43 protein-coding genes are annotated in these 46085 nt (G+C 69.8%); 17 read left to right on the top strand and 26 right to left on the bottom strand.

The genetic code is table 11. The features are described from left to right. Nucleotides 1–216 precede the first annotated feature (216 nt). A complete protein-coding gene (locus tag AB4Y83_RS20400; protein ID WP_442298012.1) occupies nt 217–2181 on the bottom strand; it encodes an N-acetylmuramoyl-L-alanine amidase in 1965 nt (654 codons plus the stop codon). Nucleotides 2182–2412: 231 nt separating this feature from the next. Here AB4Y83_RS20400 and AB4Y83_RS20395 point away from each other — a divergent pair, with 231 nt between their 5' ends. Then, the gene (locus AB4Y83_RS20395) at nt 2413–3039 is read left to right on the top strand and encodes a hypothetical protein (protein ID WP_442298011.1); all 627 of its coding nucleotides are present in this window, start codon (nt 2413–2415) and stop codon (nt 3037–3039) included. 130 nt (nt 3040–3169) lie between these two features. Here AB4Y83_RS20395 and AB4Y83_RS20390 read toward each other — a convergent pair whose 3' ends face one another. Both AB4Y83_RS20390 and mobA read right to left on the bottom strand, forming a co-directional pair. Then, nucleotides 3170–5227 (bottom strand): M4 family metallopeptidase, encoded by a 2058-nt coding sequence (locus AB4Y83_RS20390; RefSeq protein WP_442298010.1) that lies wholly within the window; start codon nt 5225–5227, stop codon nt 3170–3172. Between the two features lie 246 nt (nt 5228–5473). After that, nucleotides 5474–6097: a molybdenum cofactor guanylyltransferase gene (gene mobA / locus AB4Y83_RS20385; RefSeq protein WP_442298009.1), complete on the bottom strand. Its 624-nt coding sequence runs from the start codon at nt 6095–6097 to the stop codon at nt 5474–5476. Nucleotides 6098–6135: 38 nt separating this feature from the next. Between mobA and fdhD the strand changes: the two genes are divergently transcribed. Further along, complete coding sequence (fdhD, locus tag AB4Y83_RS20380; protein WP_442298008.1) at nt 6136–6984, top strand: formate dehydrogenase accessory sulfurtransferase FdhD; 849 nt, start codon at nt 6136–6138, stop codon at nt 6982–6984. 43 nt (nt 6985–7027) lie between these two features. Beyond that, nucleotides 7028–7366 carry a YciI family protein gene (locus AB4Y83_RS20375; protein ID WP_442274060.1) on the top strand — a complete coding sequence of 113 codons (339 nt, stop codon included), beginning with the start codon at nt 7028–7030 and terminating at the stop codon, nt 7364–7366. A gap of 12 nt (nt 7367–7378) precedes the next feature. On the opposite strand, the gene AB4Y83_RS20370 is transcribed toward AB4Y83_RS20375, so the two are convergent. From AB4Y83_RS20370 to AB4Y83_RS20360, 3 genes are all read right to left on the bottom strand, one after another. After that, a complete protein-coding gene (locus tag AB4Y83_RS20370) occupies nt 7379–7729 on the bottom strand; it encodes a VOC family protein (protein ID WP_442274059.1) in 351 nt (116 codons plus the stop codon). A 99-nt stretch (nt 7730–7828) separates the two neighbouring features. Further along, nucleotides 7829–9466, bottom strand: coding sequence for an ABC-F family ATP-binding cassette domain-containing protein (locus AB4Y83_RS20365; RefSeq protein WP_442298007.1), 1638 nt, complete (start codon nt 9464–9466; stop codon nt 7829–7831). 36 nt (nt 9467–9502) lie between these two features. Further along, a complete protein-coding gene (locus tag AB4Y83_RS20360; RefSeq protein ID WP_442298006.1) occupies nt 9503–10696 on the bottom strand; it encodes a molybdopterin molybdotransferase MoeA in 1194 nt (397 codons plus the stop codon). 42 nt (nt 10697–10738) lie between these two features. Here AB4Y83_RS20360 and AB4Y83_RS20355 point away from each other — a divergent pair, with 42 nt between their 5' ends. Then, on the top strand, nt 10739–12058 hold the full coding sequence (locus AB4Y83_RS20355) for a glycoside hydrolase family 1 protein (RefSeq protein ID WP_442298005.1): 1320 nt from the start codon (nt 10739–10741) through the stop codon (nt 12056–12058). An 80-nt stretch (nt 12059–12138) separates the two neighbouring features. Then, complete coding sequence (locus tag AB4Y83_RS20350) at nt 12139–12564, top strand: hypothetical protein (protein ID WP_442298004.1); 426 nt, start codon at nt 12139–12141, stop codon at nt 12562–12564. Between the two features lie 69 nt (nt 12565–12633). Here the strand turns inward: AB4Y83_RS20350 and AB4Y83_RS20345 are convergent, their stop codons facing one another. Together AB4Y83_RS20345 and AB4Y83_RS20340 are read right to left on the bottom strand one after the other, a co-directional pair. Next, nucleotides 12634–13122, bottom strand: a complete 489-nt coding sequence (locus AB4Y83_RS20345) for a hypothetical protein (RefSeq protein WP_442298003.1) — start codon at nt 13120–13122, stop codon at nt 12634–12636. Between the two features lie 237 nt (nt 13123–13359). After that, complete coding sequence (locus tag AB4Y83_RS20340; RefSeq protein WP_056775085.1) at nt 13360–14733, bottom strand: L-serine ammonia-lyase; 1374 nt, start codon at nt 14731–14733, stop codon at nt 13360–13362. 160 nt (nt 14734–14893) lie between these two features. Between AB4Y83_RS20340 and AB4Y83_RS20335 the strand changes: the two genes are divergently transcribed. Next, on the top strand, nt 14894–15223 hold the full coding sequence (locus tag AB4Y83_RS20335) for a hypothetical protein (RefSeq protein ID WP_442298002.1): 330 nt from the start codon (nt 14894–14896) through the stop codon (nt 15221–15223). Between the two features lies 1 nt (nt 15224). Beyond that, nucleotides 15225–16178, top strand: a complete 954-nt coding sequence (locus tag AB4Y83_RS20330; RefSeq protein ID WP_442298001.1) for an ornithine cyclodeaminase family protein — start codon at nt 15225–15227, stop codon at nt 16176–16178. Between the two features lie 140 nt (nt 16179–16318). Here the strand turns inward: AB4Y83_RS20330 and AB4Y83_RS20325 are convergent, their stop codons facing one another. The 5 genes from AB4Y83_RS20325 to AB4Y83_RS20305 form a co-directional block, all read right to left on the bottom strand. Then, complete coding sequence (locus AB4Y83_RS20325) at nt 16319–16972, bottom strand: NAD(P)-dependent oxidoreductase (protein WP_442298000.1); 654 nt, start codon at nt 16970–16972, stop codon at nt 16319–16321. A 112-nt stretch (nt 16973–17084) separates the two neighbouring features. After that, complete coding sequence (locus tag AB4Y83_RS20320) at nt 17085–17882, bottom strand: SRPBCC family protein (protein WP_442297999.1); 798 nt, start codon at nt 17880–17882, stop codon at nt 17085–17087. Nucleotides 17883–17889: 7 nt separating this feature from the next. Then, entirely contained in the window at nt 17890–18747 is an 858-nt protein-coding gene (locus AB4Y83_RS20315) for an FAD binding domain-containing protein (protein WP_442297998.1), read from the bottom strand. Further along, nucleotides 18744–21230, bottom strand: a complete 2487-nt coding sequence (locus AB4Y83_RS20310) for a xanthine dehydrogenase family protein molybdopterin-binding subunit (protein WP_442297997.1) — start codon at nt 21228–21230, stop codon at nt 18744–18746. The genes AB4Y83_RS20315 and AB4Y83_RS20310 overlap by 4 nt, the downstream gene beginning before the upstream one ends. Beyond that, on the bottom strand, nt 21227–21736 hold the full coding sequence (locus AB4Y83_RS20305; RefSeq protein WP_442297996.1) for a (2Fe-2S)-binding protein: 510 nt from the start codon (nt 21734–21736) through the stop codon (nt 21227–21229). The genes AB4Y83_RS20310 and AB4Y83_RS20305 overlap by 4 nt, the downstream gene beginning before the upstream one ends. A gap of 206 nt (nt 21737–21942) precedes the next feature. Here AB4Y83_RS20305 and mgrA point away from each other — a divergent pair, with 206 nt between their 5' ends. Together mgrA and AB4Y83_RS20295 are read left to right on the top strand one after the other, a co-directional pair. Beyond that, nucleotides 21943–22986 (top strand): L-glyceraldehyde 3-phosphate reductase, encoded by a 1044-nt coding sequence (gene mgrA, locus AB4Y83_RS20300; protein ID WP_442297995.1) that lies wholly within the window; start codon nt 21943–21945, stop codon nt 22984–22986. Nucleotides 22987–23141: 155 nt separating this feature from the next. Further along, nucleotides 23142–23552 carry a hypothetical protein gene (locus AB4Y83_RS20295; protein WP_442297994.1) on the top strand — a complete coding sequence of 137 codons (411 nt, stop codon included), beginning with the start codon at nt 23142–23144 and terminating at the stop codon, nt 23550–23552. 131 nt (nt 23553–23683) lie between these two features. Here the strand turns inward: AB4Y83_RS20295 and AB4Y83_RS20290 are convergent, their stop codons facing one another. From AB4Y83_RS20290 to AB4Y83_RS20280, 3 genes are all read right to left on the bottom strand, one after another. Continuing rightward, on the bottom strand, nt 23684–24253 hold the full coding sequence (locus tag AB4Y83_RS20290) for an NADPH-dependent FMN reductase (RefSeq protein ID WP_442274044.1): 570 nt from the start codon (nt 24251–24253) through the stop codon (nt 23684–23686). 85 nt (nt 24254–24338) lie between these two features. After that, the gene (locus AB4Y83_RS20285) at nt 24339–25166 is read right to left on the bottom strand and encodes a sterol desaturase family protein (RefSeq protein WP_442297993.1); all 828 of its coding nucleotides are present in this window, start codon (nt 25164–25166) and stop codon (nt 24339–24341) included. Continuing rightward, nucleotides 25166–25903, bottom strand: coding sequence for a FadR/GntR family transcriptional regulator (locus tag AB4Y83_RS20280; protein ID WP_442297992.1), 738 nt, complete (start codon nt 25901–25903; stop codon nt 25166–25168). The genes AB4Y83_RS20285 and AB4Y83_RS20280 overlap by 1 nt, the downstream gene beginning before the upstream one ends. Nucleotides 25904–25987: 84 nt before the next feature. Between AB4Y83_RS20280 and AB4Y83_RS20275 the strand changes: the two genes are divergently transcribed. Then, nucleotides 25988–26110 (top strand): hypothetical protein, encoded by a 123-nt coding sequence (locus AB4Y83_RS20275; protein WP_442297991.1) that lies wholly within the window; start codon nt 25988–25990, stop codon nt 26108–26110. Nucleotides 26111–26305: 195 nt separating this feature from the next. Beyond that, nucleotides 26306–26512 carry a PaaI family thioesterase gene (locus AB4Y83_RS20270; RefSeq protein WP_442297990.1) on the top strand — a complete coding sequence of 69 codons (207 nt, stop codon included), beginning with the start codon at nt 26306–26308 and terminating at the stop codon, nt 26510–26512. 93 nt (nt 26513–26605) lie between these two features. Here the strand turns inward: AB4Y83_RS20270 and AB4Y83_RS20265 are convergent, their stop codons facing one another. From AB4Y83_RS20265 to AB4Y83_RS20235, 7 genes are all read right to left on the bottom strand, one after another. Beyond that, complete coding sequence (locus tag AB4Y83_RS20265; RefSeq protein ID WP_442297989.1) at nt 26606–27775, bottom strand: XdhC family protein; 1170 nt, start codon at nt 27773–27775, stop codon at nt 26606–26608. Then, nucleotides 27768–28919: a vWA domain-containing protein gene (locus tag AB4Y83_RS20260; protein ID WP_442297988.1), complete on the bottom strand. Its 1152-nt coding sequence runs from the start codon at nt 28917–28919 to the stop codon at nt 27768–27770. The genes AB4Y83_RS20265 and AB4Y83_RS20260 overlap by 8 nt, the downstream gene beginning before the upstream one ends. Next, a complete protein-coding gene (locus AB4Y83_RS20255; RefSeq protein WP_442297987.1) occupies nt 28916–29803 on the bottom strand; it encodes an AAA family ATPase in 888 nt (295 codons plus the stop codon). Before AB4Y83_RS20255 ends, AB4Y83_RS20260 begins: the two co-directional genes overlap by 4 nt. 48 nt (nt 29804–29851) lie before the next feature. Further along, nucleotides 29852–30595 (bottom strand): nucleotidyltransferase family protein, encoded by a 744-nt coding sequence (locus AB4Y83_RS20250; RefSeq protein WP_442297986.1) that lies wholly within the window; start codon nt 30593–30595, stop codon nt 29852–29854. A 49-nt stretch (nt 30596–30644) separates the two neighbouring features. Beyond that, a complete protein-coding gene (locus AB4Y83_RS20245; protein ID WP_442297985.1) occupies nt 30645–30974 on the bottom strand; it encodes a hypothetical protein in 330 nt (109 codons plus the stop codon). A gap of 175 nt (nt 30975–31149) precedes the next feature. Beyond that, nucleotides 31150–31431 (bottom strand): ASCH domain-containing protein, encoded by a 282-nt coding sequence (locus AB4Y83_RS20240; RefSeq protein WP_442297984.1) that lies wholly within the window; start codon nt 31429–31431, stop codon nt 31150–31152. A gap of 449 nt (nt 31432–31880) precedes the next feature. Next, complete coding sequence (locus AB4Y83_RS20235; RefSeq protein WP_442297983.1) at nt 31881–34088, bottom strand: protein kinase domain-containing protein; 2208 nt, start codon at nt 34086–34088, stop codon at nt 31881–31883. Nucleotides 34089–34486: 398 nt separating this feature from the next. Here AB4Y83_RS20235 and AB4Y83_RS20230 point away from each other — a divergent pair, with 398 nt between their 5' ends. The 4 genes from AB4Y83_RS20230 to AB4Y83_RS20215 all read left to right on the top strand — a co-directional run bounded on the left by AB4Y83_RS20230 (nt 34487) and on the right by AB4Y83_RS20215 (nt 40053). Further along, the gene (locus AB4Y83_RS20230; RefSeq protein ID WP_442297982.1) at nt 34487–35752 is read left to right on the top strand and encodes an AlbA family DNA-binding domain-containing protein; all 1266 of its coding nucleotides are present in this window, start codon (nt 34487–34489) and stop codon (nt 35750–35752) included. 200 nt (nt 35753–35952) lie between these two features. Then, nucleotides 35953–36825, top strand: a complete 873-nt coding sequence (locus tag AB4Y83_RS20225; protein WP_442297981.1) for a tyrosine-type recombinase/integrase — start codon at nt 35953–35955, stop codon at nt 36823–36825. An 815-nt stretch (nt 36826–37640) separates the two neighbouring features. After that, nucleotides 37641–38825 carry a GmrSD restriction endonuclease domain-containing protein gene (locus tag AB4Y83_RS20220; protein WP_442297980.1) on the top strand — a complete coding sequence of 395 codons (1185 nt, stop codon included), beginning with the start codon at nt 37641–37643 and terminating at the stop codon, nt 38823–38825. Between the two features lie 70 nt (nt 38826–38895). Further along, nucleotides 38896–40053, top strand: a complete 1158-nt coding sequence (locus AB4Y83_RS20215) for a DUF4236 domain-containing protein (protein WP_442297979.1) — start codon at nt 38896–38898, stop codon at nt 40051–40053. A 962-nt stretch (nt 40054–41015) separates the two neighbouring features. Here AB4Y83_RS20215 and AB4Y83_RS20210 read toward each other — a convergent pair. The 3 genes from AB4Y83_RS20210 to AB4Y83_RS20200 form a co-directional block, all read right to left on the bottom strand. Next, a complete protein-coding gene (locus tag AB4Y83_RS20210) occupies nt 41016–41369 on the bottom strand; it encodes a hypothetical protein (RefSeq protein ID WP_442297978.1) in 354 nt (117 codons plus the stop codon). Between the two features lie 27 nt (nt 41370–41396). Further along, the gene (locus tag AB4Y83_RS20205; RefSeq protein ID WP_442297977.1) at nt 41397–42512 is read right to left on the bottom strand and encodes a hypothetical protein; all 1116 of its coding nucleotides are present in this window, start codon (nt 42510–42512) and stop codon (nt 41397–41399) included. Nucleotides 42513–42630: 118 nt separating this feature from the next. After that, entirely contained in the window at nt 42631–43599 is a 969-nt protein-coding gene (locus AB4Y83_RS20200) for a DUF2510 domain-containing protein (RefSeq protein WP_442298013.1), read from the bottom strand. 210 nt (nt 43600–43809) lie between these two features. Here AB4Y83_RS20200 and AB4Y83_RS20195 point away from each other — a divergent pair, with 210 nt between their 5' ends. Together AB4Y83_RS20195 and AB4Y83_RS20190 are read left to right on the top strand one after the other, a co-directional pair. Then, the gene (locus tag AB4Y83_RS20195) at nt 43810–44781 is read left to right on the top strand and encodes a S1C family serine protease (protein ID WP_442297976.1); all 972 of its coding nucleotides are present in this window, start codon (nt 43810–43812) and stop codon (nt 44779–44781) included. 255 nt (nt 44782–45036) lie between these two features. Continuing rightward, nucleotides 45037–45693 carry a phosphoribosyltransferase gene (locus AB4Y83_RS20190; RefSeq protein ID WP_442297975.1) on the top strand — a complete coding sequence of 219 codons (657 nt, stop codon included), beginning with the start codon at nt 45037–45039 and terminating at the stop codon, nt 45691–45693. Nucleotides 45694–46085: the final 392 nt, after the last annotated feature.

The raw sequence follows: 46085 nt of genomic DNA, 5'->3' as shown, positions 1-46085 counted from the left end.
CCGCGCGCTCCACCTCAGCAGGTGTGAGCGACTTCTTCGCTGCTCTCTCAAGCGGGCTCACGCCCACCAGTGTGTCGGTCATCATCCGACCCTTCCCGCTGAACCAGTCAGCGCGTTGGGCCAGTTACACCGTTACTCGGACAGTCTCCAGCTCCCTGAAACCGCCCGTCGATGAGGCGACAGACTCTGGCCTCTCGACGGTTGGGGTGACCCGGGCTACTGGGCCGTGACGACGTCCACGTCGGCCGCACGCACGTAGGCGAAGCGGTGGCCGAGGGAGATCTGGTAGTAGCGGTCCTGACCGACGACGTCGACGTGGTCGTTCGGGGTGCCGAGCGAGAAGGTCGAGGCACGGTAGTAGTTCGTCGGCACCGTGAGGTCACCGACGGCGTACCGCTGGCCCGCCGCGAAGGAGTACTGCAGCGGCGCGAGCGCCTGGACCGGGATGCCCGCCGGGTAGGCCGACGCCTCGGGGTAGGCCCGCCCGTAGACCGGGGCCTTGGCCAGACCGGCCTTGGGCACGACGTAGGAGCCCTTGACCGGGACGGCCGTCGGGTCGGACGCCGGGTTGAGGAACCAGCCCTTCACGCCGTTGAACCAGATGGCCGTCCAGTCACCGCTGCGCTCGGCCACGGCGAAGGTCAGACCGGTCTGGGCGCGGGCCCCGATGTCGGACACGTTCGTCGTCGACGCCGCGCCGTTGGACTTGCGGCCGATGTCGTTGACGAGCGGCGCCGTCTCGGACGGCTGGGTGTGCAGGTAGACGAAGTTGGTGCCCTGCGCGCGGCAGGCGACGCCCGCCGTCGTGCAGCCGGTCACCGGCTGGATGTTGTCCTCGAAGCCGGGGAGGATCCGCACGAGGTCCTGGGCCGCACCGGACTGGTGGGCCGAGAGCGGCGCTCCGAGGAGCTGGAAGTAGTGCTCCCAGTTCCAGTAGGGACCCGGGTCCCAGTGCATGCCGGCGACGCCGCCCGGGGTCGTGGCCGGTACCTGGTCGTGGCCGAAGACGTGCTGCATGTCGAGCGGGATGTCGTACGTCTTGGCGAGGTAGCGCACGAGCCGCGCGGACGAGCGGTACATCGGCTCGCTGAACCACTCGGCGCCCTGGGGCGCGAAGCCCTCGTGCTCGAGGCCGATCGAGTGGCTGTTGACGTACCAGTTGCCCGCGTGCCAGCCGACGTCCTGCGGCGTGAGGTGCTGGGCGATGTGGCCGTCGGAGCTGCGCAGGCTGTACTGCCACGACACGTAGGTCGGGTCGCTCACGAGCTTGAGCGTCGTGTCGTAGGTCGCCTCGGTGTCGTGGATGACGATGTTGGTGATCTTCGGCGAGCGCGGACGCTGAGCGAGGTCGTGGTTGCCGTAGTCACCGGCGCCCGGGCCGTACTGCTCGTACGGTGCGGGGACCCACTCGCAGTCGAGCCCGGGCGGGCAGTCGACGGGGCCGCCGTTGGGCTTCTTGAGCAGCCCGAGGCGGTCGACCTGTGCCGTGTCGGCCCTGACGGCCGACGGCAGCAGCGAGACCTCCTTGCCGTCGACGGTCCGGCGCGAGGCGCCGGACGCGATGACGGAGTAGGTGTCGTCGGCGAAGGCCGCCGCGACGTCCTCCTGCGCCGAGCCCGAGGCGTCGGCGACGGCGGCGTACCACTGGCCCGCGTCGGTGGACTGTCCCGTGGGCAGCCCGAGGCGCTTCTGCGTGGCGGCGAGCAGGGCCGCACCGCCGCGGATGTTGGCGACCTCGTCGGTGCGCAGTGCGTCCTCGGCGAGGCCGGTCAGCTCCGCGGCCCGGCCGAGCGTGTCGGCCACGGGTGCGGCCTCCGGAGCGGACGGCTCCCCGAGGCCCTTGGCGTCGGCACGGGTGCCGAGGTCGGCGTCGACGAGGTGCATGGGACCGTAGCCACCGGACGTGCTGTGCCCGGGGTTGAAGTCCCAGCGGGTCTGGGCGTACGACACGGCCTCGAGGACCGTGCGCGGCACGCCGTACTCCGTCGAGGCCGCCGCGAAGGCCCGCTCCCGGCTGGCGGGGTCGGTGCCGGAGGCCGAGGCCGACGGGTCCGCGGCCTGCGCGGCCGGGCTCGTCAGGGCCAGACCGGCTGCGACGGCCGCGACGGCGCCGAGCGCTGCGACGGACCGCCGCGCCCTGCGGCCTCCCGGAGGTCGGTGTGGCGTGGAGCTGGGTATCACTCGATCGTCCCTTTCCTGTCCTGGTGAGCGCAGGACGCTGACGCCGACGTGATCCGTCGGTGCTGCCTGCCTGCGAATGGGTGCGTCCGGCCCCGAGCCCGACACACACCTCTGACACCGAGCATTCCCGCGCACCCCGAGGCCCGCCACTTGAAACCGTCACCCAAGCGTTGTCCCGATTCCACCGCGTCGGACGTGCATCGTCCGCCGCGAGGGGCCACCATGGACGTCATGGGGCGCGCAGGCCTGTGCGTGGGGATGGCCGTCGCAGCACTCTTCGTCGGGGGCTGCGGGTCAGCCACGCCCGAGGACGGGTCGACGGGTGAGGTGACCTCGTCGGCCTCGGCACCCATGTCGTCGACGACCGCGGCGCTGCGCTTCGGCGCCGCCGGCGAGGACGCGCTCGGGTCGTCGTACGGCCCCACGTTCCCGCTGACGTTGCGGCGCACCGGTGGCATCGCCGGCTTCGACGACCAGATCGTGCTCGAGGCCAACGGTCGGGTCCGCGTCGAGACGCGCTCGGTCCACGGCCGGGTGTGCACGCTCAGCGTCCCGCAGCAGCGCCAGCTCGTCACCCTCCTCGCGACGCTCCGCCTCGGCACCTCGACGGCCCCGGCGCCGACCGACGGCTCCACGGCGCTCGACCCCGACGCCGTGCCCGAGAGCGACCCGATCACGATCTCGGTCACCGACCACCAGGCCCGGGCGATCGACCTCAGCGACCCGTCGCTCGGCGAGATCTCCGGGCTCGTCGGCATCCTCGTCAGCGACGTCACCCTCTCGGTGCCCGCGACCACCCGCTGCACGACCCCGACCACCGCTGCGCCGGGCGCGGCGGCCACCGCGCCCGCCTCCTGAGCGTCCGCGCGGGCAGGAGTCCCGGCCGAACGCACGAGGTCGGTATGCCGCGGGGCTGACCCGGCGGCATACCGACCTCTGTGGTGCGTGTCCTTCAGGGCAGCTCACGCGGCCCGGAGTGCTCGGTCCGTCAGAAGTTCGTCGCGACGTCGTCGACGACGAAGCTCGTCTGGAGCGAGGAGTCCTCGGTGTCGGCGAACTTCAGCGTGACGTTCGTGCCCTTGTAGGCCGTGAGGTCGATCGTCTTCTGGACGTAGGACGCCTTCGGCGTGGACAGGTTGGAGTAGCTCTGCTTCGTCACGCCGTTGATCTGGACGGTGGCCGTGTCGTAGGCGCTCGTCGTCGTGGTCTCGGCCGTGTCGATGCGGATCCAGTAGGTCAGCGCCGGAGCGGTGGCCGTGGCCGGGACGGCGAAGGTCTGCGACTCGTTCTCCGAGCCGGCCGTGCCGTTGCCGCCGAGCCACAGCTTGTACGAGCCACCGTGGGCCGGACGGCCCGTGTTGTTCGTGATCGGGCCCGCCGTGCCGGTCCAGCCGGTCTGGCCGGACTCGAAGCCGCCGTTGGTCAGGGCAGCGCCGCCGCCACCGCCACCACCGGTGCCGCAGGTCTCGGTGCTGGCCGGAGCCGAGATGGCGCCCATGGCCTTGTCGACCGCGGTGCACTCGGCCGAGCCGACGCCGTAGAGGTCCTTGGCCGCCTTGATGACACCGGTGCGGGCCGCCGCGTAGTTGCTGCCCGAGGTGAGGTACGTCGACAGCGTGCGGTACCAGATCTTCTCGACCTTGAGGTGGCCGATGCCGGTCACCGTCGAGGCGTTGCAGGTGGGGCTGTTGTAGCTGACACCGTTGATCGTCTTGGCACCCGAGCCCTCGGAGGCCAGGTAGTACCAGTGGTTCAGCGGGCCGGACGAGTAGTGCGGGTCGAGGCCGCCGAGGGAGCTGCTCCAGCAGTCCTTCGAGCCGCCGTCCTTGCTCGGCTTGTCCATGTAGCGCAGCGGCGTGCCGTTGCCGTTGATGTTGATCTCTTCGCCGATGAGGTAGTCGGGGGTGTCGCTCGGGTTGTTGGTGTACCACTCGACACCTGTGCCGAAGATGTCCGACGTCGCCTCGTTGAGGCCGCCCGCGTCGCCGGTGTAGGCGAGGCCCGCGGTGTTCTCGGTGACGCCGTGGCTCATCTCGTGGCCGGCGACGTCGAGCTCGACGAGCGGGGCCGCGTTGCCCGCGCCGTCGCCGTAGGTCATCTGCGTGCCGTCCCAGAAGGCGTTGACGTAGTTCTGGCCGTAGTGGACGCGGCTGCGGGCACCGGTGCCGTTGTTCCAGATGCCGGCGCGGCCGAGCTGGGTGTTGTAGTAGTCGTACGTCTTGCCGGCGCCGTAGTGCGCGTCGACGGCCGCCGACTGGCGGTTGCTCTGGGCGCCGTTGCCCCAGACGTCGTCGGCGTCGGTGAACGTCGTGCCGTTGCCGCTCGTGGCCTGGTTGAGGTCGGTCGTGTAGTTCCCGTGCGTGTCCTTCATCGTGTACGTCGTGCCGGCCGTCGTGGCCAGCGTGACGGAGCCGACGAAGATGCCGTTGCCGGTGCCCTGCTTGACGTCGTCCCAGCTCGTCAGGGTCTTGCCCGTCGTGGCGTCGACGATGGTGTGCAGGCGGGTCGGGGTCTGGTCGGCCTTGATGCCCTCGGTGATGACCTCGTAGGCGAGCTTGGGACCGGCGGCCGACTGGAAGACGACGAGCTCACCGGGGGTGGCGGTCTCCTTGGTGGCCTTCGACGCGGCGAGACCGGCCTGGTGCGCCTCGCTCTTGGAGACGCTCGGGGTCATCGTCGCGGGGGTGACGTTCTTGCGGTAGTTCCACGTGACGCTCTTGACGGCACCCGAGGAGTCCTTGTGGCTGACGAAGTCGCCGCCGATGACGCGGAGGCCGTCGAGGGTCCGCTCGTAGCGGACGTGCGTCGCGCCGTTGGCGTCCTGGATGACGGACTTGACGGTGAGCTTCTCGCCCGGGGCGAGGCCGAGGGCGCTCGCGGACGATGCTGCCCGGGACTGCTCGGTCGCCTTGAGGCTCTGCGACTCGGGGGCAGGCGCCTTGTCGCGTCCTGCACCGGCTGCTGCGCCCGCCGGGATCGCCGGCGAGATGGCGAGGGCGAGGGCGAGCAGCCCTCCGGTCGCCAGCCCAGACTTCAGTCGATTCACTGGTTGCTCCTTGTCGAGATGCGGCTCGTGGGCCGCCTGGAGGGAGTTCCGCTCATCTCACGACTTGAGATCGGGCCGGAACGAGCGTGACGTTGGCAGCAGCCCAGAACACGGGTCAACGGGGCTTACCAAGTCTTTGCCAAATGCCTCCGAAGTCCGGAGTAGCACTTGGCCGCAGGGCGATTCGCCGCAGGGCCCGACTTGGGCGATCTCCCAGAGTCGCCCGTTGACGGCCTCCGTCGGCCTTCAGTCGGCGCTCGGACGGCGCTCCGCGCGGTCGCGCGCACGCGCCAGGTCGGCCGGTGTGTCGACGTCCAGCGCGACCCCGGAGGGGTCGTCCACCGACTGCGTGCGTATGCCGTCCGCGAGGTCGCGCATGCTCCTGCCGTAGGGGTCCCCGAGCTCGTGGAGACGCCCGTGCAGGGCGGCGAGGCGCCAGGCCGAGCAGAGCCAGTTGGTGCGTCCGTCCCGGTCGACCGTCACGGCGAGGTCGGCCGACCCGAGCGCCTCGAGGAGCCGGTCGACGTGGGCGGAGGTGACGAAGGGCAGGTCCGCGGCCAGCAGCACGACGGCATACGGCAGCGGTGTGGCACTCGTGGCGGCATCGGCGGCGAGGGCCTCGACGGCGGTGGACACGCCGGACACGGGACCGCCGCCGGGGACGCGCTCCCACACGACGCGTACGCCGTCGGGGACGCCCTGGCCGGGGCCGACGACGAGCGCCGGGCGGTCGCCGGCCGCGTCGAGGACGCGCGCGACGAGGGGGCGGCCGCCGACGTCGAGGACGGGTTTGTGCGAGCCCATCCGCCGGGAGGCCCCGCCCGTCAGGACGACGACGACCGGGGGCGCTTCAGGTGGGCGGGGCGGCACCCATCGGAGTCTGGCACGGAGTCTGGCAGGCTGAGGTCATGGGACGGGTCACGGTACGGCGCAAGGTCACGACGATCGACCTCGCGACCCCGTCGTCGACGACGCGCCCCGACACCCTCACAGTCGAGGAGCCGCTCGAGCTGCGGGTCAACGGCTCGCCGCTCACGGTGACGATGCGCACGCCGGGGCACGACATCGAGCTCGTCCACGGCTTCCTCATGTCGGAGGGGCTCATCAGGTCCGCCGACGACATCGCTCTGGCGCGCTACTGCGAGGGCGCGGTCGTCTCGGGTGAGAGCGGCTTCGACGAGAACACGTACAACGTCATCGACGTGACGCTGGCGCCGGGCGTGGCAGTGCCGGCCGCCTCGGCCACGCGTGCCTTCTTCACGAACTCGTCGTGCGGCGTCTGCGGCAAGGCCAGCATCGAGCAGCTGCGGGCGCAGTCGGCCTTCGACGTGCGCGCCGACACGACGGGGTTCGCGGCCAAGATCATCGCCGAGCTGCCCGACGCCCTGCGCGTCGAGCAGCGCTCGTTCGACAAGACCGGGGGACTGCACGCCGCCGGCCTCTTCACCGCCGACGGCGAGCTGCTCGTCGTGCGCGAGGACGTGGGCCGGCACAACGCCGTCGACAAGGTCGTCGGATGGGCCCTGCAGAGCGGACGCGTGCCCGGCGTCGGGTGTGTGCTCGTCGTGTCGGGGCGCGCGTCGTTCGAGCTGACCCAGAAGGCGATCATGGCCGGGATCCCTTGCCTCGCAGCGGTCTCGGCGCCGTCGTCACTGGCGGTGGAGTGCGCCGAGGACGCGGGGATGAGCCTGCTCGGCTTCGTGCGCGGCACCCGCCTCAACGTGTACGCCGGCGCGCACCGGATCACGACCACCTGACCACCCGAGCAGCCCGACCACCCGCGCGACTGGAGGCCCACCCGTGGCGATCTTCGCGATCCACTACACCTACCCCGACGACGCGACCGAGATGCTGACGATCCGCCCCGAGCACCGCGAGTGGCTGAGCGGGCTCTCGGGGCTGCTCGTCGCCGGGATGTACCAGGACGGCATCGACGAGGTGAGCGAGGGCGAGCCGACCGAGCAGGAGGCCGTCAACGCGGCGCTCATCGTGTGCTCGGGCGAGTCGCTCGAGGCGGTCACCGAGGCGTTCGACCAGGACCCCTACTGGCTCGGCGGGCACATCCTGCGCCGCGTCGTGCGCCGGTGGGACCCGCCGCTCGGCCCGTGGGTCGCCGACCCGACCAACTCACCGGGCTGACGTCTCTGCAGGTCAGAGCTGTTGGGCCAGGCCGACGACGTGACCCTGCGGGTCGGCGATGAGGGCGAACGCGACGCCCGGGACCGTGACCGGCTCCTGCACGACCCGGCCGCCGAGGCGGGTCGCGTCGGCGATGGAGGCGGTCATGTCGTCGACGCCGACGAAGAACGTGACGAGGTCGGCATCGCCCTGCAGCGGGCTGATCGCCGTGTAGAGCGCGCCCGGCACGCCGGTCTCGACGAAGGTGTAGCCGGGGAAGGCACCCTCGGTGGGATAGGTCCAGCCGAACAGGCCGCCGAAGAAGGCGCGGGTGGCGTCGGGGTCGCTCGAGCGGATCTCGGCGTGGACGATGGGGTGACTCATGATGACCTCCGTGGGCTCACGATCACCGGCCGGTGACCGCTCACCTCGATGACGAACGAGCGGCCCGGAAATCGACACACGCCCCGCTCGACCGGCCGGTCAGGTCGCCGTGACCTTGCCGCCCTCGACGTGCCAGCGCTCGTCCAGGCGGACGTTCTCGAGCAGCCGGCGGTCGTGCGACACGAGCAGGAGCGCCCCGTCGTACGAGTCGAGCGCCTCCTCGAGCTGCTCGATGGCGGGCAGGTCGAGGTGGTTCGTCGGCTCGTCGAGGACGAGGAGGTTGACGCCCCGCGCCTGGAGGAGCGCCATCGCGGCCCGGGTGCGCTCGCCGGGTGAGAGCCGACCGACGGCGCTGCCGACCTGGTCGGCCTTGAGCCCGAACTTCGCGAGCAGGGTGCGGCGGTCAGCCGGGTTGAGATCGGGCACGGCCTCGCCGAACGCGTCCCCGAGCGGGAGGTCGTCGCGCAGACCCGTGCGCGACTGGTCGATCTCGCCGACGGCGACGCTGGCCCCGAGCGAGGCGCTCCCCTCGTCGGGGTCGACCCGCCCGAGCAGGAGCGACAGCAGGGTCGTCTTGCCGGCGCCGTTGGGCCCGGTGATGCCGATGCGCCGCCGTGCCTCGACCTGCAGCGACGCCGGACCGAAGGTCCAGTCACCCCGGCGCACGACGGCCTCGTTGAGCGTCGCGACGACGGAGCTCGACCGGGGCGCCGCGGCGATGCTGAACTGGAGCACCCACTCCTTGCGCGGCTCGGCGACCTCGTCGAGCCGGGCGATCCGCGACTCCATCTGGCGCACCTTGCGGGCCTGCTTCTCGGCCGAGTCCTGCTGCGCCGAGCGCCGGATCTTGTCGTTGTCGGGACTCTTCTTCATCGCGTTGCGCACGCCCTTGGACGACCACTCCCGCTGCGTGCGGGCCCGCGCCTCGAGGTCGGACTTCGTGCCGGCATACGCCTCGTACGCCTCGCGCGCGTGCCGACGGGCAACCTCGCGCTCCTCGAGGTAGGACTCGTAGCCGCCGTCGTGGACGGCGACGGAGTTCTGCGCGAGGTCGAGCTCGACGATGCGGGTGACGCAGCGGGCGAGGAACTCGCGGTCGTGCGAGACGAGGACGACTCCCCCTCGCTGACCGTCGACGAAGGCCTCGAGCCGGGCGAGGCCGGCGAGGTCGAGGTCGTTGGTCGGTTCGTCGAGGAGCACGAGGTCGAAGCGGCTCAGCAGCAGCGCGGCGAGCGCCGCCCGGGCCGCCTGGCCTCCGGAGAGGGACGACATGAGCGCGTCAGGTCCGACGTCGAGGCCCAGCTCGGCGAGCATCGGCGGGATCCGGTCGTCGAGGTCCGGCGCACCGCTGACGAGCCAGTGGTCGAGCGCGACGGCATACCTCTCGTCGGCGATGGGGTCGTCACCGCCGAGGGCGGCAGCCGCCTCCTCCATGGCGAGGGTCGCGGCGGTGGCGCCCGTGCGGCGACCGATGTGGTCGGCGACGGTCTCGCCGGGCACGCGCTCGTGCTCCTGCGGCAGCCACCCGACGAACGCGTCGGAGGGCGCCGTCGTGACGGTGCCGCCGAGCGGCTCGTCCTCACCGGCGAGCAGGCGCAGCAGCGTCGACTTGCCGGCCCCGTTGGCGCCGACGACCCCGACGACGTCACCGGGCGCGACCGTGAGGTCGAGGTGCTCGAAGAGGGTCCGGTGGGCGTGGCCCCCGGCGAGGTCCTTGGCCACGAGGGTCGCGCTCACGCCCACCAGCCTAGGGGCGCTCGGCCAGTGCCCCGTTCACACCGGGTGGACGGCGACGAGGTCGCCCTCGATGAGCTGGTCGACACCTTCGGGCACCTCGATGAGGCAGGTCGCCGCGGCGAGCGCCGTCAGGTGCCGGGCATCGGGCGCGCTGACGGTGCCGTCGTCGTGGAGCACGCTCGTGACGAACTGGACGCGCCCCGTGCGGGTGCGTCGGGTCCTGCCGACGTATGCCGCCCGGCCGGGCCGCGTGGGCGGCACCCCGTGGCGTCGGTCGAGCACCGGACGGACGAGCACGTGGAAGGCCACGAACGCGCCGACCGGCGTCCCCGGCAGGCAGACGACGGGCGTGGCCCCGTAGCGGCCGAGCCCCTGCGGGCCGCCGGGCTGCATCGCGAGGTGGACGAAGCCGAACGTCGGGAGCGGCTCGCAGACCTGTCGCACGACCTCGTAGGCCCCGGCGCTGACGCCCCCGGTCGTGACGACGAGATCGACGTCGGGGTCGGCGTCGAGCGCGTCGAGCCTGGCCCGCAGGTCGTCGGGCTCGTCGGAGCACACCTCGACACGGCGCACGTCGCAGCCCGCGGCCTCGGCGAGCGCGGCGACCATGTCGGAGTTCGACTCGTGGATGCCGCCGGCGCCGGGGTCGGCCTCGGGCGGCGCGAGCTCGGCTCCGGTCGCGATGACCGCCACCCTCGTCGGCACGTGGACCTCGACCTTCGTGCACCCGGCCGAACGGCCCAGCGCGATGAGCGCCGCCGTCACGGCCGTGCCGGCGGTCGCGATGACCGACCCGGCCGCCACGTCCTCGCCGCGGGGACGGATGTGCTGGCCCGGTGCGGGATCGAGGTCGACGGTCACGTGCTCGGGCGCGGGGCCCGTGGGGCTCGCGTCGGTGCGCTCGACGGGGACGACGGCCACCGTCCCCTGCGGCACCCGCGCGCCCGTCATGACCCGGGCCGCCTCACCGGGGGCCAGCACGAAGTCGGGTGCCGACCCGGCGGGCACGTCCCCGATGACGGGATAGGCGCGCTGGTCCGGCGAACCCGGGCACACGGCATACCCGTCCATGGCCGAGGCGTCGAAGCGCGGCAGGTCGTCGGCCGCGACGAGGTCGGCGGCGAGGCGGCGTCCGGCGGCGTGGCGGTCGAGCGTCACCTGCTCGAGGGACCCGTCGCCGAGCAGCCGCTCGACGGCGGACCGGTGATCTGCGACGGAGACGTGACCCACGGGCGCCAGTCTGACGCATCGGGCGCCGGTACGTTGGGCCGCATGGCGACCGCTGACGGCTTCCGGCTCGACGGGCTGCTGCTCGGCGTCGCGACCGCGGCCACGCAGGTCGAGGGCGGCGACGTCGAGAGCAGCTGGACCGACTGGGCCGACCGCCCGGGCACCATCGCCGACGGCTCGACGCCACGGCGCGCCACCGACCACTGGCGGCGCTGGCGCGAGGACACCGGGCTGATGGCCTCGCTCGGGGTGCAGGTCTACCGGATGAGCGTCGAGTGGGCGCGCCTCGAGCCGCGCCCGGGCGGGTGGGACGACGCGGCGTTCGCCCACTACCGGGAGGAGCTGGAGCTCCTGCGCGACAACGGGATCCGCCCCCTCGTGACGCTGCACCACTTCAGCCACCCGCTGTGGTTCGAGCGCGACGGCGGGTGGCTCGCACCCGGCGCCCTGTGGATGTGGGAGCGCTTCGTCGCCGAGGTCGTGACGCGGCTCGGCGACCTCGTCGCGGAGTGGGTGACGATCAACGAGCCGAACGTCTACGTCACCGGCGCCCACGTCTTCGGCGACTTCCCGCCGGGCCACCGGAGCCTGCGCGAGGGGATGCGGGTCTACGGCGTGCTCGCGGCCGCGCACATCCGGGCCTACACCCTCATCCACGCGCTGCGGCCCGGCTCCGACACGATGGTCGGGGTCGCTCATCACCTGCGGCCCTTCCGGCCGGGCAACCCCCGCAACCCCTGGCACCGCGCGCTGACACCCGTCATGCGCCACCTCTTCCAGGACGCGATCGTGCGGGCGATGACGACCGGGGAGTTCGCGCCGCCGCTGCGCCGGCCGCCGGGGATCGTCGCCGGGCGCTACGCCGACTTCTTCGGGCTCAACTACTACTCCCGCACCACGGTGACGCGCTTCGACGACGGCACGCCGCCGGGCGTCCCGGTCAACGACCTCGGCTGGGAGGTGTATGCCGCCGGGCTCGGCGAGACGGCCCGATGGGCGTGGGAGACCTACCGCCTTCCCGTCTGGGTCACCGAGAACGGCACGTGTGACGCCGCCGACRCCTTCCGGTCGCGCTACCTCTGGGAGCACCTGTCGGTCCTGAGCGACGTTCGGGCCCAGGGGGTTCCGGTCGACCGCTACTACCACTGGTGCTTCGTCGACAACTGGGAGTGGAACGAGGGCGAGGGGCCGCGGTTCGGCCTCGTGACCCTCGACTACGAGACGCAGGAGCGCACGGTACGCGACTCGGGGCGCTTCTTCGCCGAGGTCGCCCGTGAGGGCGGAGCGACGGCCGACATGCACACGAGATACGTTGCGGGACAGACCTATCCGGTCAGCACCACCGAGGCCCATCACCGTTGAGGTGATCTCGCGCAGAGGGCGGCGCGGGCGCGACGACGGGAGTACCGTCGAAGGGGTCGGACCTTCCCGAGGAGGCTGCCATGCGTCTCATCCCTCTCTGTGACGCGAGCTGGGTCTATGACCTCATCCACGAGGTCGAGCCCTCGGCCGGGCGTGACGGACGCGTCTACGGCCAGGGCACCGGCACCCTGACGGGCCGGCTGTCGGGCACGGCGACGTGGTCGAACTTCCCGCGCATCCGGGAGGGCTGGGCCTCGCCGGAGGCCAGGGGCGTCATCCACGTCGACGACGGGGTCGTGCTCTTCACCCTGACCGGCCTGTCGTCGCTGACGGACGGTCGCGGCGTCCACGTCCTCACCTTCCAGGCCGAGGCACCGTCGCACCGGTGGCTCGACGACGTCATCGCCGTGGGCGAGGGCACCATCGACGTCGAGCACTCCCGGCTCCAGATGCGCTACTACGAGTGCCAGGTCGAGCTGCCGCTGCCCGACGCGACGCGGCCCTGAGCAGCCCGGACACGGGAACGCCGCCACGCCCTCGGTGGGACGGGGCGGCGCCCGGGCAGGCCTTTCCGCTCACCCCTCCGGAGCGGAGCAGGTGCCCTTGTCCCACGTGAAGCTCGAACCGGGTGACCAGTGGCTGACGATCTGCACCTTGACGTTCCCGCCGGAGGTGACGTCGTGCAGGACCCAGTGCTCGGTGTCGGTGAAGACGAGCGGCGCGCCCGCGGCAGACACCTTTCCGCCGAACCACGAGGCCCCCGAGACCGTGTAGCGGTCACCGTTCGACCCCAGCAGCGTGACGCCGCTCGTGTGGACGGTCCCGGTCTCGTGGAAGACCCCACGGGCGTCGACGTTCCAGTGGTCGACCATGTCGACGGTGCCGCTCGTCGCGGTGATGTCCCCCGTGGGTGCGCTGCACTCGAAGACGGCACCCATCGCGGGGAACGACGAGTGCTCGGTCCCTCCGCTCGCCGGTGCCGCGAAGGCGGCTCCTGATGCCAGTCCGATCGTGCCCAGTGCGGTGATGCCGGCCAGGACGGCACGGCTGCGCAGTGAACGCATGAGTTCCCCTCTTCCCTGTTGAAGCCGGCGCAGGGCCCCCGAGGTCGCCGGGCGACGCCGTTTCGGCGCCACTCTCCACGGTGCTCCGAAGCACGCATCCAGAGACGAAAAGGCCGCAACTGTCAGGAAACTCGGAGGATCACGTCCGAGCCTGAGACCGTCCTGCACGCATACCGGACATTCCGAGTGCTGCGTGGCGGGGCCGCATACGGCGGTCGTGAGGGCCCGCCCCCGGTGTCAGCACTCGATGACGTTGACGGCGAGGCCGCCGCGCGCGGTCTCCTTGTACTTCACCTTCATGTCGCGACCGGTCTCGCGCATCGTCTTGACGACCTTGTCGAGCGAGACGACGTGCGAGCCGTCGCCGCGCAAGGCGGTGCGGGCCGCGGTGATGGCCTTGACCGAGGCGATGGCGTTGCGCTCGATGCACGGGATCTGCACGAGCCCGCCGACGGGGTCGCAGGTCAGGCCGAGGTTGTGCTCCATGCCGATCTCGGCGGCGTTCTCGACCTGCTCGGGGGTGCCGCCCATGACGGCGGCCATCGCGGCGGCCGCCATCGAGCAGGCCGAGCCGACCTCGCCCTGGCAGCCGACCTCGGCACCGGAGATCGAGGCGGTCTCCTTGTAGATGACGCCGATCGCGCCGGCGGTGAGCAGGAAGCGGACGATGCCGTCGCGGTCGGCGCCGTTGACGAAGTTCGCGTAGTAGTGGAGCACCGCGGGGATGATGCCGGCCGCGCCGTTGGTCGGGGCGGTGACGACGCGGCCACCCGACGCGTTCTCCTCGTTGACGGCGAGCGCGTAGAGGGTGATCCAGTCCATGCCGCGCAGCGGGTCGTCGCTGTTGGCCTCGAGCGAGAGGCGGCGGGCCAGCTCGGGAGCGCGGCGACGTACGCGCAGACCGCCGGGCAGCACGCCCTCGGTGGCGATGCCGTTGCGCACGCACTCCTTCATGACGCGCCAGATCTCGAGGAGGCCGTCGCGGACCTCCTGCTCGGTGCGCCACGACAGCTCGTTCTCGAGCATGATGCGGGCGATCGACTTGCCCGTCTCCTTGCAGTGGGCGAGCAGCTCGTCGCCGGTGCGGAAGGGGTGCGCGACCGGCGTCGAGTCCTCGACGATCTTCGTCGACCCGTCGGCGTCCTCGCCGACGACGAAGCCGCCGCCGACCGAGTAGTACGTGTGCTCGGCGACGGTCGCGCCGTCGGCGTCGAGCGCCGTGAACGTCATGCCGTTGGGGTGCAGCGGGAGGGTCTTGCGGCGGTGCAGCGTGAGGTCCTCGAGCTCGATGAAGTCGATCTCGTGCTCGCCGAGCAGGCGGAGGCGCTTGGTCGCGCGGATCTCGGCGAGGCGGCCCTCGACGGCCCGCGGGTCGCACAGCTCGGGCCGCTCGCCCGTCAGGCCGAGGAGGACGGCCTTGTCGCTGCCGTGCCCGTGCCCGGTGGCCCCGAGCGAGCCGAAGAGCTGCGAGCGCACGCGGGCGACCCGGTCGATGACTCCTTCGTCGCGCAGCCGCTCCGCGAACAGGGCGGCGGCCCGCATCGGACCGACGGTGTGCGAGCTCGACGGCCCGATGCCGACCGAGAAGAGATCGAAAACGCTGAGCGCCATGGAGTCCTGACTTCGTGTCGTCGTTGACGGCTGCCGCCCGGGGTGGTGGGCGATCCGCTCGAGCCTACGTCCCGGGGGCACCCCCACGCACATGCGTGGATCCGCTCCCCCGGCGCAACCCGGACGGGCGGCTCCCAGCGCTGACACCTACAGTCGAGGAGTGCCCCAGGTCAGTGCCGATGTCCACGTCCTGCTCCCGCCGTCCGTCGCCCGGGCGCTGGCCGCGTCCGTGGGTGAGCCGGCCCTTCGACTGCCCCCGCACGTGACCCCCGAGCCCCTCTCCTGGCGCTTCGACGCCGAGGGGGACGGCACGCTCGTCGTGCTGACGCTGGCGTATGCCGTCGACCCGGGTTGGATGCGCTCGATCACCCACGAGGTCACCCAGTGGTCGCTCGCCAGGCAGCTGCGCACCCACCTCGCGACCCTCACGGACGCCGGTGGCGACCCGGTGCGGGTCGAGCGCGCCCGCTCGAGCGCGGGCGAGGGCTGAGGTGCAGCAGCCGCGTTGGGTCGACGCCGCCGCCGTGCGCCGGACCCTCTCCCCCGACCGCGCCCGCAGGCTCATCCGTCGCGAGCTCGCTGACGGCCTCGACCCGGCGTCGGACCCGGCCCGGCTCGTCGCCGACGTCGGTGACGGCCGCGGGCAGCTGCTCGTCATGCCGTCGACGAACGGCCGCGCGGCCGGGGTCAAGGTGCTCACGGTCGCACCGGGCAACCCGGCGCGCGGCCTCGACCGCATCCAGGCGGTCTACGTCCTCATGGACGCCGACACCCTGGCCCCGTCGGTGCTCGTCGACGGCACGGCCGTCACGTCGCTGCGCACCCCGGCCGTGTCCGCCGTCGCGATCGACGCGCTCGCCCCCGACGAGGTCGAGTCGGCCGTCATCTTCGGCAGCGGGCCCCAGGCGCTCGGTCACGCGGAGGCGCTGCTCGCCATCCGGCACACGACCTCGGTGACCGTCGTCGGGCGCCGGGAGGACGCGGCCCGTGCGACCGCGCAACGGATCTCGGGGCTGGCCTCGACGCACCCGCTCACGACGCGTGGGCTCACCGTCGACGACCCGCAGGTCGAGGCAGCCGTGCGCGAGGCGCAGGTCGTCGTGACGGCGACGTCGGCGGCGACCCCGGTGCTCGGCGACGACTGGGTCGCGGACGGCGCGTGCGTCGTGGCCATCGGGTCGCACGAGCCGCACCGCCGCGAGCTCGGGTCGGCGCTGCTCGGGCGCTCGCTCGTCGTCGTCGAGGACATCGGCACGGCGCACCGCGAGGCGGGCGACGTCATCCTCGYCGCCGCGCAGGGCGCCCTCGACTGGGCCGACGTGCACACGCTCGCCGACCTCGTGCTCGGCCGGGTCGAGCGGGCGACCGACCGGCCGAACGTCTTCAAGAGCGTCGGCATGGCGTGGCAGGACCTCGTCATCGCCGAGCACCTCGCCCGCGCCTGACTCGAGTGAGCAGGCAGTCACAGTCGAGTGAGCCCCCAGTCACAGTCGAGTGAGTAGGCAGTCACATGCGACGCGGACAAGTGGGACGGGGCGCTCACTCGAGTGGGACGGGGCGCTCACTCGAGGGGGGCGGGGGTGGGTCAGGCGTTGGCGACGACGTCGTCGATGGGCTGGAAGCCGTCGTTGAAGGGAAGGATGCGGCGGGCCGTCGTGTCGGGGTGCTCGACGACCGCCCGGATGACGTGGGCGACGTTGTCGCGCGAGACCTTGCCGGCCTCGACGCCCGCACCGGTCTCGATGTGACCCGTGGCGGCGTCGGTCGTCAGGCCGCTCGGGCGCAGGATCGTCCACGCGAGGTCGGTGCCTTGGAGGTGCTCGTCGGCCGCGGCCTTGGCCTCGGCGTACGCGTAGAAGCCGTTGTCCTCGGGGACGCCGTGGTCGGGGCCGGCACCGAAGTAGGACACCATGACGTAGCGCCCGACGCCGGCCTGCCCCGCGGCGTCCATCGAGCGGATCGCCGCGTCGCGGTCGACGGCATACGTCCGCTCGGGACTGCCACCGCCGGCGCCCGCCGACCACACGACGACGTCGCTGCCGCGCACGAGGTCGGCGATCTGCCCGGTCGTGGCGTGCTCGATGTCGAGCACGGCTGCCGTGGCACCGGTCGCCTCGACGTCGGCCACGTGGTCCGGGTTGCGCACGACGGAGGTGACATCGTGGCCGTCGGAGACGAGCAGCGGGGCGGCGAGCAGCGCGACCTTGCCGTGGCCGCCGATGAGGATGACGCGGGACATGACTCTCCTGGGGTTCGGGGACGGGGTCTCATCAGGTCCAACGCCACCGGACCCCTTAGGTATGCCGCAGGCCCGGTCGGGAGCGCGACCGGGCCTGCTGCACGTGCTGGGGTCAGTCGCCCCGGCGGCCGATGAGCCAACCGATGACGACCCCGATGGCGGCAGCCGCTGCGTAACCGGCATACCGCTGGACCAGCACGGGCATCACTGCCGAACCGAGGTCGAGGGGTGCGTCCTCCTCGACGGAGGCCGGGACCCGGCGCGGGGCCGGCGGACGGTGCGCCGCTGCAGACGCCGACGTGGCGGGCGCTGCCGTCGTGGAGCCGACCCCGGCACCAACCCCGGCACCAACACGGGCCCCCGTGTCGGCCGCGAGTGCGTCCGACGCCGTCTCGACGAAGCCGCCGGAGGACGGTGCGCCGGCCGCCGCGGACGCCGCCTCGGGAGCGGCCTCCGGGGCTGCCTCGGGACCGGTCAGCTGCTTCTCGATGCACGCGACGAACGCGTTGAGCAGCTTGTCGGACACGTCCTGCATGACGCCGCGGCCGAACTGCGCCGGCTTGCCCGTGACCGCGAGGTCGGTGACGACGTCGGCGCGGGTGCCGTCGCCGTCGGGGCTCAGGGTGATCGTCACGGTGGCGCCGGCCGTGCCGTTGCCCCGCTTGTCCTTCCCCTTGGCCTCGATGACGGCGTGGTGCGCCGCGTCGTCGCGCTCGACGAACGAGCCCGACCCGGAGTAGACGAGCGCGATCGGCCCGAGCTTGACCTTGACCGTGCCGGAGAAGCCGTCGTCGGTCACCTCCGTCACGGTCGCCCCGGGGAAGCAGCTGCCGACGCGCTCGAGGTCCATGAAGAGGGCCCAGGCGTCGTCGACCGAGGTCGGCACGGTGAAGGAGTGCGTCAGGTCCATCCGGGCATCACGCTCCTGCTGCGGCGAGGACCGCGCGCCGCGTCAGCACCGTGGCGAGGTGCTTGCGGTAGTCGGCGTCGCCGTTGAGGTCCGACGGCGGGTGGGTGCCGTCGGTGACGGACGCGACGGCCGCACGGACGGCCTCGTCGGTCGCCGGCTGCCCGACGAGGGCCTCCTCGACCGAGCGCGCCCGCAGCGGCGTCGAGCCCATGTTGGTCAGGCCGACGCGGGCCTCGGCGATCGAGCCTCCCTCGCTGCGCACCGTGGCCGCGACGCCGACGATCGACCACTGGTGGCTGACGCGGACGAACTTCTCGTAGTGCGCGCCCCAGCCCGTGTGCTTCGGGATGCGGATCTGCGTCAGCAGCTCGCCCTCGCCGACCGCCGTCGCGAAGAGGTCCTCGAAGAAGTCCTCCGCCGCGACGGTGCGGGTCGAGCCGTCCGCGCCCGCGATGACGAGCTCGGCGCCCAGCGCGAGCGCCGGGGCACCGACGTCACCGGCGGGGTCGGCGTGCACGAGCGCGCCGCCGATGGTGCCGCGGTGACGGATCTGGGGGTCGGCGACGGTCGCGATCGCCTTGGACAGCAGGGCCGCGTGGGTCGAGACGGCCTCGGAGGCGAGCACGGCGGCATACGTCGTCATGGCTCCGATGACGAGGTGGTCACCGTCCTCGGAGACGCCCTGGAGCTCGGGGATGCGGCCGAGGTCGATGACGACCCCGGGCGCGTTGAGCCGCATGCGCAGGATCGGCAGCAGGGACTGGCCGCCGGCCAGCACCTTGGCGTCGTCGCCGTGCTCGGCGAGCGCCGCGACGGCCTCCTGGACGGACGTGGGGGCGAGGTAGTCGAACTGGGCGGGGATCATGCCTGGCTCCCTTCGGTCGCTGCGCCGGGATCCTGGTTGGGCACGCCCTCGTCGAAGTGCGGCTGCGCCTCGCGGTCACCCTCCGTCGAGACCGCGCGTCCGGCCTGGATGGCCCTCCACACGCGCTCGGGGGTGCACGGCATGACGACGTCGTCGACGCCGAGCGGTCGCACCGCGTCGACGATCGCGTTGACGACGGCGGGCGTCGAGGCGATCGCGCCGGCCTCGCCGACTCCCTTGGTGCCCAAGGCGGTGTAGGTCGAGGGCGAGGTCGTGTGGTCGGTGACGAAGCTGATCGTGTCGGCGGACGTCGGCAGGGTGTAGTCGACGAACGAGCCGGTCACGAGCGTGCCCTGGTCGTCGTACTCCGCGCCCTCCCAGAGGGCCTGCGCGATGCCCTGGACGAGACCGCCGTGCACCTGTCCCTCGACGATGAGCGGGTTGATGATGACGCCGATGTCGTCGACGCAGACGTACTTGCGCATCGACGTCGCCCCGGTCTCCGTGTCGACCTCCATGGCGCACAGGTGCGTGCCGTGGGGGAAGGAGAAGTTCTCGGGGTCGAAGGTGGCGTCGGAGTCGAGGCTCGGCTCGACGCCGTCGGGCAGGTTGTGTCCGGTCCACGTGGCGAGCGCGACCTCAGGCATGCTGACGCCCTTGTCGGTGCCCTTGACGCCGAAACGACCGCCCGTGAACTCGATGTCGTCGACGCTCGCCTCGAGCAGGTGCGCTGCGACGACCTTGGCCTTCTCGATGACCTTGTCAGCGGCCCGGACGACGGCCTCGGCTCCCACGACGAGGGAGCGCGACCCGTAGGTGTCCATGCCCTTGGACGAGATCTGGGTGTCGCCGTGGAGCACCTCGACGTCCTCGAAGGGGACCCCGAGCCGGTCCGCGACGATCTGGCTCCAGGCCGTCTCGTGGCCCTGGCCGTGCGGCGAGACGCCCGTGAGGACCTCCACCTTGCCGGTGGCGAGCATCCGGATGCTGGCGCTCTCCCAGCCGCCGGCGCCGTAGTTGAGCGTGCCGAGGATGCGGGACGGCGCGAGGCCGCACATCTCGGTGAAGGTGGAGATGCCGATGCCGAGCTGGACCGGGTCGTTGCTCTCACGCCGGCGCTTCTGCTCGGCGCGCAGCTCGTCGTAGCCGAAGAGGTCCTTGGCCTTGGCGGTCGCGGCCTCGTAGTTGCCCGAGTCGTACGTCATGCCGGCGACCGAGGTGAAGGGGAACTCGTCGTGCGTGATCCAGTTCTGCTCGCGGACCTCGAGCGGGTCGCGGCCGAGCTCGGCCGCGAGCTCGTCCATCATGCGCTCGATGGCGAAGGTCGCCTCGGGGCGACCGGCCCCGCGGTAGGCGTCGACCCACGTCTTGTTCGTCAGCAGCGTCCGCACGGTGAAGTGGTAGGCGGCGAACTTGTAGATGGAGTTGAACATCCACGCGCCGAGCACCGGCACGCCTCCGCCGACGACGCCGACGTAGGCGCCGAGGTCGGCGAGCAGCTCGACCTTGAGGCCGGTGACGGTGCCGTCCTTGCGGGCGCTCAGCGTCAGCTTCTGCCACTGGTCGCGTCCGTGGTGTCCGGAGAGGAGGGACTCGCTGCGCGTCTCGGTGTACTTGCACGGCTTGCCGAGCCGTCGGGCCACGGCGATCGTCGCGAACTCCTCGGGCGTCGTCTGGAGCTTGCCGCCGAAGCCGCCGCCGACGTCGGGGGCGATGATCCGCACCTTGGACTCGGGGATCCCGGTCGTCGCGGCGACGAGGAAGCGCAGGATGTGCGGCACCTGCGTCGAGGTCCAGACCGTCATCTGCTCGCCGGTCGGGTCGCACACCGTCGACCGCGGCTCCATGAAGGCGGGGATGAGCCGCTGCTGGCGGAACTCGCGCTCGATGACGACGCCGTCGTTGCGTGCGGCGGCGATCTCGTCCTCGACGTCGGTGCCCGACCCCTGCGCGGCCGAGTCGAGGGTCCAGACGGCGGAGGTGTTGGTGCCGAGGTCGGGGTGCGCGAGCACCTCGTCCTTGACGGCCTCCTTGAGGTCGAGGACCGCGGGCAGCTCGTCGTAGTCGACGTCGACGAGCTCGGCGGCGTCTCGCGCCTCGGCTGCGGTGCGGGCGGCGACGACGGCGACGATCTCGCCGGCACACGCGACGTGGTCGACGACGACGGGCAGGTGGTTCGGTGTCTTCTGCTCGGCGTTGAGCGGCCACGCGTTGGCGATGGCGCCCTGGACGTCCTTGATGTCCGCTCCGGTGACGACCCCGACGACACCCGGGGCCTTCCTCGCCTCGTCGGTGTTGATGGCGGTGATGGTGGCGTGGGCGAAGGGGCTGCGCACCATGGCGAGGTGCAGCATGCCGGGGAGCTGGATGTTGTCGGTCCACCGGGTGCGACCCGTGATGAGGCGCTGGTCCTCCTTGCGGGTGCGCGACTTGCCGATCTCGGGGGTCGGCGCGTCGGCCGGTCGGTCCTCGGTGATCGTCATGACGACACCGCCTGCGAGCTGGCCGCGCTGGCTGCGCTTGCCGAGCTCATGGTGCCGGCCGCCTGCTGCACGGCCTTGACGATGTTGTGGTAGCCGGTGCAGCGACAGAGGTTGCCCTCGAGACCCTCGCGGATCTCCTGCTCGCTGGGGTCGGGGTTGTTCTTGAGGACGTCACACGCCTGCATGATCATGCCGGGGGTGCAGTAGCCGCACTGGAGGGCGTGGCACTCGTGGAAGGCCTGCTGGACCGGGTGGAGCTCGCCGTCCTGGGCGAGCCCCTCGATCGTCGTCACCTCGTGGCCGTCGGCCTGGACGGCGAGGACGTTGCACGACTTCACGCTCGTGCCGTCGAGGTGCACGGTGCAGGCACCGCAGTTGCTCGTGTCGCATCCGATGACGGTTCCGGTCTTCCCCAGGCTCTCGCGAAGGTACTGGACCAGAAGGGTCCTGGGCTCGACCTCGTCGGAGTAGCTCACCCCGTCGACGGTCATGTTGATTCGGGTCATGCTGTCGGTCCTCCTGCCACGCTGCAGTTGACATCGTTGACTTCCCCACGCGCAGTCTGACTCGCGTTCAACTACTGCACAAGGGCAACGGGGAGAACCCTCCACATCCGCAGAGCATCCGCAGCGGATCCCCAGCCGGGCGACGCCGCGGCCACAGCGTGACCCGGCTTTTGGCGGCATACGCCAGGGGGACGAGACTGGGCCGCATGACTCTTCACGCCGACGACTACCAGGCCTCGCGCAGCCGCTACGACTCGATGACCTACCGCCGCACGGGCCGTTCGGGGCTCGACCTGCCGGCCGTCTCGCTCGGGCTGTGGCACAACTTCGGCGACGACGTGCCCCTCGACCGCCAGCGCGCGACGCTGCGGCGTGCGTTCGACCTCGGCGTCACGCACTTCGACCTCGCCAACAACTACGGACCGCCCTACGGCAGCGCCGAGCGCAACTTCGGCACGATCTACGCGCAGGACTTCAAGCGCTACCGCGACGAGCTGATCCTGTCGACGAAGGCCGGCTACGACATGTGGCCCGGCCCGTACGGCCAGGGCGGTGGCAGCCGCAAGTACGTCCTTTCCTCCCTTGACCAGTCCCTCGCCCGGATGGGCGTCGACTACGTCGACATCTTCTACTCCCACCGCTTCGACGAGACGACGCCGCTCGAGGAGACGATGGGCGCGCTCGACACGGCCGTCCGCCAGGGCAAGGCGCTGTATGCCGGCATCTCCTCCTACTCGGGTCCGCGCACTCGCGAGGCCGTCGAGATCCTGCGGTCGATGGGCACGCCGCTGCTCATCCACCAGCCGAGCTACTCGATGCTCAACCGCTGGGTCGAGGAGGACCTGCTCGACGTGCTCGGCGACGAGGGCGTCGGCTGCATCGCCTTCAGCCCGCTCGCGCAGGGCATGCTCACGAGCAAGTACCTGAACGGCGTGCCGGAGGGCTCGCGCGCGTCGCAGGACAAGTCGCTCTCGACCGACCTGCTGACCGAGCAGAACCTCACGCACATCCGCGCGCTCAACGAGATGGCGCAGTCGCGCGGCCAGTCGCTCGCGCAGATGGCGCTCGCGTGGATCCTGCGCGACCAGCGCGTCACGTCGGTGCTCATCGGCGCCTCCTCGGTCGCCCAGCTCGAGGACAGCCTCGGCTCGCTCGACAACCTCGACTTCTCGCAGGAGGAGCTCGACATGATCGACCAGCACGCGGTCGAGGGCGGCATCAACCTCTGGAAGACCTCCAGCGCCCACTGATGGCGTATGCCGCGTGGCTGGGACCGCCCCTCCGCGGGGTCCCAGCCCCCGGCCTGCTGTGCGTCCTGGCTGCCGACTCCGCGACGTCCCGGCCGCGGGTCTCTGCGTCAGTGCCCCGCCACGCGGGGCACTGACGGACGCCTACGCTGACGGGCATGGCCACGAAGCGGTCCAAGGCGCCGACGTTCGCCGACCTCGTCGCGGATGCCAAGGCGCACCCCGTCGCACCGTCGTCCGCCGCGGCGTCTCCCGGACGGTTCAACCGGGACGGCGACCTCTTCCACCCTGACGGCACCCTGCTCCGGCTGGAGCTGGCTGACGTCAGCGCTGATGAGGCCAGGGTGGCGGTCGTTGCCGGCGCCGACGTCGCCTACGAGGTCTGTGGCTGCGGCGGCGACGGACAATGCCATCCGCAGTGGCCCTCGCCGGAGGCACTGGCCGACGCCGCGCTCACCGCGCCCGTGCTACGAGGTCGGTCGGCGCCGACGTGGATCGACGTGTGGACCGGCTCGGGACTCCGTGTCGTCTTCGCGCACGGCAACGTGCTCTGGGTCGGGTTGTCCTGACAGCGCCGTGCACGCTCGGAAGCTGCTCCCGAAAACGGAGCAGCTTCCGAGCGGGGCCGGCGACACCGCATACGCGGGTGGTGCCTGTTCCTGTCCTGCGGGCTCGTGGTGCGGCCCGTAGGGCACTGTCGTCAGTCGCGGGGCAGCACGGTGAGGACGCGTTCGATGTGGTCGCGGAACTCCTGCATGAAGTCGGTGAGGAACGTCGCGGTCGACTCGTCGGTGACCTCGCCGTCGTCGGTGACGAGCCCCGGCCGGAGGGTCACGTAAGCCTCGGGCGAGGTCATCTGGCGGGCGTTGCAGAAGCTGAGGACGCCGCGGAGGCTCTGCTGGGCGAGTGCGGTGCCGATCTGTCCGGGCGAGGCGCCGATGACGGCGGCGGGCACGTGGTTGAAGGAGTTCTGGCCCCACGGACGGGAGGCCCAGTCGATGGCGTTCTTCAGGGCGCCGGGGATCGACCGGTTGTACTCCGGCGTGACGAACAGGACAGCCGACGACGCGGCGAGGGCCTCCTTGAGCGCGCGCGGCTCGGCCGGGTAGTCGGCGTCGAAGTCGGGGCTGTAGAGCGGGAGGTTGCCGATGGGGATCTCGGCGAACTCGAGGTCCTTCGGTGCGAGGCGGATCAGGGCCTTGCTCAGCGTCCGGTTGATCGACGCCGATGACAGGCTGCCGACGAAGTAGCCGACCTTGTACGTGCTCACGATGGGTCCTCCTGGTCCGGGAGCGGGGGCCGCGCCCATCCCTCCATCGTGGCCCCTGGGGCGGGCCTCGGCCAGCCGTGCGGATTCAGGTGCGGGGCTGCCAGCCCGGGCCGCGGACGACGAAGCCCCAGCGGTCGCGCCACGATTGCGCGCCGCGGACGTCGGCCCAGATCGAGGCGTACTCGTGGGTGGCGACGACGAGCGGGTTGTAGGTGCGCAGCTGCTTCGTCAGTCCGTAGACGACGCGCTCACCCTCGGGCTCGAAGGAGCGGAAGAGCCGGTCCCAGATGACAAGGATGCCGCCGTAGTTGCGGTCGAGGTAGGCGTTGTTCATGCCGTGGTGTACCCGGTGGTGCGAGGGCGTGTTCATGACGAACTCGACTGGGCGCCAGAGCTTCCCGACGCGCTCGGTGTGGAGGAAGAACTGGTAGAGCAGCGAGATCGACTGCTGGAGGAAGATCGCCCAGACCGGCACGCCGAGGAGGGCGAGCGGAGCCCAGAACGGGATGCCGCCGAAGGGCGTCCACGTCTGGCGCAGCGCCGTCGAGAAGTTGTAGCGCTGGCTCGAGTGGTGCACGACGTGGCTGGCCCAGAGGATGCGCACCTCGTGGTGGGCGCGGTGGTACCAGTAGTAGGCGAGGTCCTCGGCGAAGAAGATGACGACCCACACCCACCACAGCGAGGTGTCGAGGCGCAGGGGCGTCACGGCATACAACGCGGCGTAGACGACGAGCTGGGATGCCTTGTAGAGGATCCCGACGCCGACGCTCCCGATGCCCATCGTGAGGCTCGTGACGGTGTCGCGGACCTCGTAGCCGACCTCGTCGTCGTCGGGCGCGAGCCACAGCGACAGCACCTCGATGACGATGAAGACGATGAAGAAGGGGATCGCCGTGACGATGATGTCGACCATCACGCCCCCTTGGTCATCGGGTCGAGGGTGCGCCCGTCGTCGGTGAGCGAGGCCCACACGTCGATGGCCTGGGTGAGGATCGCGTCGGCGAGACGCGCGGCCTCGGCGGCGTCACCGGTGGCGATGGCCTCGGCGAGCGGCGCGTGCGGGAGCAGGTCGGCGCGGTCGCCGGCGAGCAGCGCATCCATGACGTCGGGGCTGCGGTCGATGGCCTGGACGAGCGAGTTGAGCGCGAGCCGGAAGGTGAGGTTGCCGCTCGCCTCGACGACGGCGAGCCAGAAGTCGCGGTCGGCGTCGTCGATGTCTGGGCAGCCGTATGCCGCCGCTGCCGCCACGACGCTCGCGCGGGCTGGCTCGGTGGCCCGGGTCGCGGCGAGCCGGGAGGCCTCGACGCCGATGCAGCGGCGCATCTCGAGGCCGTCGCGCAGGATCATCGGGTCGAGCCCGTCGCCCGACCGGGCGAGGTGGGCGAGCAGGTCGAGGCCGGCGGTGCTGCGCACGTCGAGGACCGTCGTGCCGCCGCCGTGGACGACGCGGACGAAACCGGCGAGCTGGAGGCGCTGGAGGGCCTCGCGAACGGCGTGCCGGTTCACGGCGAAGGAGGCCGCGAGCTCGCGCTCGGGCGGCAGCGAGTCGCCGGGGGCGAAACGGCCAGTGAGCACGGCGTCGCGCAGCTCGGCGAAGACCTCGTCGGAGACCGACCGGCGCGGGACGGGGCTGAATCCACTCTGGCTCATGTCGTCGAGGATGACACCGGGTGCGTCAACTCATCAAGAGGTTGGACCAATTCGTGACCGGTCGCACGCTTGTAGGTTGGGCGCATGCCGGACACCGACGTCGACATCGCCCGCGCTGACGATGCGCTCAGCATCCAGGAGCGGCTCTATCCCAACCTCCCGTGCTTCGGCTGCGGGCAGGGGAACCCGAAGGGGCTCCAGCTCTAGAGCTATCCCGTCGGTGACCGCGGTGGCGCTGGCCGTGGCGGTGGCGAACGCGCTGGGGTGACGGCGGCGTTCATGCCGTGGCCCGAGCACGACAACGGCCTCGGCTACCTCAACGGCGGCATCATCGGCACGGTCCTCGACTGCCACAGCGCGGCCGCGGTCATGCTCGAGGCCGAGCGCCAGGGCTGACCGCCGTTGCCGGGCGCCGACCTCTCCTACGTCACGGCCGGGCTCGACGTGCGCTACCTCCGACCGGCTCCCCTGCACGACGAGGTCGAGCTCTTCGCGAGCGTCACCGAGTCCGACGAGCCGCAGATGACGGTCTCGGTCGAGCTGCGCTTCGACGGCAAGGTGCGTGCGCAAGCGACCGCCGTCTGGAAGCGCTGGCGCCCACGCACCTGACGCCACCGCGGGATGGCCCTCGACGCACTCGCAACCTGCTCCGCAAAACGGAGCAGCTTCCGCGCGCCACGCCTCGGGCTGGTGGCCCTGCCGTCAGTGGCCGAGCGGGGTGTCGTGCGCGGGATGGTGGTGATGGATCGGGCCCTCGGTCGCGGCGAGCCGCTCCCCCGCGCCGCCCCACCGCAGCGCGATGATCTCCGCGGCGATGGAGACGGCCGTCTCCTCGGGCGTGCGGGCGCCGAGGTCGAGGCCGATCGGTGAGCTCATCCGGGCGAGCTCGTCGTCGGTGAGGCCGGCCTCGCGCAGGCGTTCGAGCCGGTCCTCGTGGGTGCGCCGCGAGCCCATGGCGCCGATGTAGGCCACCTCGGGCAGACGCAGCGCCACCTCGAGCAAAGGCACGTCGAACTTCGGGTCGTGGGTGAGCACGGCGATGACCGTGCGGCTGTCGATGCGGCCCTCGTCGACCTCGTTCTGGAGGTAGTCGTGCGGCCACTTGACGACGACCTCGTCGGCGCCGGGGAAGCGCGTCTTCGTCGCGAAGACGGGGCGCGCGTCGCACACCGTGACGTAGTAGCCGAGGAAGCCGCCGACCCGCGCGACGGCGGCGGCGAAGTCGATGGCGCCGAAGACGAGCATCCGCGGCTTCGGGGCGTGCGCGGCGACGAAGACCCGCATCCCCTCTCCGCGACGCTCCCCGTCGGGGCCGTAGGTGAGGATCGCCGAGCGGCCTTGAGCCAGAAGGCCTCGGGCGTCGTCGCGTACGGCATCGTCCGCGCGCCCGCTGCCGAGCGAGCCGAGCACGGAGGTGTCGTCGTCGCCTTCGTCCTCGGCGTGCACGAAAACACGGCGGCCGACCCACGTCGGCTCGGGGTGCTCGATGACGGTGACGACGGCGACGGGGCGTCCTGCCGCGATGTCGGCGGCGACGTCGCCGAGCTCGGGGAACGTCTCGCGGGAGACCTTCTCGACGAAGACGTCGAGGATGCCCCCGCAGGTCAGCCCGACGGCATACGCGTCGTCGTCGCTGACGCCGTAGCGCTGGAGCACCGGCCGGCCGGTCTCGACGACCTCCTGGCTCAGCTCATAGACGGCGCCCTCGACGCAGCCTCCGGAGACGGACCCGACGGCCTCGCCGCCGGGGCCGACGAGCATCGAGGCGCCGGCCTGGCGCGGCGCCGAGCGCCACGTGCCGACGACGGTGCCGACGCCGACGGTCTCGCCGGCCGACCACCACTGCATCAGCTCGTCCATCACCTCACGCACGGGCCACCACCTCGATCAGCTCCTCGAACGCCGCGAGCGAGTGCCCAGCGACGAAGTCGTCGATGTGCGGCAGGGCCGCGACGATCCCCTGCTGCACCGGCTCGTAGCCGACCTTCCCGCGGTGCGGGTTGGCCCACACGACCCGGTGCGAGAGGGCGTTGAGGCGTCGCATCTGCTCACCGAGCACCTCCGGTCCCTCGCGCTCCCAACCGTCGGAGAAGACAACGACGACCGAGCCCCGGGCCATACCCCGCCGGCCCCAGCGGTCGAGGAAGGCGCCGATGGCCTCGCCGAGGCGGGTGCCGCCCGACCAGTCGGGGACGACGCGTCCGGCGGCGGCGAGCGCGCGGTCGGGGTCGCGCTCGGTGAGCGCGCGGGTCACGTGGGTCAGACGGGTGCCCATGGTGAAGACCTCGACGTGGGGCACCGTGCGCACGAAGACGTGGGCGAGGCGGAGGAGGCTGTCGGCATACGGGCTCATGGAGCCGGAGACGTCGATGAGCAGGACGATGCGGCGCGGGCGGGTGCCGCGGCGGCGGTGGTGGATGCGGCCGGGCTCGCCCATCCGGCGCAGCTGCTCGCGGAGCGTGGCGGGGCCGTCGACGGTGCCGCTGCTCGCGCGGACGTGGCGGCGGGCRCGGCGCAGCGGCGAGCGCGGGTCAAGGCTCGCAAAGAGGCGCGCGGCGGCGGCGCGGTCGGCGGCGCTGAGGCTCGCGACGTCGCGGTGGCGCAGCACCTCCTGGGCGCTCGCCTTGGCCTGGATCGTGTCGGCGTCGCCGTCGCCGGCCTCCCCCTCGGTGTCGCCGAGCGGCGCCTGGCGCACGGGTGGACGCTGGATGTCGACGCGGCGTCCCTGCGGGATGGACTCGCCGCCGAACCAGCGCTCGAAGAGCTCGTCGTATGCCGGGAAGTCCGCGGGCGTCGACGTGAGGGTCGAGCGGCCGGCCCAGTAGACCCCGGTGCGCTCGCCCATGCCGACCGTGGCCGCCGCGATGAGGAAGGTGCGCTCGCGGTCGGCGGTGACGTTGATGCCGGCGGCGCGCAGGGCGCGGGCGAAGCCGAGGAGCAGCTCATCGACGTCGGGCTCGGTCGGGGGCTGGGGGGCTGCAGCGGGGCGCGCGGCGGGCGAGAGGTCTCGGGTCATGCGGTGAGCAGCTTGTCGAGCGAGGCGCGGATCCTCTCGGAGTCCTCGCGGTACTTGAGGGCGGCACCGAGGGTGGCGGCGGCGACCTCGGCGTCGAGGCGGGTGGCGCCGACGGTCTCGAGGGCACGCGCCCAGTCGAGGGTCTCGGCGACGCCCGGGGGCTTGATGAGCTCGCCCGACGAGCGGAGGCGCTGGACGAGGGTGACGACCTGCTCGGCGAGCGCGGCGCTGACTTCGGGAAGGCGGGTGCGCACGATCTCGAGCTCGCGGGCCAGGCCGGGGTGGTCGATCCAGTGGTAGAGGCAGCGGCGCTTGAGCGCGTCGTGCAGCTCGCGGGTGCGGTTGGAGGTGAGGACGACGATCGGCGGGGTGGCGGCGCTGACGGTGCCGAGCTCGGGGATCGTCACCTGCCAGGTGGAGAGGACCTCGAGGAGGAAGGCCTCGAACTCGTCATCGGCGCGGTCAATCTCGTCGATGAGCAGGACGCAGGGGGCTTCGCGGAGGGCCTGGAGCACGGGTCGGGCGAGGAGGAAGCGCTCGTCGAAGAGCTCGGCCTCGAGGGCCTTGGCGTCGTGGTGCTCCTCGCGGCTGAGGGCCTCGACGGTGCGCAGGTGGAGGATCTGGCGCGGGAAGTCCCAGTCGTAGAGGGCCTGCGTCGCGTCGATGCCCTCGTAGCACTGGAGGCGGATCAGCTTGAGGTCGAGCGCCTGGGCGAGGCCCTCGGCTAGGGCGGTCTTGCCGGTGCCGGGCTCGCCCTCGAGCAGGATCGGCCGGTTCAGCCGGGTCGCGAGGAAGGTGATCGTCGCGAGCGCCTCGTCGGCGAGATAGCCCGTGCCGCCCAGGGCGGTCGTGACGTCGTCGGCACTGTTGAACAGGTGATCCATCCCCTGAGCATCACTCATGAACGGGGGTTGCGGAAGCGGAGGGCCCGTCTAGCGGGACGTGTCGAGCTCTTCGCGGGTGTCGACGTCGCGGCCGGTCGCGAGGTCACCGCACTCGACGAGCTCGTGCGGCGTGGTGCGGAAGTAGTGGCGGGCGCCGTGGTCGCCGGTCGCCGAGGCGATGACCTGCTCCCAGTGGTCGCGCCCGATGAGCGCCGGGTGCCCCGGGACCCCGTCGTATGCCGCCCGGCGCAGGGTCGCTCGGAGCTCGTGGTTGGTGGGGGCGGCCGTCTTGTGAAGCTCGACGGCGTGCTCGTCGGGGTCGGGGTGCGCCGAGTGCGCGTTGTCGACGTGGCCCGGGGCGTCGAGGACTCTTGCGACGACCTCGGGCGTCAGGTCCGGCAGGTCGACGAGCGTGACGAGCACGGCGTCGACGCAGCCCTCGCCCTCGTGGGTGGAGCGGGTGAGGGCGGTGAGGCCGGCTCTTAGCGAAGCGCCCATCCCCTCGTCCCAGTCCGGGCAGGTGACGACGTCGACGTCACGGCCGAGAGCGGTGACGATGGCCGTGACCTCCTCGGCGGCCGCGCCGACGACGACGGTGATGCCGGAGCACCCGCCGGCGTGCAGCAGCGAGACGGCGCGCTCGACGAGAGTCGGCTCGTCCGGGTGGCGGCGAACCAGAGCCTTGGGGCCGCCCATGCGCCTGCCGGCGCCGGCAGCCAGGACTAGCCCGCGGACGTGGGCGGCTCGACCGTGGGTCGCAGCTGGGTGAGGTGCGGTGTCGCTCTCGGTCACACCCGGAACCTACCCGTCGAGGTGCACCTGATCGCTGCTGCGCAGGGGCTCAGATCGCCACGTGGCCCGTGTTGATCAGCAGCACCATCTCGTTGTGGAGCCGGCGCTTGTCGGTGGGCGGTGACTGCGAATACTGCTCGGCGAGCGTCAGGACCGTGTGCCCGACGTCTGCGATCGGGAACCTGACCGGCGCGGGTGGGATGGGCATGAGCGCGACCGCCTGGTGTGGCACTGCCAGAGCCGCCAGGGCGACGAACAATGCGATCGAGGCGCGGCGCGGGAATCGCGGCGGACCATGCCGCTGCGCCGCGGGCCTGAGGTCGGACGCGGTGAGGGCCTCTGCGCCGCAGGCTGTTGGGGTTCGGTTCGTGGCAGTCATCGGAGTCCACCTCCAGTCCCGCGAGAACTTCCGATCCCCCAATGTGGGCCGCCCACGGCGCGCTGTCTGTGCGCTCGGCGACACACCCCCCAGAACGGGGTGAGAAGCGAGGAAAAGCGGGGCTGACTGCCGCGGAGGCATCGCGGTCGCACGGTGCAGCGGCGTCGCGTCGCGGTCACACGACGTGGAACTCGATCCGGTAGACCAAGGTGTCGTCGTGGATCGGCCCGGAGTGCGCGGCTCGATCACGAAGCGCCTCGAGGTCGGTCTCGCCCGATGCGCGCACGTCCTCGTCCGTCACGCCAGAGAACGGCACGACCTCCATGGAGTCGACCTCGATGACGACCCCCGCGGTCCGGTATCGGCCCCCGACCTTGACCTGCGGACGGTCCCACCGGCGGATCGTGACGGTGATCTCTCCGCGGGCGACCGCATCTCGCAGTTCACGACTGAACATCACCTCGTCACGCTACGTCGCGCAGACCCGCCCCGGTTCGGCCGAGGGCAGTAGTGAATGTCGCACAGCAGCACCTTGGCCATCCGCACGCGCTGGACGACGGTCTCTCGCAGCTCTGATGGCGGCGCAGACATGCCCCGCATAGGCGCTACCGGACCCTTGGAGCCTGAATCAACGTCGTCGCTGACGGGGCGAACGCCATGCGCAACCCCTCGCGCTGGCGGTGAGCAGAAAGGCTGCCGGGCGGCCCAGTCATTGCCTCAGAACTGGACGCCCCTTCCGCCCAGAAAGCAGCGGCCGCATCTCCTCGTGTCTGACACTCACCGCGACGGCCGGACCCCAAGAACGGATGGGCGCATCTCGATGAAATATCGAGGAGCGCACTGCTGGTGCGCGAAGTCCCGCGTGCGGGTCTGGACCCTCTGATGACCGCTGGCCTTCGAAGTAGGTCACCACTGCTCAATGGCAGCGACCGCAGCCCCTAGCACATTCTGAACGAACGCGAGGCCCTCGAGAGTTAAGGGCACCTTCTTAAGGTGGAGATGCGTTTGAAATACACCGTGCGTGCCAGCATGCCGTGTAACCCCGTGGTATTTACTTAGACTGCGATCCAAACGGGTATTAATCGCTTTCCGGCCGCCAGCGCCGCTCGAAAATGAACCAACTGGCAATGTTGTCGTGACAGACATTTCAACTTCTAGGTCGATATGTCCCAGGCGCCCATCGGAGAGGCCCGTATTCACGACACGCATCTCGATTTGTTGAGAGAGACTATGCATGGTTACAGAGTCAGTTGAGGCCGCATAGTTCCCAATCCCACGATAGGCATGTCCCAACTGTCGACAGAAATCGTCCTCGTCTATAGCGTCTCGCCCAGACGACGACAAAGCGTAGGTCTCGGCACGAGTTAGTTGGACTATGAACTCCGTGACAGTTTGCGGCCTGAGCGCCGAATCCCTCTTGGTACTCGCTTCGTAAAGGCTGCCAATCGTCTCGGCGGCCCGAGCGTCAACCCAGTCACTCAAGATCTTGGACAGGGTACCAATGTTTCGATCAGGGTTCTCTGGAACGGGATCCTCGCGACTAATCACATAGAACATCAATTGCGCGAGACTGAATACATCCACGGTCGGAGCGCGGGCCGCTTGCGAGTTGGGCGTATATAGTTGCTCCGGTGCTGCATAGTTGAGCACCCCACCAACGCCAAGATTGGTTGTGACCGTTCGATTGGTCTCGTGATAGGCAAGGTCGAAGTCTGTCAGATAAGGAACAGGCTGACCTTCGTCGGACAGAGACACGATCACATTCTCAGGCTTGATGTCCCGGTGCCGCACCCCTCGATTGTGCGCGTGTTCCACCGTCTCAGCGATGTCGATTAGCAGTCGCAGTACGGCCTCTGAGTCCTGCCGGTCCCAGTAGGCGTCGCGGAGGTTCGGTCCTGGGATAGCGTCCATCAGGAAGCCGAACGGTGCATGCGTTAGCTCACGTACGCGAACAATTCTTGGGTGGTCGAGTTTTCGCATGTTCCCGTAGCCATTCTGAAACCTGGCCACCTTCACCGCATCGTCTAACTCATTCCCGTGAAACACCTTGAATGCAGCGTCCTCTGTTCCAGGCGCTTGCAGTCTCCAAACGTGGCCGTAACCTCCGTGCCCAAGTTTCTCGGCGACCCTTCCATAACGCGTATTCTCACCAATGCTGAGCGAGGAAAGCCTTCCCTGGTGCTCGCGCAGCCGCCCCCGCAGCGCTTGCCATTCTGGTTGCCGCACAACGTCAGGAAGCTGCTCCTCGGTGGACCGAAACCAGTCAAGGCGGGACTCCAATTCGCTCGCACACCTTTTCGCCCCCGACTCGTTGCGGTAGCTCCGGTCAGCGCTTTCTTTCTGCTCGATTCGATAATATTCGTCGAGTAGACTCGCACCTTTGGCAAGTGTCAAAGCGAGTTCATCCCCTTTGAGGGGTCGGCCTCGGCGAGGCTCGAAGCCGCCACCAAGGATGACAGCACCTGCGGCGTCGCCTTTGAAAACGGGAACCTGGGCAGGCGAGTTTAGGACGCTCGCCACATAGGCGTGTAGGCTGAAGACGCTTACGTTTCCATCGAAGTCGACCGCGTCTCCCAACAATCCGTCGGTCAAAGCGGCCGTGAAGACGCCTTGATCTGAGACTTCGAGGGCATCCTGTTCAGGACGGCAAGCGGCCAAGATGCAGCGTGACTCATCCACAGTCGCGATTTCTTTATCGATATCTCGGGGCTGAAGGGCGCGTGACGTTACCCATGGCATGGCACTCCCTGCATGACAGCAGTCGAGAATCGCCAAGACATGTCGATAGGAGCTGGATGCGGACTCCATAAGTTGTCCGAGGTGGGCAAGCGATATTCCTGGGTCGAACTCGCTCGCATCAACCGTGACAAGATTTCCGTTCTCGCCAAGGACGATCCCATGGCCCGCAAAGAAGAACAGCAGAAACTCGCCCGGCTCCTCACCGTAAGCGAGTTTTCCGAGCGCGGTAAGCAGACCCGCGCGGGTAGCTTGTTCATTATGTAGGGACGCGACGTTGAAGCCATACTGATCTAGCGCTAACGCATCGCCCACTAGTTCTGCGTCGCTCACGCACCCATACAGCGGCGCCTTGGGGTAYGCATCGATTCCAACCACGAGCGCATCTCTCCGCACTGCTGCTCCAACCGTCGCCCTGTACTTGCGTCCTGCGACAGTACCGGGGGAAGGCTCCCAGAGGTGCGTTTGCGGACACCCAACAAAAGTCCAAGGGCCCGCTGTCGGAGTGTAGCCGTCCAGAGTTGTCGAGCAGTCGCACTTGCCGTTCCAGGACCGTCGGCAGAGATGGGCGACCGCTGCTCAGCTCCACCGGCCTGGAGCTCCTGACGATGCCCCTTCCGCCGCCAGTGGACTCATGCTCGCTCGAACGGATGGGCGTGCGTCGGCACTCTGAGGGAACCGCTGGTGGAGTTAGATCCGCCAACGGGTCACCAGAACGCCGTAGGTGTGCCGTGTAGGAGCGGGCCGTCGACCCTGCGATCGTGCAACATGAGTCCATGACGCCCGCCTACCTATCAGCCGAGACCGCGCGATGGTCGCCCCAGGGCGAATGGGAACTCCGCCACGCCCTTGAACGGGGACTGCTTGAGGAGACCCACTTCCTAGATCTCAAGCGTGAGCTGCCCACTGGGCGAAGCACCAACAAAGAGCTGGCCAAGGATCTGGCCTCGTTCGCCATTGATGGTGGGCTCCTTGTCCTCGGCGTCGAGGAACGTCCAGACGGCCAGGTAGCCCTTGCACCTCTTGAACACTCGGGCATACCGGAGCGCGTCGAACAGGTCGCGCGTACTGCCATCGACCCTCCACTTGCGGTCACGTGCAGCGTGATCCCGGCGGAAGGTAACCCAACTCTTGGATACGTCATTGTTCACGTGCCTGTTTCTGGAACGGCACCTCACATGGTCGATGGCGCCTACTTCGGTCGGGGCGACAAGACCAAGCACAAGCTGAGCGACTCCGAGGTGGCTAGGCTCCACGCACTCCGCATAGACACGACCAACGAGGTCCGTGCGCTAGTGGCGAATTACGTCGCCCGGGACCCGGTGCCAGCCGACGCTCGCGAACAGGCCCATCTGTTTCTCGTGGCCGCCCCCGTTTCTCCAAGGCCGGAGATGCTCGTGGAAGCCATTGGAGGCGATCGCGCCTTCGAGACTGTGCATCGCCTAGTTCACATTGCCAGCAGCCTCGGTCCTCTGGAGCAGCAATTTCGGTTCTCGCCCGATGTAAGTGTTGCGGGCTCCTTCGCTCGACGCGCGGACGGGGCAGCGATGGCGGCAGGCCTTGACTCAGACCGGACGCTGCAGGCTTCTCCGGGTGGTGCCCATAACGAAAGCGCATTCGAGGTCGAAATCTCGGACGAGGGAATCGTCCGGATGATGACGACTCGCTTCAGTAGCGATATCGACGGATCTCAGGAACTCTTCGAGGACATGCTCCCGGTCTTGGTTCGACGGATCCTCGCCATAGCCGTAGGCGTATCCGATTCGGTTGGATACAACGGTCTGTGGATGATCGGCTTGGAGGCCAACGGGATCGCGGGCTTGGTCGCCTACGGAAGCCGTCGAGGCTTCGGCCATCACGCCTTATCCGCGGATCAACACGTATATCGAAGTGAAGCCACCGCCTCGACAGCGGAACTGGCTCAGGCTCCAGGTGCCGTAACGGGACGGCTTGCCGGCAGGTACCTTCGTAGCCTTGGACTGCATCGGGCGGACCGCTTCTTGACGTTGATCTCCGACGATGCTCCAGAGGGGTCCGCGTGAGCTCGCTGCTTCATTGAGCGCGTTGCCCCGCGTCTTTTCGCCGCCTCCAGACCGGGCCGAAACGCTGGCAGGTGGCTAGCGTCGATAGGTCCATGCGCCTGGCCGCCAGCGGCGGGCGGGGTCTGGGTCAGTGAAGCATCGCCGCGCGAGGTGACTTCATGTCCGGCCCATCCACCCTTCTACCCTTCCAGCCCGCGACCATGTCCAGGACCCAACTCGCCGCCGTGTCCTTCCTGGCGCGCTACGCCGGGCGCACCCACTCCCTCTACGCGTTCCAGTTGCGGGAGTGGTTCGCGTGGTGCGAGATCAGCGGGCTCGACCCGCTCCTCGGAATCCAGCGAGCACACATCGAGCTCTACATCCGTCACCTCGGCGAGCGGGGCCTGATGGATTCATCCGTCGTCACGATGATGCACGCCGTCCGCGGCTACTTCCGCTTCGCCCACATCGACGGCCTCATCCCCGCCGACCCAGCCGTCTACGCCCGCCTCCCCAAGATCCACCGCGACGAGTCCCGCACCCAAGGACTGGACCGGCTCGAGCTGATCCGATTCCTCCAAGTCGCCCCAACCATCACCGTCCACCACGGCGCCCTCGCCTACCTGCTCGGCATCAACGCCCTCCGCGCATCAGAAGCCGCCGCGGTGCGGATCGAGGACTACGCCGACACCCTCCGCGGACACCGCGTCCTGCACCTAGTCGGCAAAGGCAACAAGCCCGCGACCATGCCGGTCACCGTCCCCGTGCTCCGCGCACTCGAGGCCTGCCGCGGCCAACGAACGACGGGACCGTTAGTGCTGCGACCGGTCTCCGGTAAGCCGATCGACCGGCGCGACGTCTACCGGATGGTCGCGCGGATCGCGAAGACTGCCGGCATCCCGCGGCACGTCAGCCCGCACTCGCTACGGCACGCAGCCATCACCAACGCGCTCGACGCCGGCGTCCCTCTCCGCGACGCGCAGATCCTGGCCCGGCACGCCGATCCGCGCACCACCGAGCACTACGACCGCGCCCGCGGCAACCTCGACCGACACGGCGTCCACTTCCTCACCGCGTACGTCGCCGGTGTCTGACTAGCTGGGGCCGCCAGCGTCGACTCCGCCGCGAAGCAGGTGCGTCCGCGGGTGCGGGCTTGATCGGACTTTGCAATCGTCTGCAGATCGGCCTTCGTCGGCACCGGCATGCAACTGAGTCGGGAGATGGCATGCCTTGTACATGGGCCAGAACGGGCGCAACTCCATCGCGGCCGCCAGCCGGTTCGGAGGGGAGGATTGCATTCGCGTGGGCGTCGCCCGCTCGCACCTCTTCCCCGCTCCCGGAGGCACTTCGCGGGCCCGAGAGCAGTCGCCAGGCCGTTGGGACGCGTCCCAGGACGCAGTGAATGGAGTTCTATGGCAAACCCGGGACAAGCGGGCAGCGCTGAGTTACGGTTCCGGCGGCGGCAAGCAGGGTTCGCCACGATTCGTACAGGGGTTACTGACTTCAGATGGCTGTTGTGTTCAACGCCCCGCCGGGGTGGCCCGCTCCTGCTCCCGGTTGGGCGCCGCCTTCTGGGTGGTTGCCTGACTCGTCGTGGCCGCCGGCCCCCGCCGGCTGGCAGTTCTGGAGCCATGTGTCCCAGGTCCCCGACGGAGCATCCGTCCCAACGGTCGCCGCGCCGGCACCGGCGCTGCAGGCCGAGAGCACCACCTACGGGAGCGTGGAGCCCACGCGTCCGCCGTGGGTCGTCGCTCCCAGCCTTGGCGCGCCCGCCCCCGCGGACGGCTTCGCCGCGTTAGCCGCGGAGACGACCAGGGTCGGCAGCCAACGGCCACGGAAGTCGTCGCTGTGGGGGTGGGGCGGCCTGACCGTCACTGGCCTGCTGGGTCTTTCGTCCGGGGTCGGCGGAGTGCTGCTCCTCACGGGACTGTTCGCATTCGTCGTCTCAGTCGTGGCGTTGGCTCGCGGGCGCGTGCGGTGGGCCCACCTTGCCACCCGGGGCTCCGGTGCGGCCGCGCTGGTCGCTGCCATCGCAGCCATGTCGGTCGGCGCCGCAGTCACTCCGTCCGTGCCCACCTCGTCGACCGCGACGCTGGCAGCGACGCCACAGTCGTCAGCTGCGACCACTGCGGAACCGGTGCCCACCACTGCGGCCTCACCGCCCGCGGAGACGAGCGCAGCCGCGACGCCAAGCGCCCCGACGACGGACGCTGAGACGGACTCGCTTCTGGCCGCGATCCGTTCGGCACGGCCCGGATCCGCGTTGGCATTGGTCGGCACGCTGGTCGTCCAGGGCCGTGGCCCGATGACCGGGTACTCCCGCGCCGCGTTCGGCGCCGCCTGGACCGACACCGACCGCAACGGCTGCGACCAGCGCAACGACACCTTGCGCCGCGACCTGAATGCGGTCACCCTGAAGGCCGGCACCAACGGCTGCGCCGTGATGACCGGCACCCTGAAGGACCCATACACCGGCACCACCGTGGCCTTCTCGCGCACAGCCGATACCTCACCGGTGCAGATCGACCACGTGGTGGCCCTCGCCGACGCCTGGGTCAAGGGCGCCGCCCAGTGGCCTCGGACGCAGCGGACAGCGTTCGCCAACGACACCCTCAACCTGGTCGCCGTCTCGTCGACCGCGAACGCCTCCAAAGGCGGCGGCGACGCCGCAACCTGGCTGCCTCCGGCCAAGGCGTACCGATGCGCTTACGTCGCGCGGCAGGTCGCGGTCAAGGTCAAATACCACCTCGCGGTGACCCCCGCCGAGCACACGGCGATGGCGCAGACGCTCAGCACCTGCGCGGCCACCGCCCCACCCGCCGTGACCGTGGCCAGGCTCGGCGGGTTCGCGCTCTACACACCACCCGTGCCCAAGCCCGTGGTCAAGCCGGCCCCCAAGCCGGTGGTGGTCAAGCCGGCGCCCAAGCCCGTGGTGAAGCCCGCCCCCAAGCCTGCGAGCCCGTCGCCCGTCCAAGGGGTGCACCCGGGATCCTTCTGCTCCCCGGCAGGAGCGCGCGGCTACACCAACCGGGGCACGCTGATGCGCTGCTCGTACAAGGCCGGCGACAGCCGCGCCCGCTGGCGATCGGCCTGAGGAGACGACGATGACATCACCCAGTCACGTGACCATGCCCCCCGCCTCCAGTAACCGGCGGGTGCGATAGATGGGCCTCGGGGTCTCCTTCAAGATCGCCCCCGGCGTCCGTGTCCGAGCCTCGAGCCGCGGCGTCCGTGCGAGCGTCGGCCCTCGCGCCGCCCGCGTCCACGTCGGCGCCGGCCGCACCAGCATCTCAACCGGCGCCGGACCGGTCACCCTGTCCACCACCCTCGGCGGCAGCACGCGCCGCACCCCGTCCCGTGCCACCTCGGTGAGCACGACCGGGGCCTCGCCGCGGCCGCGGCAACCCACCGTCGCCCAGCTACAGCCGCAGGCCCGAGCCGCCGAGCGGGCGCAGCAGGTCGCTGAGGTCGCGGCACTCGAACGGTGCTTGACCACCCTGCACCACGTGGCCTTCCCCGAGTCGACCCGGCACGTCCTGCCTACCCCAGCGACCCCAACCCCGGCCGAGATCGAGGCGGTCCGGCGCGAGCTCTACCGGACAGCCACCGTCTGCGTACCGATCTGGAGACGCGCCGACCGGAAACGCGCCAAGGGCTGGGCGAACGACCAGGCCCCTGCCGAGACGCAGCGACGCCATACCGGCGCCCTCGTCAGCGTGCAGTGGGAACAGTCCCAGTTCGACCAGGACTGGGACGCGCTGCGCAACCACGACCCGTTCACCGTGATCAAGGCCGTCGACGACGCGTTCGCCGACAACGCCAGCGACTCCACCTGCGTCGACGCCGGCACTGCCCCCGAGTCGGGGGCCCGCTACGTCACCGCAGTCGTCACCTACGGCGACATCGACCTGATCCCCGAACACCGGGCCGACCGGACACCAGGCGGCAAACCAACACTGCGTAAGCGCACCAAGACAGACCGCAACGCCCTCTTCGCCGCGTCGCTGGCCTCGACCGTCCTTGCCACCGCCAAAGAAGCCCTCGCCGTTGCGGTGGCCGCCACCGAGGCCCGGGTGCTCGTCGTGCGCCCCGACGGCACTGGCGACGTCGAGCCCATCTACGCGGGGACCCTGCGCCGAGACTTCCTCGCCAACCGCGACTGGCCCAGCGTCGACCCCCTCGCGGTGGCGATGGCTGCCGAGGACGCCGAAATGCGGCACAAGGGCAGCACCCGAGAGGTAGTCGGCCTCGCCGTCGAGCCAAACTCGCCAGCCGCCGACCTGATCGAGGCCTGGTCGCAGGCGGTCCCCGAGCACGAATAAACCCGACCCTCCGGTAGCACAGCGACGCCGCCGCGGGCTCGGTCATCCTGCCGTCGCCCGACGTCACCTGCCAAAGCGGCTTGGACGCCGATTCCGCAAAGAGCTACATGGCCGCGATTCGCCCGGTAGTGACCCCGCCGAAGTTGCATCTTTCGCCGCGATCCGCGCCTCCCGAGGACATCCTGGACGGCGTTTGAACCCGAGAATCCCGCGCGCCTTGGCATAGGTCACTTTTGTGCGTCGAGCAGTTCCTGGGCGCGCGCAACGGTCTCCGCGGAGAAGCATGAGGGGGAGTTGACAATCATGTGCGAGGCGACGCGGACCTCAGACGAGTGTTTCGTCTGCACTTGGCTCCCCGGCGCCCCGGTTGGTCCACCGAGGATGCGCGAGACCTCAGTCTCAAGTGACGCGCATGTCGACGGCGGCGGGACCGGAACGTCCGCGCCGGGACCGCACGCGGTCAGGGTCATTCCGGCAACTCCGAAAAGGACCACGCCGAGCGCACTCCGTGTGTCGCGTCCTAGCATGCGCGCAAGGTAGCACCACTACCACCTGGCACTGGCTGTTTTATGCGTGCTCACAAGGCACCTTGGCAGTGTCCTTCCGCCGCCTGAGGCGACGCTCCCCTTCGCGGAGGTCGCCCTCTCCACGGGGCCAGCATGCCGGCGGGGTCCGACAGTCCCCCCGCACTCGGTGGTGGCACGTGAGTCATTACGGCATGCGTCAATCCGCCGCGAACCGGCAGTGTCCTGTCGCCGCGAAGCGGCAGTGTCCTTCCGCAGCCGCTTGCGGGATCTGGCTCCGTGCGCGGAATCAAGCGGGTCGACAGTTGCCATTTGGGCCTGCCGGTGCTCGGCCAAACCCCCGCGACCTAACGTGGCCTTCGGCTCGTCATCCTCATTTCCGGCTTCGGAGAGCGCTAGTTCTGGCTGCGGTCGATCTCGGCCAGTGTGCGGAGCGCGCTAGCTCTGGCTGCGGTCGATCTCGTCCAGCGTGCGGAGCGCGCGCTGGGCCGCCTGGGCAAGATCTGGAGAGCCATTCGACGCCACCCGCTGGAGCTCTATCCGGGCGGTGTCGGTTCCGATGCTGCCGAGGATCTCGACGAGAGTTGGCGAGGGCCCGTAGGCACTGAGTCCTTCGTGGATCAGTGGCACCGCACGGTCGCCAGCCTTGACGAGGAAGATAGCCGCGATCGTCTGCTCATTCTCGCCGCCTTGGTTGACCGCGTCGACAAGCCTCCGACCGGCCGCCGCGCGGCCGGTCAGCCGCCAGGCCGAGCCCGTCGCGAGGACCTTCGCAGAGGCGGCCGCACCCACCTTGGCAAGCCTATCGGCGATCGCGGATCACAATGCGGCGGGCAGGTCGTGCTGTTGCCAGTACGCCGGGTTGTTGGTGGCCCCATGGTCGAACCACCCGTTGACGTGAGAGGTGACCTTGCCTCGGTAGGCCGCTGGAGGGGCGAAGGTCTGTCCACCTCGGTCGGCGATGATCACGAGGTCGAGGCGGACCCTGATATCGATGATTCGCTGAATCTGGGTGAAGTCCGGGAACCATTGGGTGTGAACCGGCCAGCTGAGCAGGACGAGGCGTTCGAACTCCGCGCCTCCGCGGGTGGCGAGGTTGGCCACGGTTCCGCCGTGACTGTGTGCGAACAGGTCTGGCTGTTGCAGCCCCTGGTCCACGAGCCAGGCGGCCAGTTGCTGCGCCGCCAGCTGCCGGGCGGGATCGCTGTAGACGCCGCTCCACCCGAAGCTCGGGTCGTGGAGGTTAAGCGGCGGAACGAGCGCGTCCAGATAGGTGTAGAAGTCGCCGCCGGGACGCCACCAGCGGGTCTTGGCCGCGAACGTTCCGTGGGTGAGGACGGCCGTGTGTGAAGGACGGTCCGTGTCGGTCAGTTCTGCCGCGCGGCCGACGACATGGGCCAGCTTGTCATGCCCCGGGTTCACTCTTGCGAGTCCGATCCGCGCGATCTGCCGGGTCAGAGCATCCCTGGCGTCGGCGCCGTCCACGAGCGTCGCCACGACGTCGGTTCGCTGCGCCCCACCCGCCGTGTCGAGCGCCGCAACCGCTGCCGAGGCGCGCACCAGGCGGCTGTCGCTGTGCAGGCTTACCTCGACCAGGGCAGCGGCGGTCACCGCGTGTGGCTGGTCGATGAGACGTTGCGTCATCTCGGCACCCAACTCCGAGGGGATCCTGCGTGCCGGAGCGGAGACGTAGGACTCGGCATCGACCTCGAGCGGCGCCACGGCCTCCTCGAGGCTGACGCCGCCGGTCCTCTCGATTTGGCCGAGCTCCGGCGGAAGCCCGACCGCCTCCGGCGAATCGAGGCGCTCCCAATGGCCACCGACCGCTGCTCCGGCCGCCAAGACGATTGCTGCCTGGCTCAACCGCGCGTCACGCCCGCTCGCGCGGAACGCGTCCGGGCCGGGAATCGGTGTCGCCTCTCTGAAATCACTCACCCCATACACCCTGTTCCTACGAGACCGCGGTGTCGAGCGCTGGTGTCTTGTGGCTGGTCGCGACGGTTCGGCCCCTCATCGACCTCCTGAGACCTGCGTCCTTTAGCCGCGATGGCGCTCAGGGCGCCAAGCCCAAGTTCCAGGTTTCCGGCTGGTCTGGGATGTAGCTCCAGGGCGGAAGTCGGTATCGGGTTCCAAGAATGGGGTTGAGAAGCGTCAGCAGCTCCGCGGTGTGTTGCCGTGCGACGGTGTACGTCGCAAGTGCGCCGTCTACATCTCGGGGCAGCTGATCTCCCGCTTTGGCGTAGAAGTCACGAAGTGTCGCCACCGTGGCGTAGTAGGTGGCTTTGTCGCCCAGTCGCGGCATGCCGCAGTCCAGCAGGTCCTCCATGTCCGTGGAGAGGAAGCCCATCGTGGTGGCCGCCCTAAGGTCGGGACGGTCCATGAATCGAGTGTCGCCGGTGGCGACGTCTTCGACGATCCGCCCGGCGATCACTTTGGCGTATGCCTTGTCGAATGCGTCCGTCTCGGGCGGCGGATTCACCGGAGAGCCCGTGAGATTGGGCGTCGGGGTGATGAGCCGGCCCTTTGGAGCGCCGGGACTTGGTGAGGCAGTCACTTTGGGAGCGGGCGGTGGAACGGGCGCCGGTTTCAGGTGGCGTGCCGCCGGCGGCTTGGGAGCTGGCGGCGTCGAGGCTGCGCTCGATGTCGAGGGCCAGGTCTCCAGCGTCGTGACCGGACCCGCCATGGGCAGTGTCGGCTGCGCCTGCGTTGTGCCAAAGGACGCCCCCACCGATGTCGCCTGAGCACTTGGTTGCCCGCCAAGGCCACCGCTCACGATTCCACCAAGGCCGAATCCGAAAAGGATTACCCCGCAGGCACCGACCGCCAAGATCGGAAGGGCTCGTTTCCGTGGCTCCGGGGCAGCTGTGGCCGCAGGCGTTTCTGCGGCGGGTGCCGTGCTCTCGACGTCGGCGAGGCCGGCGGCCGGCCGCTCATCGAGGTTGCGGTACTGCTCGGTCCAGCCTTCGCCGTCGTGATACCGCACACGCCGCTCTCCCGACTGGTAGTACCACCCTGCTTTGATGTCGGCCTCCCCTGCCTTGCACGTGTCGCAACATGGTCACAGCCGCCGAGACGACACGGAGTGGAATCGCCAAATCCAGCTTGCGACCCGCTCATGTGGGGGCGCGGGCACACATGGAGTCGTCCGCTAATGCCTCGAAATCGCCACGCGCGATTCGGACTCGTGCTTACCATCGCCCGGAGTACTCGAGCCACGTGTCAGGGGCAACAGGTGACGGACGATCGCGGCGACTACCGGGAGATCTGGCCTCCGTTCAGGGCGGACTCCCCAGCGCCGGCCCAGAAGGCGAGTCGGGCGTATCGAGCTCTGGGGATAGGGTTCGCCGTCGCGTTACTGCTGGCAAACACCGCTGGTGCGGGCTATCTAATCGTGCGCGAGCAGGCCGACTCACAACGCATCACCCAACTCTCCGAAGACCTCGCTGCTGCCGATTCGAAAGTCCAACAGCTGAGGACTTCCGTGGCCAGCGCGCAACACGAGGCATCGAACGCCAAGACCGTGGCGGAGTCCGCCAAGGTGGCCGCGGGCGATGCCGGCGACCGCGCCGCGACGGCGAGCGAAACCGCAAGCAAGGCGGCCAAGGCGCAGGAGCAAGCCAAGTCCGCAGCCCTGGACACCAACGCGGTCGTGGAGAAGGTGAAGTCCTCCGTCGTCACGGTGCATTGTGGCGACGCGCTGGGCTCGGGGTTTGCCGTCGACGCCGCCGCGGTCGACGGCTACGACACGGCGATCATCACCAACCACCACGTCATCGAAGAATGCACGGTCCAGGGCGGCCCCGACGCCTACGCCTCCCAGGGAGACCGGAAGTTTCCCTCAAAGCTGTGGACCTGGGACGAGGAACACGATGTCGCCCTCCTGTACCTCAACGGGGGCCTGAGGCCGCTTCAGGCGGCGCCGCAGGCGAAGGTCGGAGACCCGGTCGTCGCCATCGGCTCGCCATACGGTCTCGAGGGCACAGTGACGACCGGCATCATCTCCCGCATCGAAACCAACTGGTACCAGACGTCAGCGTCAATCAATCCCGGAAACTCCGGTGGGCCGCTGCTCGACCGACAGGGCCGCATCCTAGGTATCAACAGCATCACCATCGGTGGCGGCGGCTCCGGTATCGGCGGCTCAATGCGTATGCGGGTCACCTGCTCGGGCATCTTCCAAACGGGCTGCCCGTTCAACAACTGATCGGCCGGAGGCGCGCCGCGTCGAGCGATCTCGCAGCACACCGGCGTCTCGTGACCCCGCGTCATACCTTCGCCGAGTGCATATGAGTCGAGTAGGCGAGGTAGACGCGGCGCGCCGAACTGAGGACAGTGGTTGCTGAAGCCGACGATGGGAGGCCGGGTGTGGCAACACGACAGAGGGCCGTGACGAGCGACAGCCTCACTCCTAGCCATAGTGCAGGGGCAGGAAATGCCCACTGAGCGGAGTTGGCCGCGGATGCTGGTTCTACTTGACGCGAGGACCCGGCCAGTCGCGTTTATCGCGATCGTTCTGAATATCGTCGCCCTCGCGATCATACCGACATTGCCGCCCGATCAGCGGATCTTTGGCTTTCTCCTATTCGTGATCGTGCTGCTCTCGTCACTTGCCGCCATCGTACGATTGGTTACCCAGGCGAAGGCTAAAGACCACACTAGACCAAACCTCGAAGCTAAGGTCGACGCTCTCATGGCAAAACTTGTGGCGGACAAGTTCTTGCCAGATTTGATCATAGCGATACCTAGAAGCGGGCTTATAGTAGCAGGAATGCTAGCCCATGCTCTCGGCGAGAAGAAGATCTCGCCCGTCCTATCGTTGGTTCGCAACGACCATAATGAATTTGACAATCCATTAAACTTAATGAGCTTCACGTCCAAGGATTTCGACGAAAACTCGGTCCGTCCAATCCAGGTGCTCGTGGTCGACGACATTTGCGCTTCGGGAAGAACATTAGTGGCGGCGAGGGCTTATGTTGAAAGGCACCTCAGTGGGGCGGACTTCAATATTAGGACTGCCGCAATTTCATACCTGGGGTCGAGCAGCCGCGCCGCTAAACCGTGTCTTACGTCGTCGAAGAATCCTCGACAGCGATTCTCGGCGCTTCCGGCGACCTAGAGGCCATGCCCGAATAGGGCCCCGAACGCCACATATTTCAGCCCGTCGGCCGCCGGAGGGTTGATTCTCAGTCAACGGGTGAACGGCTTCGTGACCTTTTGGGGGCCGGCGCACGACGCGATGGCTGGCGTCCCCCTGCCTGCCGCCTGCACGAGGGACAAACTTCGATAGCCGGCGTTCGCGGAATCGCGACGGCTCGCCCGGCACCAAACAGGGCGCCCGTCTCGGCAGCAGCTGCGTCTTACCGGCTCCCTTCTGTTGTCAACCGGTCGCGTGGAGGTGGGTCTTCCGCGTGGTGGCTGTGCGGCGTAGCGTCGTTGGCGCGGGTCCGGGAAGTGGCTGATCCGAAGCGCTGGTGAGCGGGTTCGAGCCGGCCGCGCTGGATACATGAG

The sequence above is a fragment of the Terrabacter sp. RAF57 genome (genome assembly GCF_052113925.1).
Classification (GTDB): domain Bacteria; phylum Actinomycetota; class Actinomycetes; order Actinomycetales; family Dermatophilaceae; genus Terrabacter.
This window is presented reverse-complemented; position numbering and strand designations above follow the sequence as displayed.

Coding starts and splice junctions, on each gene's coding strand:
- AB4Y83_RS20190 (WP_442297975.1), top strand. CDS start 45,037: ATGCTGGTTCTACTTGACGCGAGGACCCGGCCAGTCGCGTTTATCGCG.
- AB4Y83_RS20305 (WP_442297996.1), bottom strand. CDS start 21,736: ATGACCCGAATCAACATGACCGTCGACGGGGTGAGCTACTCCGACGAG.
- AB4Y83_RS20370 (WP_442274059.1), bottom strand. CDS start 7,729: ATGAGTCACCCCATCGTCCACGCCGAGATCCGCTCGAGCGACCCCGAC.
- AB4Y83_RS20345 (WP_442298003.1), bottom strand. CDS start 13,122: ATGCGTTCACTGCGCAGCCGTGCCGTCCTGGCCGGCATCACCGCACTG.
- AB4Y83_RS20275 (WP_442297991.1), top strand. CDS start 25,988: ATGCCGGACACCGACGTCGACATCGCCCGCGCTGACGATGCGCTCAGC.
- mgrA (WP_442297995.1), top strand. CDS start 21,943: ATGACTCTTCACGCCGACGACTACCAGGCCTCGCGCAGCCGCTACGAC.
- AB4Y83_RS20310 (WP_442297997.1), bottom strand. CDS start 21,230: ATGACGATCACCGAGGACCGACCGGCCGACGCGCCGACCCCCGAGATC.
- AB4Y83_RS20225 (WP_442297981.1), top strand. CDS start 35,953: ATGTCCAGGACCCAACTCGCCGCCGTGTCCTTCCTGGCGCGCTACGCC.
- AB4Y83_RS20295 (WP_442297994.1), top strand. CDS start 23,142: ATGGCCACGAAGCGGTCCAAGGCGCCGACGTTCGCCGACCTCGTCGCG.
- AB4Y83_RS20215 (WP_442297979.1), top strand. CDS start 38,896: ATGGGCCTCGGGGTCTCCTTCAAGATCGCCCCCGGCGTCCGTGTCCGA.
- AB4Y83_RS20230 (WP_442297982.1), top strand. CDS start 34,487: ATGACGCCCGCCTACCTATCAGCCGAGACCGCGCGATGGTCGCCCCAG.
- AB4Y83_RS20255 (WP_442297987.1), bottom strand. CDS start 29,803: ATGGATCACCTGTTCAACAGTGCCGACGACGTCACGACCGCCCTGGGC.
- AB4Y83_RS20315 (WP_442297998.1), bottom strand. CDS start 18,747: ATGATCCCCGCCCAGTTCGACTACCTCGCCCCCACGTCCGTCCAGGAG.
- AB4Y83_RS20245 (WP_442297985.1), bottom strand. CDS start 30,974: ATGACTGCCACGAACCGAACCCCAACAGCCTGCGGCGCAGAGGCCCTC.
- AB4Y83_RS20280 (WP_442297992.1), bottom strand. CDS start 25,903: ATGAGCCAGAGTGGATTCAGCCCCGTCCCGCGCCGGTCGGTCTCCGAC.
- fdhD (WP_442298008.1), top strand. CDS start 6,136: ATGGGACGGGTCACGGTACGGCGCAAGGTCACGACGATCGACCTCGCG.
- AB4Y83_RS20395 (WP_442298011.1), top strand. CDS start 2,413: ATGGGGCGCGCAGGCCTGTGCGTGGGGATGGCCGTCGCAGCACTCTTC.
- AB4Y83_RS20350 (WP_442298004.1), top strand. CDS start 12,139: ATGCGTCTCATCCCTCTCTGTGACGCGAGCTGGGTCTATGACCTCATC.
- AB4Y83_RS20320 (WP_442297999.1), bottom strand. CDS start 17,882: ATGGACCTGACGCACTCCTTCACCGTGCCGACCTCGGTCGACGACGCC.
- AB4Y83_RS20285 (WP_442297993.1), bottom strand. CDS start 25,166: ATGGTCGACATCATCGTCACGGCGATCCCCTTCTTCATCGTCTTCATC.
- AB4Y83_RS20340 (WP_056775085.1), bottom strand. CDS start 14,733: ATGGCGCTCAGCGTTTTCGATCTCTTCTCGGTCGGCATCGGGCCGTCG.
- AB4Y83_RS20325 (WP_442298000.1), bottom strand. CDS start 16,972: ATGTCCCGCGTCATCCTCATCGGCGGCCACGGCAAGGTCGCGCTGCTC.
- AB4Y83_RS20240 (WP_442297984.1), bottom strand. CDS start 31,431: ATGTTCAGTCGTGAACTGCGAGATGCGGTCGCCCGCGGAGAGATCACC.